Below are 55,880 nucleotides of genomic sequence, written 5' to 3' on the forward strand. Positions count from 1 at the left end.
AATCGTGCCGTCCATATCGAACAGGAAGGCCGCGAATTTTCTGCCTGCAAACATCGGTTTCCCGGGGTTATCTTGGAGGGATTATTTCGAAAGACGCGTGTCAATCGACCGTAACGTTGCCGCGTCCGTATGGGAAGCCGCGAGGCGTCGTTTTTGACGACCACAAGGAACCGCCACGCACTGTCCCGCGTTGATCGGCACTATCTTCCATGACGATCGTAGGGGAGGGCGATGCTGATTCGGCTCGGCTATGAAATTGCCATTGAATGCGTTGCAGCAACGCCGGTCGTTTCATTGCTCGATATCCACAGGGATCGCCAGGCCGACATCAAGCGGCAGACGCGCGTGCTGACCTCGCCGTCGGTCCCGACCAGGGTCTACCACGACCTTTTCGGCAATAGCTGCCGCCGCTTCACGGCGCCGGCCGGAAGCTTTCGCATCCTCTATGACGCGGTGGTCGAGGACAGCGGCGAGACGGACGAAGTCAACACGCTGGCGAGAGAAGTCCCGGTTGCCGAATTGCCGGACGAGGTGCTCGGCTATCTGCTCGGCAGCCGTTACTGCGAGACCGACCATCTCGGCGACCTGGCCTGGCAACTTTTCGGCCAGCTTCCGCCGGGCTGGGCGCGGGTGCAGGCCATCGTCGACTATGTCCACAACCGCCTGTCCTTTGGCTACGGCTATGCGCGCTCGACCCGCACGGCGGCGCAGGCGCATGAGGAACGCGTCGGCGTCTGCCGCGACTTTGCCCATCTGGCGATCACGCTCTGCCGCTGCATGAACATCCCGGCCCGCTACGTGAACGGCTATCTCGGCGATATCGGCGTGCCCGCCGATCCGGCGCCGATGGATTTCTCGGCGTGGGTGGAAGTGTTCCTCGACGGCAGGTGGTACACTTTCGATCCTCGCCACAATGTGCCGAGGATCGGCCGCGTCGTCATCGCCCGCGGCCGCGACGCCACCGACGTGCCGCTGCTGCACAGTTTTGGCCCGCATCGGCTCACCCTGTTCAAGGTCTGGACGCACGAGCAGGAAGGTAATCTGTTCAAGCCGCCTTGTCGTGGCGTCGACAAGACGGTCAGCGCACGGATGCTGGCCTAGTCTTTCGGGACACATTCACAGTCCGTGTTTCCATTTCCCGCCACCGCGATCGTGCTGAACCGGTTCGATACATCTCGTCTGTACCGGATTGGGACGCAGTCCAGTCGTCCTGAATTGCGAGCCTGTTCGTGGTAAGCGCTTTGTCAACAAAGCCGTGCCGGCGCAGCTTTCGTTTACCCGCTGTTTACCCTGCCGCCGCTCGAAACCGTTTGGAAACAATGACCTGATCGCGGGCCGGTCGCTTTCCCGGGCCTGGCGGCGCGATCCGGCCGGATTCCTGCAATGCACGTTCGGACAGCTGCAGGCTGTAGCGAATGGAGGCGGAAGGAATGCGGCGTTTCGGGGGTCTTGTTCAGACGATCGGCGGCTTTGCCGGGGATCGCAGCGGAAATTTCGCGGTCCTGTTTGGGATAATCGGCTCAGTGCTGGCACTGAGTGTCGGCTTTGCGGTCAACGTGCCCCAACTCTACAATGTAAAATCGAGCCTGCAAGGCGTGGTCGATGCAGCGGTCACCTCGACGGCCCGCGACCTGACAACCGGCGTCATCAGCGAGGCCGACGCCAGCAAATCGGTGCAGGCCTTTCTCGATGCCAACAGCACGGCGGGTATCCTCCAGGACAACCAGATCGTCCTCGACAATCTGGTTGTCGACAGGACAGCCAAGACTGTCCAGGCGGACGTCCATGTCAACGTCAACTACTATTTCCCGCTTTTCAGCACGGTTGGCATGCAACGCGTCCCCGCATCGACGACGGCGCTCTATTCGGACAAGCAGATCGAAGTCGCGATGATGCTGGACGTGACCGGGTCGATGGCCGGCCAGAAAATCATCGATCTACGGGCGGCCGCGGCGAATGCTGTCGACAGCTTCCTGGGCGGCCAGGACCCCTCCAAGCCACGTGTGCGGGTTGCCATCGTGCCTTATGCCAATTCGGTGAATGCAGGTACACTTGCCGCCAGCAGCGTCTATGTGGAAACCACCGCCAGTCAACGCAAACAGGCGCCGGCCAATGACGCCGTGCAGTATGTCTCGGGCTTTATCCGTCCCGATAATTGCGCCACCGAGCGCAAGGGGATCTATCAATATTCGGACGCAGGCCCCGACGCCAGCATGGTCAACCGCGACTACCTGCTGTCGTCCTTCGCCTGGCAGACCGGCACCGCCGCCTGCCCGATCGCCGCGCTGATGCCGCTGACAGCGGATGCGACGGCGCTCAAGACGGTCATCAAGAATTTCGTCGCCTCCGGCGGCACCGCCGGCCATATCGGCGTGCAGTGGACCTGGTACATGCTTTCGGAAAACTGGGGCAGTGTGATGAAAGCCTCGGAACGGCCGGCCAAGATGGATCCAAAGAAGGTTGCCAAGATCGCGATCCTGATGACCGATGGCGAATTCAACCTGTCCTACTTCGATGCGAGCACGGTCAGCGACGTCTACAATGACGCCGGCAAGGAGCCGACCCGCACGGCCGCCAAGAAACTTTGCGCTGCCATGCGCGACAAGGGCATCGAGGTCTTCACCATTGGGTTTGACCTAAACGAAACGAATGCCAAGGCGACGCTCCAGGATTGCGCGAGCCCGGACACCGCCAAGATCAAGCACTTTTATCAGGCGGCCAATGGAACGGAACTCAACCAGGCTTTCCAGGATATAGCGCGCAACGTCGAGATGTTAACCGTAACCAAATAGGGACAACAGCCCAAAAAGGAAAAGGCCGCCGCTTCTCGCGAAGCCGGCGGCCTTCCGTGTTTCCGTCCATGGCGCGGCTCCTGGCGGCGACCCTGGTCGCCAGCCGCGCATCTCGCGCCTTAGCGGGAAGACTGCTTCCCGAAAGTGCGATCCGCTGAGGCCACGTTCTGGAAAACGAAATCACTCGACATCGGATCACCTCCTTTCGATTTGTTGAACACTCCCTCATGATGGGGTGTCATCCGGCAAATGGCAAGGCGCGGCACCCGAAAATCCTGAACAAGCCTGCTTGTGCACTCGGGCGGCTTGCGGCCGGCCGATCGGGCAGGCAAGATCGAGCCGCTATTGTTCCGGGCCACTATTTTGCCGGGTAAGGGAGGACGGGGATGGAGGCAGCCGAGAGAGCGGCCCGGATTGTTCGGACGGTCATCGAGACGCTGAAGCCGGGTTTTGCGGTGAGGCTGTGGACAGGCGAGCGGATCGGCCCGGCTGCCGGCCCGGTGCTCACCATCAACGACCAGGACATCGTCTGGCAGATCGTACGTCGGCCCTCTTTATCGACGCTGATCGAGATGTGGATTGCCAAGGCGGTCGACGTCGAAGACGGATCGCTGTTCGATTTCTACGCCTTGCCCACGCACGGCAAGCTCAGGACGAAGCTCAAGACATTGCCGAAGCTGGCGATCCTGCGCGACCTGCCGGCGGTGCTGTTTTCGCGAAAACAGATGACGACGCGAACCGATCTTTCCGGCCGCAATCCTTTCGTCAGCGGTTCGAGCAAGGAGGCGATCCAGCATCATTACGACATTTCCAACGCATTCTACCGGCTCTTCCTCGACGAGCGCATGGTCTATAGCTGCGGCTACTTCAAGGATTTCGCCAACGATATCGATCAGGCCCAGAGAGACAAGCTCGACCATATCTGCCGCAAGCTTCGGCTGAAGCCCGGCGATAGATTGCTCGACATCGGCTGCGGCTGGGGAGCGATGCTCATCCATGCGGTGAAGAATTATGGCGTCGTCGGCCACGGCGTTTCGCTATCGGAAGCACAGACCGAGCTCGCCCGTGAACGCATCCGCGCCGAGGGGCTGGAGGACCGCATCACCATCGAGATAAAGTCCTATGCCGAGCTGTCCGGCTCCTTCGACAAGATCTCGTCGATCGGCATGTTCGAGCATCTGGGCCTTGCCAACCATGCGGCCTATTTCTCGAGGATCCATCGCCTGCTCAAGCCGGGCGGCATCTATCTGCACCACGCCATCACCCGGCGCGACAAGGGCAGCTTGAAGAAGACGCTGCGCAAGGGGCCGGAATTCAAGGCGCTGATCAAATACATTTTTCCGGGCGGCGAACTCGATACGATCGGCATGACGCTCGGCAATCTCGAGGCGCACGGCTTCCTCGTCTACGACGTCGAAAATTTGCGCGAGCACTATGCGCGCACCTGCAGGCTATGGGCCGAGCGCCTCCACGCACGCTTCGACGAAGCTATCGCCGAGGTCGGCGAAGCCAAGGCGCGGCTCTGGCTGCTTTATCTCACCGGCTGCTCGATTACCTTCGAACGCGCCTCGGCGCAGGTTTTCCAGACCGTCGCCACAAGGCGCGCGCGTGGGCCGAGCGGCCTGCCGCCGACGCGGGCGGATTTGTACCGATAGCTACAGGAGGCGCATCGTGGCGCCGATCTCGACGCGGGCCGGTCGATCGACGGTGCAGTAGACGCCGAGGTTATGGGCGTTGTGGCGGACCAGGCTGCGCAGGATTGCCGGGTCGTGGTCGAACCCGTCCTGGCCAATGATGGTGAAGCCGCAGCGGCGGCACGGCTCGGTATGGTCAGGAGCAGGTCGCCGATCGCCAGCTTGCGCCCGATCCATTCCGTCTCGGGGAACGACCCCTCGACCTCCGGCACATCGACGACGATGTTGGGGCGGAAGCGGCGCGCGTCGGCGGTGCCCTTTGGATGCAGCACTTTCAAACGCGCCAGTGAGGCGGTGGTCAGCAGATGAATAGGGGCTTTGACGTAGCGTTCCGTCAGCAGAGGGCCGGCGTAATCCGGAGCCGCATTTTCCCGACGGAACGGCCGGATGGAAGCCGCAAAGCCGAGATAGGCGCAAATGGCGCGATCACTTTGCGCGCCAGGTGCCGAAAGCCAGCGTCCGTCGGGGATGGCGACCTCCAGCCTGCCGGCCTGCGACAGCCGGGTGCGGATGCGGGGCACCTTGTGCCATTTCGCTTCGCGGTCGGGCCGTGCGATTTCATCGGTCGAGGTATCGACAAGACCAAACAGGCGGTCGCCTTCGACGGTATGCCAGTCGACGGAGATCGCCTGCTGAAACTCGCCGGCGAGCGAGCTCGCGGGATAGCGCCAAAGCTCGGTGACGGCGCCCAATGCGGGTTGCATCAGCCCTTCTTGTTTTGCCGGTTGGCGATAAGGTCGTCGACGACCGCCGGATCGGCCAGCGTCGAGGTATCGCCGAGCGCGGCAAAATCATCCTCGGCGATCTTGCGCAGGATGCGTCGCATGATCTTGCCGGAACGGGTCTTCGGCAGGCCGGGCGCGAACTGGATCTTGTCGGGCGAAGCGATGGCGCCGATCTCCTTGCGGACATGGGCGACGAGTTCCTGGCGCAATTCCTCGCTTGGCGTTTCGCCGGCCATCAGCGTGACATAGCAGTAGATGCCCTGGCCCTTGATATCGTGCGGGTAGCCGACGACGGCGGCCTCCGAGACCTTCTCATGCGAAACCAGCGCCGATTCGACCTCGGCGGTGCCCATGCGGTGGCCGGAGACGTTGATGACGTCGTCGACGCGGCCGGTGATCCAGTAGTAGCCGTCAGCATCGCGGCGGCAGCCGTCGCCGGTGAAGTATCTGCCCTTGTAGGTCGAGAAATAGGTCTGCACGAAGCGGTCGTGATCGCCATAGACGGTGCGCGTCTGGCCCGGCCATGAGTCGGCAATACAAAGATTGCCGCTGGCTTCGCCTTCGAGCACCTTGCCGTCGGTATCGACCAGCTGCGGCTTGACGCCAAAGAAGGGCCGCGTCGCTGAACCCGCCTTGAGGTGGGTGGCGCCCGGAACCGGCGTGATCATGATGCCGCCGGTCTCGGTCTGCCACCAGGTATCGACGATCGGCACCTTGCCGTTGCCTACGACTTTGAAATACCACTCCCAGGCTTCCGGATTGATCGGCTCACCGACGGTGCCGAGCACGCGCAGCGACTTGCGCGACGTTTTGGTGACATGGGCATCGCCGGCGCCCATCAGCGCGCGCAACGCCGTCGGCGCCGTGTAGAAGATGTTGACCTTGTGCTTGTCGATCACGTCCCAGAAACGCGACTGCGACGGGTAGTTCGGCACGCCTTCGAACATCAGCGTGGTGGCGCCGTTGGCGAGCGGCCCGTAGACGATGTAGCTGTGGCCGGTGACCCAGCCGACATCGGCGGTGCACCAGTAGATATCGCCGTCATGATAGTCGAAGACATATTGGTGGGTCATCGAGACATAGACGAGATAGCCGGCGGTGGTGTGCAGCACGCCCTTCGGCTTGCCGGTCGAGCCGGATGTGTAGAGGATGAACAGCGGGTCCTCGGCGTTCATCTTCTCGGGCTTGCATTCGGCCTTAACCGTGGCGACCTCGTCATGGTACCAGACGTCGCGCCCGGCGGCCCAGCCGGTCTTGCCGCCGGTGCGGCGCACGACCAAGACCTTTTCGACTTTCGTTCCGGCCTTGGCGGCGATCTCGATCGCCTTGTCGGTGTTCTCCTTCAGCGGGATAGGCTTGCCGCCTCGCAGGCCTTCGTCGGCGGTGATGACGAAGGTCGACTTGCAGTCATCGATGCGTCCGGCCAGCGCATCCGGCGAAAAGCCGCCGAAGACGACCGAATGAATGGCGCCGATACGCGTGCAGGCGAGCATCGCATAAGCGGCCTCCGGGATCATCGGCATGTAGATGGTTACGCGGTCGCCCTTCTTGATGCCGTGCTTTTTCATCACATTGGCGAGGCGGCAGACATGCGCGTAAAGCTCGTTATAGGTGATCTTCCTGTCGTCGTAGGGATTGTCGCCTTCCCAGATGATGGCGGTCTGTTCGCCGCGCTTCTTCAGATGCCGGTCGATGCAGTTCCAGGAAACGTTGGTCTGGCCATCCTCGAACCATTTGATTGAGACCTGGCCGTCGAAGGACGTGTTCTTGACCTTGCTGTAGGGCTTGAACCAGTCGATGCGCTTGCCGTGCTTGCCCCAGAACTTGTCCGGGTTCTTGACACTGTCGGCGTACCATTTCAGGTAGGTGTCGTTGTCAATCAGCGCGTTCTTCTTCCACGCCGGCTGGACGCGATGGACATGAACATCGGACATTTCTTCGCCTTCCTCCCCAAAACCAAACCGCCGGCTTGACTGCCGGCAGGATCGCGGCGATGCGGCCGCGAATTCGCGCGCATTATTAACAGTTCGGCCGCGACGGCAACATTAGACGTTGGATTCGCGCGGCGGGATGCCGCAGGTGCCTTGCCGGGCGGTGTCAGCACTCTCGTGAGGCGGCTGCTAAGCGCATGTTTTTGCGGGAGGAATCTAGTTTGATCGCAGAAATATCAATAGACGAATAAGTAAATGGGGTGCACAATTTCAGGCTGGGAGGAAGGAGAATCAACCAGGGGACCGCAATGCGCGACCATTCAGAAATGGACCTGATGCTCAAGGGCTATGGCTTGACCACGGCCAAGATTCTTTATCACTTTCCAGATCACCCGCATCTGCTGCAGAGCTTCATCTGGCAGGATTACGACATCGCCCCGAAATTTCCCGTGCTGATCCGTTTCATCGAGTTCTGGAAGGCCAAGCTCGAAGGCCCGCTGCATTCGGTCAGCTACACGCACCAGAAGCTGATCGCGCCGAACGAATGGCGCAAGGTCGACGGCGAGTTCGTTCTGCATTAGCCGGGCGGGCGGCAGCCTGGGAGCCGCCGCCCAGCTTTTGGAGCGTCAGACTGCGGGCGGGTTCAGCCGGGCAAAACCCTCCTGCCGGCGATAGGGAAAATACGGATAGGGTGCGGTGATCTCACTTGCCGTGTCGAGCTTCTTCATCTGCTCGGCTGTCAAGGACCAGCCGACGGCGCCGAGATTCTGGCGCAACTGCTCCTCGTTGCGCGCGCCAATGATGACGGAGGCGACGGTCGGCCGCTGCAGCAGCCAATTGATGGCGATCTGCGGTATGGTCTTGCCGGTTTCCTCGGCGACAACATCAAGCGCGTCGACGACCCGATAGAGATGCTCATCCTCGACGGGCGGTCCGAAGCTTGCCGTGTCGTGCAGCCGGCTTTTCTCAGGCAGCTTCTGGCCACGGCGGATCTTGCCGGTCAGGCGGCCCCAGCCGAGCGGGCTCCACACCAGCGCACCGACACCCTGGTCGAGGCCGAGCGGCATCAACTCCCATTCATAGTCGCGTCCGACCAGCGAGTAATAGACCTGATGGGCGACGTATCGGGGATAGCCGTATCTGCCCGCCAGGCCGAGCGATTTCATCACTTGCCAGCCGGAAAAATTGGAGACGCCGACATAACGCAGTTTGCCGGCGCGCACGAGACTGTCCAGTGTCGACAGCACCTCCTCGATCGGTGTTGCTGCGTCGAAGGCGTGCAGTTGCAGCAGGTCGATGTAGTCGGTGCCAAGGCGCCCCAGCGCGTCTTCGACGGCCTTGATCAGGCGTGAACGTGACGATCCGGCATCGTTGGGACCGTCGCCCATCGGCAGCGAGGTCTTGGTCGAGATCAGCACGGCGTCGCGGCGGCCCTTGATGGCAGCGCCGAGCACTTGTTCGGAAGCGCCATTCGAATAGACGTCGGCGGTGTCGAACAGGTTGACGCCGGCCTCAAGGCAGATGTCGACCAGCCGCCGTGCTTCCGTCGCATCGCTGTTGCCCCAGGCGCCGAACAGCGGGCCTGAACCGCCGAAGGTTCCAGCGCCGAACGAGAGCGCCGGGACCTTCAGGCCTGATGCGCCAAGATTTCGATAATCCATGGGTTTGCTCCTTGTGGAAGGATGGCTGTTTCAAAGATTGGTTGAGGTTTGCCGTTCTATGACCGCGCGATTTCCGGTGTGGCGAGGACAGGATCTCGGTCGAGGCGCAGCGCAAACGCCGCCACGGCAAGCGCTGAAAGCGGCAACAGGGCCGCGACCCAGGTGACGGCATCGAGGCCGGGACCATGGGCGATGACCACGCCGCCGAGCCAGGCGCCGGCAGCATTGCCGAGGTTGAAGGCGGCGATGTTGAAGGATGAGGCGAGGCTCTGGCCGGCGCCTTGTGCCTTCTGCAACACCCATAACTGTAGCGGCGCGACGGTGGCGAAGGCGGCGGCGCCGAGCAGGCCGACATAGATAACGGCCATGACCTGGCTGTGCAGGGCGAAGGTCATGGTGCCGAGCACCATCGCCAGGACGACGAGACTGCCGAGAACGGACGGTACCAACCAGCGGTCGGCGAACTTGCCGCCGGCGAGGTTGCCGGCAATGAGGCCGCCGCCGAAGACCAGCAGGATCGGCGACACCGCTGCTTCATCAAAACCGGTGATCTCGGTCAGCAACGGGGCGATGTAGGTGAAGACGGCGAAGACGCCGGCATAGCCAAGCACGGTGGTAGCAAAGCCAAGCAGGACCGGCGTGCGGCCGAGCACGGCGAGATCGGCGCGCAAATTGCTCTTCTCAGGCTCTGTTCGGCTGCCCGGCACCAGCAGCAGAATGATGGTAAAGGCGGCGATGCCGACCAGGGTCACCGCCCAGAAGGTCGCGCGCCAGCCGAAGGCTTGGCCGAGCCATGTGCCGAAGGGCACGCCGAGGATGTTGGCGATGGTCAGGCCGGTGAACATCAGGGCGATCGCCGAGGCTTTCTTGTTGGGCGCCACCAGTCCGGTCGCCACGACCGAGCCGACGCCGAAGAAGGTGCCGTGGGCGAAGGCGGTCAGTACGCGCGCACCCATCAGCGTCCAGTAGTCTGGGGCAAGCGCACAAGCGAGGTTGCCCAGCGTGAAGATCGCCATCAGCGCCAGAAGCACGGTTTTGCGCGGCCAACGGCCGGTTGCGATCGTCAGCAGCGGCGCGCCGATGACAACGCCCAGCGCATAGCCGGAAATCAGCTGGCCGGCAGCCGAGATCGAGACGTCGAGATCGGTGCTGACGTCGAGCAGCAGGCCCATGATGACGAATTCGGTGACGCCGATGCCGAACGCACCGGCGGCAAGAGCGTAAAGAGCAAGGGGCATGGCGGTTCCCACTTCGATGACGACCAGTTTTGACGACGGGCGCCGTGTCCTCCCACGCCCCGATCCGGAAGATCGTGCCGCGATGTGCTGTGAACCAGCCTTGCATCGGGCACATCGTCTGTGAAATAGATTCACCAATGGCCAGGCCCGACATCAATCGCTCCGGCGAGATCGAAGTGTTCGTCCGCGTCGTCGAGGCGGGCAGCTTTTCAGCCGCTGCCCGCGCGTTGCGGATGACGCCGTCGGCGGTGAGCAAGCTGATCGCGCGGCTGGAGGCGCGGCTTGGTGCGCGGCTGGTCAGCCGTTCGACGCGCAAGCTGCAACTGACGCCGGAGGGGGCGGCGTTCTTCGACAGCGGCGTGCGCGTCCTGGCCGACATGGCGGCGGCCGAGCGCGAGGCAGCGGCGGGTGCCGCGCCGCGTGGCCGGCTGCGGATCAACAGCTACGTGCCTTTCGGGCAGCATCGGCTGATCCCGCTTTTGCCGCGTTTCCTAGAACGCTACCCCGAAATCTCGGTCGATCTGGTGTTGACCGACGATGTCATCGACCTGATGGAGGAGCGCGCTGACGTCGCCATCCGCGCCGGACCGCTCGGCGAATCACGGCTGGTGGCGCGCAAGCTCGGGCAGAGCCGGGTGGTCGTCGTTGCGGCGCCATCGTATCTCGAAGCGCGTGGCACGCCCAAGACGCCCGCCGATCTCGATCGTCACAACCGGATGGGCTTCCGTTTCGTACGTCACCTCGAGGGCTGGCCTTTTATCGACGCGGCCGGCAAGCCGATCACCCTGTCGATCATCGGAAATACGCTGGTCAGCGACGGCGAGGCGATGCGGCTGATGGCGCTCTCGGGGGCGGGCCTCGCCCGGCTGGCACGCTGGCATGTGGAGGCCGACATTGCCGCCGGCCGGCTTCTGCCGCTGCTGGAAGAGTTCAACCCCGGCGACGAGGAACTCACCCACGCCGTCTATGTCGGCCAAGGCAAGCATCTGCCGGCGCGGGTGCGGGCGTTTTTGGACTTTTTGGTCGAGACGGTCCGGCTGACCTGAGCCCAAAAAAGATCGGGAGCCTGCCGGCTCCCGAAGCATCGAATCGAAGGTGAGATTGAGTTACGTTTTCGGCACAACGGGCGCCGGACGCCGGCCGGCAGCCTGACGTTCCAGCATCCAGCCGGGGTATTCGGCGGGCAGGGCACTGACTTCGTCGAGGCGAACGAGATCATCGGCATCGAGCTTCAACTCGGTGGCTGCAAGGTTCTGTTCCAGCTGCTCCATGCGGCTGGCGCCGATGATGACGCTCATCACGAATGGCTTGGCCAGGACATAGCCGAGCGCCACCGTGGCGACGCTGACGCCGTGCTTGACGGCGATCTCGCGCATGACGGCGACTGCTGCCCAGGCACGGTCCTCATTGACCGGCGGGAAATTGAAGCTGGCGCGGCGGCCCTCGCCATTGCCGGGGGCGCCCGGTCCGTATTTGCCGGAGAGCAGGCCGCCAGCCATCGGCGACCAGACCATCAGCCCGAGCTTCTCCTCGTTGAGCAGCGGCACGATTTCGCGCTCGAGATCGCGGCCGGCGATCGAGTAGTACGACTGCACGGTCTCGAAGCGGGCAAATCCCTTGCGCTCGGCAATACCCAGCGCCTTGGCAACGCGCCAGGCCTGCCAGTTCGAGACGCCGACATAGCGGACCGTGCCGGCGGCAACGAGGTCGTCGAGCGCCCGCAGTGTCTCGTCGATCGGCGTCACCGTGTCGGTGCCGTGCAGCTGGTAGAGATCGATGTGATCGAGCTGCAGCCGCTCGAGGCTGCCTTCGACCGAATCCATGATGTGGCCGCGCGAGGAACCACGCTGGTTCGGGCCCCCGCCCATGGCGCCATGGACCTTGGTGGCGATGATCACGTCCTGTCGGTTGACGCCAAGATTCCTGAGCGACTGGCCGAGAAGCCGTTCCGAGGCGCCGAAGGAATAGACATCCGCCGTGTCGAAGAAATTGACGCCGGCGGCGAGCGAGCGGGCAACGATCTCGTCGACGCCCTTCTGGTCGAGGCTGGCGATCAGGCCCCATTGGGCATTCTCGCCGGCCGCGCCGAACGTCATCGTGCCGAGGCAAAGTTCGGAGACGAACATCCCCGTATTTCCAAGTTGATTGTAACGCATGGGTGGCTCCAGACGGGTTGAGAATAACTCGACCCATATAGGAACGAAACGTTCCGTTTCTATACGCTGGCGCAGTCAATGTCAGCCTGTGGCCTAAGGTCGGCTGCGCCTCATCTGGCGCCGAAAATTGCCGATCCAACCCTGACACTGGTCGCGCCGAAGGCGATCGCGGTTTCGTAGTCGCCGGACATGCCCATGGAGAGCTTGTCGACGCCGGCCTCAAGCCCAAGCTTTTCCAGCAGCGCGAAATGCGGACCGGGGTTCTCGTCGGCCGGCGGAATGCACATCAGCCCTTCGATGGCGAGGGCGTGAACCGAGCGGCAGCGGGCCACGAAGGCGACAGCCTCGCGCGGCTCGATGCCGGCCTTTTGCGGCTCGGAGCCGGTGTTGACCTGGACATAGAGCCTTGGTGACCGGCCTTGCCTGGCGATCTCCTTGGCCAGCTCTGCGGCGATCTTTTCACGGTCGACGGTTTCGATGACATCGAACAATGCCACCGCTTCCTTGGCCTTGTTCGATTGCAGCGGACCGATCAGATGCAGCTCGATGTCGGAAAATGCCTCCTTCAGCACCGGCCATTTCGCTTGTGCTTCCTGGACGCGGTTTTCGCCGAAGACGCGCTGGCCGGCCTCGATAATCGGGCGGATATCGGCGGCGTCGAAGGTTTTCGAGACTGCGACCAGCGTCACCGCTCCGGCCTCACGGCCTGCCTCGCGCTCGGCGGCAGCGATCCTTGCCTTGACCGTGAAAAGCTGTTCGACGGCGCTCGCCATGCCTATATCCTGCCTGTGTTTGGCTTTTCGCCGGATCGCCGCAGTTGACGGGTCCGGCAATCCATGGTGAACACCGCGACGACATTTCCTGAGCCGCCCGGGCATTGTCCGGCGGCTCGCGCATGCTTTTAAGTGAAAAACACCCGATGGCAACCGAACGATACAATCCGCGCGCGTCAGAGCCCAAATGGCAGAACGCCTGGGACGCCAAGAAGCTGTTCGAAGCCGACAATGACGACCCGCGCCCGAAATACTACGTGCTGGAGATGTTCCCGTATCCGTCGGGGCGCATCCATATCGGCCATACCCGCAACTATACGATGGGCGACGTGGTGGCGCGCTACAAGCGGGCCAAGGGTTTCAACGTGCTGCACCCGATGGGCTGGGACGCCTTTGGCATGCCAGCCGAAAACGCGGCGATGCAGAACAAGGTCCATCCCAAGGACTGGACCTATCAGAACATCGCCGCCATGCGCGAGCAGCTCAAGGTCATGGGCCTGTCGCTCGATTGGGCCCGCGAGTTCGCCACCTGCGACGTCGACTACTATCACCGCCAGCAGATGCTGTTCCTCGATTTCGTCGAGAAGGGGCTGGTGACGCGCAAATCCTCCAAGGTCAACTGGGATCCGGAGGACATGACGGTGCTTGCCAACGAGCAGGTCATCGACGGACGCGGCTGGCGCTCAGGCGCGCTGGTGGAACAGCGCGAGCTGACGCAGTGGTTCTTCAAGATCACCGATTACGCGCAGGATCTGCTGGATTCGCTCGACCAACTCGACGACTGGCCGGAAAAAGTGAAGCTGATGCAGGCGAACTGGATCGGCCGTTCGGAAGGGCTGCTGATCCGCTGGCCGCTGGCCAAGCCAGTCGCCGGGGAGCATGAGCTCGAAGTCTATACGACCAGGCCCGACACCATCTTCGGCGCGTCCTTCATGGCGATTGCGGCCGACCATCCGCTGGCCAAAAAGGCCGCCGAGGACAATCCGGCGCTGGCAAAGTTCATCGACGAAGTCCGCCATATGGGCACTTCGGCGGCGGCATTGGAGACGGCCGAGAAGAAGGGTTTCGATACCGGCATTCGCGTTGTCCATCCGTTCGACGAGAGGTGGACGCTGCCCGTCTACGTCGCCAATTTCGTGCTGATGGACTATGGCACCGGCGCCATCTTCGGCTGCCCGGCACATGACCAGCGCGACCTCGACTTCGCCAACAGATACGGCCTTCCGGTCATTCCGGTGGTGATGCCGGAAGGCGAGAATCAAGGAAGCTTCCAGGTCATCGACGAGGCTTATGTCGATGATGGCGCGATGATCAATTCGCGCTTCCTCGACGGCATGAAGCCGGATCAGGCATTCGACGAGGTGGCGAAGCTGCTGGAACAAAGGACCATCGGCAACCGGCCGATGGCCGAGCGCAAGGTGAATTTCCGCCTGCGCGACTGGGGCATTTCGCGCCAGCGCTATTGGGGCTGCCCGATCCCGATGATCCATTGCGAGGATTGCGGCGTGGTGCCGGTGCCGAAGGCCGACCTGCCGGTCAAGCTGCCGGACGACATCGAGTTCGACCGGCCGGGCAATCCGCTCGATCGCCATCCGACATGGCGGCACGTCAAATGCCCGCGTTGCGGCAAGGATGCGCGGCGCGAAACCGACACGATGGACACATTTGTCGATTCTTCTTGGTATTTCGCTCGCTTCACCGCGCCGTGGGCAAACGATCCGACCGATCCCAAGGCCGCGACTGAATGGCTGCCGGTCGACCAGTATATTGGCGGCATTGAGCATGCGATCCTGCATTTGCTCTATTCGCGCTTTTTCACCCGCGCCATGCGCGAGACCGGCCATGTCGATCTCGCCGAGCCGTTCAGGGGCCTGTTCACGCAAGGCATGGTGGTGCACGAGACCTATCGGGTTGGCGGCGCCTCGAACGGCCGCTGGCTTGCGCCTAGCGAGGTCAGGCTGGAAGACGCCGACGGCAAGCGCCGCGCCTTCGAAATCGCCACCGGCGAAGAGGCGGTGATCGGTCCGCTCGAAAAAATGTCGAAGTCGAAGAAGAATACGGTGAGTCCGGAAGAGATCACCGACGGCTACGGCGCCGATACGGCGCGCTGGTTCATGCTGTCGGACTCGCCGCCCGAGCGCGATGTCGAATGGACCGACGAGGGTGCGGCCGGCGCGCATCGCTTCATCCAGCGCATCTGGCGCCTGGTGTCGACGGCTGCCGAATCGCTCGCCGGAGTCCGGCCAGAGGCGGCGAAGGACGGCGAGGCCGGGACAGTGTCCAAGGCCGCGCACAAGATCTTGAAGTCGGTCGGCGAGGATATCGAAAAGCTCGCCTTCAACCGCGCCATCGCCCGCATCTACGAGCTCGCCAATGCCTTGACCGTACCGCTCAACGAGGCGGCAGAGGGCAGGGCCGGTCCGGCGCTGCAAGCGGCCTGCCGTGAGGCCGTCGAGATCCTGGTGCACCTGATCGCGCCGGTCATGCCGCATCTGGCCGAGGAGTGCTGGCAGACGCTCGGCGGCACCGACCTTGTCGCCGAACGGCCCTGGCCGGATTACGATCGCTCGCTTGTCGTCGACGCCGAGATCGTGCTGCCGGTCCAGGTCAACGGCAAGAAACGCGGCGATTTGACAATTGCCCGTGACGCGGATCAAGGTGCGGTCGAAAAGGCGGTTCTGGCTCTCGACTTCGTGCAGAAAGCGCTCGAAGGTAAGGCGCCGCGCAAGGTGATCATAGTGCCGCAGAGGATCGTCAATGTCGTTGCCTGATCCGCGAAAGACAGAGTTGACGCTGCGCCGCGTTGTGCTTTGCGGGCTGCTCGCCTCGGTGGCGCTGGTTTCCGCCTGCACGGTGCGGCCGCTCTATTCGAGCGCGCCGCTGATCGCCGGCTCGCAGGTCGGCGCTGCTGCCGAACTGGCATCGATCTCGGTCAAGCCGGTCAAGACCCGCTACGCCCAGCAGGTCCGCAACAATTTGATCTTCGCGCTCGGCCAGGGCGCCGGCGAGCCGGCTTCGCCGGTCTATTCGCTTGATCTCGGCGTCTCCGAACTCGTCGAATCGGCGGCAATCGAGCAGGTCACGACCGACGAAGACGAGCCGACCGCCGGCACTGTGACGCTGACTGCCAACTATGTGCTCAGCGATGCCAAGACGGGCACGGTCATAGCGAGGGGCAAGCGCTCGATTCCGTCGTCATACGACAGGCCGCGCCAGGAATTCGCGTCATACCGGGCCCAGATCGACGCCGAGAACCGTGCGGCGCGCGAGCTGGCAGATGTGCTGCGGCTGTCGATTGCCCAGGATCTGATCAAGCACGGCAAGCCGGCGGCAAGCTAGGTCTTTCCAGAGTGCGCAATCTGCAAAAAAGGCCGATTGCTCGGCTTTTTTTGTTCGTAGGATAGTCGCTTCAGCCGATCTTCTGCCCGGTCTTTGCCCAGTCGGCGAGGAACAGTTCCAGGCCCTTGTCGGTCAGCGGGTGCTTGACCAGCGCCTTGAGCGTCGCCGGCGGCGCGGTGATGACATCGGCACCGATCAGCGCCGCCTGCTTGACATGGTTCACGGTACGCACCGAAGCGGTCAGGATTTCAGTCTGGAAGTTATAATTGTCGTAGATGGTGCGGATATCGGCAATCAGCTCCATGCCGTCCCAGCCGCTATCGTCGATGCGGCCGACGAAGGGCGAGATGAAGGAGGCGCCGGCCTTGGCGGCGAGCAGCGCCTGGGTGGCCGAGAAGCACAGCGTGACGTTGACCATGCGGCCGTCCGACCGGATGTCCTTGCAGGCTCTCAGGCCGTCGAGCGTCAGCGGCACCTTGATGCAGACATTGTCGGCGATCCTGGCCAGGATCTTGGCCTCCGCCATCATGTCCTTGTATTCGGTGGCGACGACTTCGGCCGAGACTGGGCCCTTGACGATCTCGCAGATCTCTCTTGTGACGTCGGCGATCTTGCCGCCGGATTTCAGGATCAGCGACGGATTGGTGGTTACGCCGTCGAGCAGCCCCAAATCGTTCAGCTCGCGGATTTCCTTGACATCGGCGGTGTCGACAAAAAATTTCATGGCGGTCTCCTGAAGATTTTTCATGTGCACGTCATGCACATTTGGGGTCGGACTTTGATCTAGACCAAAGTCGGGGCAAGGTCACGCCTCATGATCGAAGATTCGCCCTTTGTCGCGGCCGCACCGGTGCTGGTGCCGATGCCCGCCGAGCGCCCCTACACCTATGCCGTGCCGGCTGGCATGCGCGTGGTGCCGGGCTCGATCGTGCGCGTTCCGCTTGGGCCCCGCCAGGTCGCCGGCATCGTCTGGGACGGCGCCGTCGAAAAGGTCGACGCGAAGAAATTGCGGCCGATCGAGCAGGTTTTCGACTGCCCGCCGATCGACCGCGCGATGCGGCGTTTTGTCGATTGGGTGGCGCAGTACACGCTGTCGCCGCCCGGCATGGTGGCGCGCATGCTGCTCAGGGCGCCGGAGGCGTTCGACCCGGAGCCGTGGATCGAAGGGCTGCAGCGCACGTTCGCCAAGCCCGACCGGATGACGGAGGCGAGGACGCGCGTGCTGGAGACGGCCGAAGGCGGACTTGCCTGGACGCGATCCGGCCTGGCGCATGCGGCAGGCGTGTCGTCGACGGTGGTGGACGGGCTGCGGGTGCAGGGCGTATTCCAGACGGTGATGATCCCGCCGCGGCCGGTGGTCGCAGCACCCGATCCCGGCTACGCCGTGCCTTCACTGATGCCCGACCAGAGCGATGCCGCCGAGACGCTGCGCGCCAATGTCGCGACCGGTACATTCGGCGTCACCCTGCTCGACGGTGTAACCGGATCCGGCAAGACGGAGGTCTATTTCGAGGCGGTCGCGGCCGCGCTCGATCGCGGCAAGCAGGTGCTGATCCTGCTGCCGGAAATCGCGCTGACCCACGCCTTCCTCGAACGCTTCCAGGAGCGGTTCGGCGCCAAGCCGGCGGAGTGGCACTCGGACCTGCCGCCAAGGATGCGCGAAAAGGTCTGGCGGCAGGTAGCGGAAGGCGGCGTGCGGGTCGTCGCAGGCGCGCGCTCGGCGCTGTTCCTGCCATTCAGGGAGCTTGGACTGATCGTCGTCGACGAAGAGCACGATCCCGCCTACAAGCAGGAGGATCGCGTCTTTTACAACGCGCGCGACATGGCCGTGGTGCGCAGCCATATCGGCGGCTTTCCGGTCGTGCTCGCCTCGGCGACACCGTCGGTCGAAAGCCGGGTCAATGCCAGCCAGGGCCGCTACAGCAGGGCGGTGCTTTCGGCGCGCTTTGCCGAGGCGGCACTTCCCGATCTCAAGACGATCGACATGCGCCGCGCGCCGCCTGCACGCGGCGGCTTCCTGTCGCCTGTACTGCTCGGCCATATACGGCAGACGCTGGAAAGAAAGGAACAGTCGCTGCTGTTCCTCAACCGGCGCGGTTATGCGCCGCTGACGCTCTGCCGGGTCTGCGGCCACCGCTTCGGCTGTCCGGTCTGCTCGGCCTGGCTGGTCGAGCACCGCTTTCGCGGCCAGCTCGTCTGCCATCATTGCGGGCACAATGAGCGCCGGCCCGAGGCCTGCCCGGAATGCGGCACGCTCGACCATCTGGTCGCCTGCGGGCCGGGCGTCGAGCGCATCGCCGAGGAGGTCGTCGCGCATTTCCCCGATGCCCGCACCATCGTACTGTCGTCCGACCTGATGGGCGGCGTGCGCCGGCTGCGGCTCGAGCTTGAAGCCATCGCCAATGGCGAGGCCGACATCGTCATCGGCACGCAACTCGTCGCCAAGGGCCATAATTTCCCCAACATGACGCTGGTCGGTGTGGTCGATGCCGATCTCGGCCTTGCCAATGGCGACCCGCGCGCCGCCGAGCGCACCTTCCAACTGCTCAGCCAGGTGACCGGCCGCGCCGGTCGCACCGGCAAGAAAAGCCTCGGCCTGCTGCAGACCTTCCAACCCGACCACCCGGTGATGCGCGCGATCGTCTCAGGCGATGCCGAGGCCTTCTACGAGCGCGAGATCGCCGAGCGTGAGCGGGCGGGGCTGCCGCCCTTCGGCAGGCTCGCCGGCGTCATCGTCAGCGCGGCGACACGGGCCGAAGCCGAAGGGCACGCCCGTGGCCTGCGTCGCGCCGCGCCGCAAGCCACCGACCTGTTCGTGCTCGGCCCGGCCGAGGCACCGCTGTCATTGATCGGCGGCCGCCATCGCTTTCGCCTGCTGATCCAGGGCGAACGGCGCGCCGACATGCAAGGGTTCATTCGCACCATGCTGGCCGAGGGGCCGAAGATAAGGGGCTCGGTGCGAGTCCAGGTCGACATCGACCCGCAGAGCTTTTTGTGAAGGGGCTCAGAGGACAGGCTTCCGTAAATTGCCGATGCCCATCTGGCGTATGTCTCTTGCTTCGTTAGAATGCCCGAAATTTTGAATATCCATTTACGAGGGGACAACATGGAATTTGCGTTTCCGTGGCCGATGAGCCAGGGCGAGTGGCTGGCATGGTCGAGCGCCGTGGTGACCTTGCTGTTCGGCCTGCTGCTGTTCCTGGCGCCAGGGTTGGCCTTCCGGATCCTGCGGCTGCAGGTCAGACCGGAGAAGGCAGCGGCGATCGCCGAGGGGCGCGGCCGGATGTCGGGCTTCTATCTCGGCGTCAGCCTGTGCTGCATCCTCTTGGCGCAGCCGCTGCTCTACATGGCGCTTGGCTTCTCCTGGCTATTCACCGCCTTCGGCCGGCTGCTGTCGATGATGTCGGACGGCGCCAACACGCCGTTCAACTGGGCTTCCATCGTCGTCGAGCTGGTGCTGGCGGCGCTGCCGCTTGCCTTCGCCTTCGGCTTTTTGCCCTGAATCAGGGATCAATCCGGGGTTGGTTGCTGAACTCGCCCGGCGGATGCGACAATAGTGCCTGAAAACCATGCCGGACGACGCATTGCGGTCTGAAAATGCCTGTGCTAGACGGCAATCGACTTTCGACCGGGGATAGCGGAAGCCGCGCCTCCGTGCTTGGAAAAATGCAGTAAGGTCAAAGATTTAGCCAGAGTTTTTGCTCGCGCCAACAATCTGCGGCCTGTCAGACAAGAGAAAAGACGGTCCGTGGCCCAATCGTCATCGCCAATCTCAGGTGTCGCAGAACGCTATGCGGGTTCGCTGTTCGAACTCGCGCTGCAGACCAATTCGGTCGCCAGCGTCGAGGCCGACCTCAACAGCTTCGAAGCGATGCTCGAAGGCAGCGCCGACCTCTCGCGGCTGATCAGGAGCCCGGTCTTCTCCAGCGAGGACCAGGCCAAGGCGATCGCCGCGATCGCCGACAAAGCGGGGATCGCCGGCCTCACCGGCAATTTCCTGCGCGTCGTTGCCCAGAACCGCCGGCTGTTTGCAGTGCCCGGCATGATCAAGGCATTCCGCCAGATTGCCGCCGAACACCGCGGTGAGACCGCCGCCGAGGTCACCTCAGCGCATGCGCTGACGCCTGCCCAGGAAACCGAGCTGAAAGCGGCGCTGAAAAGCGTCGCCGGCAAGGACGTGGCGATCACGGTCGCCGTCGATCCGTCGCTGCTCGGCGGACTGGTGGTCAAGATCGGCTCGCGCCAGATCGACACGTCGCTCAAAACCAAACTCAATTCGCTCAAGCTTGCACTGAAAGAGGTCGGCTGATGGACATCCGCGCCGCGGAAATTTCCGCAATTCTGAAAGACCAGATCAAGAATTTCGGCAAGGAGGCCGAGGTCTCCGAAGTCGGCCAGGTGCTGTCCGTCGGTGACGGTATCGCCCGCGTCTACGGCCTCGACAATGTCCAGGCCGGCGAGATGGTCGAGTTCCCCGGCGGCATCCGCGGCATGGCGCTCAACCTCGAAGCCGACAATGTCGGCGTTGTCATCTTCGGCGCCGACCGCGACATCAAGGAAGGCGACACCGTCAAGCGCACCGGCGCCATCGTCGATGCGCCCGTCGGCATGGGCCTGCTCGGCCGCGTCGTCGACGCGCTCGGCAACCCGATTGACGGCAAAGGCCCGATCCAGGCCACCGAACGCAAGCGCGTCGACGTCAAAGCGCCCGGCATCATCCCGCGCAAATCGGTGAACGAGCCGATGTCGACCGGCCTCAAGGCCATCGACGCGCTGATCCCGGTCGGCCGCGGCCAGCGCGAGCTGGTCATCGGCGACCGCCAGACCGGCAAGACCGCGATCATCCTCGACACCATGCTCAACCAGAAATCGGTGCACGACAACGGCCCTGAGAAGGAAAAGCTGTACTGCGTCTATGTCGCCGTCGGCCAGAAGCGCTCGACGGTGGCGCAGTTCGTTAAGGTCCTGGAAGAGCGCGGCGCGCTCGACTATTCGATCATCATCGCCGCGACCGCTTCCGATCCGGCGCCAATGCAGTTCCTGGCGCCGTTCACCGCCTGCACCATGGGCGAATATTTCCGCGACAACGGCATGCACGCGCTGATCAGCTACGACGACCTGTCGAAGCAGGCCGTCGCCTATCGCCAGATGTCGCTGCTGCTGCGCCGTCCTCCGGGCCGCGAAGCCTATCCGGGCGACGTCTTCTACCTGCACTCGCGCCTGCTCGAGCGCGCCGCCAAGCTCAACGACGAAAACGGCGGTGGGTCGCTGACGGCGCTGCCGATCATCGAAACGCAGGCCAACGACGTTTCGGCCTATATCCCGACCAACGTCATCTCGATCACCGACGGCCAGATCTTCCTGGAAACCAATCTGTTCTTCCAGGGCGTGCGCCCGGCGGTCAATGTCGGCCTTTCGGTGTCGCGCGTCGGCTCCTCGGCGCAGATCAAGGCGATGAAGCAGGTTGCCGGGTCGATCAAGGGCGAGCTTGCGCAGTACCGCGAAATGGCTGCTTTCGCACAGTTCGGCTCCGATCTCGATGCCGCCACGCAACGCCTGCTCAACCGCGGCTCGCGTCTGACCGAGCTGTTGAAGCAGCCGCAATTCTCGCCGCTCAAAGTCGAGGAGCAGGTCGCGGTGATCTTCGCCGGCGTCAACGGCTATCTCGACAAGCTGGCGGTCAACCAGGTCGGCAAGTTCGAGCATGGTCTGTTGTCGCATATGCGCTCGGCCGGCAAGGACGTGCTCGACGGCATCCGCAAGGAGAAGGCGCTGTCCGACGATCTGCGCGCCAGGCTGAAGGCAGAAATCGACGCCTTCGCCAAGACCTTTGCTTGAGCAGGACGGACGGGATCAGGTTTGAAGCATGCCTTCGTTAAAAGACCTTCGTAACCGTATCGCCTCGGTCAAGGCGACGCAGAAGATCACCAAGGCGATGCAGATGGTCGCCGCGGCGAAGCTGCGTCGCGCGCAGGAAGCGGCGGAAGCGGCGCGTCCCTATTCGGAGCGCATGGGCGCGGTGCTGGCCAATATCACCCAGGCGATCGGCGGCGGCGGCGATGCCCCGGCGCTGATGACCGGCACCGGCAAGGACGACGTGCATCTGCTTGTCGTCTGCACCGCCGAACGCGGTCTGTGCGGCGGGTTCAATTCGCAGATCGCCCGCTTTGCCCGCGACCACATCCGCAAGCTTCTGGCCGACGACAAGCAGGTCAAGATCATCTGCGTCGGCAAGAAGGGGTTCGACATATTGCGCCGCGACTACGGGGCGCTGATCATCGAGCGTGTCGACCTGCGCGAGGTCAAGACGCTGGGCTTCGTCAATGCCGATGCCATCGCCAAGAAGGTGATCCACCTGTTCAACGAAGGCGGCTTCGACATCTGCACGCTGTTCTATTCGCAGTTCAAGTCGGTGATCAGCCAGATCCCGACGGCGCAGCAAATTGTCCCGGCGGGCGCGCCTGCGGCTGGCGCGGAAGTGAAGGACGGCGGCCGCGCCGTCTACGAATACGAGCCGGAGCCGGGCGAAATCCTCTCCGATCTCATCCCGCGCAACATTTCCGTGCAGGTTTTTCGCGCGCTGCTCGAGAATGCTGCCGGCGAGATGGGCGCCAAGATGAGCGCCATGGACAATGCGACGCGCAACGCCGGCGACATGATCAACAAATTGTCGATCACCTACAACCGCCAGCGGCAGGCGCAGATCACCAAGGAATTGATCGAAATCATTTCGGGCGCCGAGGCGCTCTAGGCACGCCCACAAGGAGGTCATCGACCTCAAGCGTGCGAGAAACAAAGAGACGAAAAGGGTAAAGACGATGGCGAAAGCAGCGACCCCGAAGACGGCAGCCCCTAAGGCCGCGGCACCAGCGAAGGCTCCGGCAGCAGCAAAGGCCGCTCCGGCCAAGAAGGCGGCAGCAACCAAGGCCGCCGCTGTGAATACGCCGGCCGCCACCATCAAGAAAACCGGCCTGGCAGGCAAGGTTCGCCAGGTCATCGGCGCCGTTGTCGACGTGCAGTTCGGCGAACATCTGCCGGCGATCCTGAACGCGCTTGAGACGATCAATGTCGGCAATCGCCTCGTGCTCGAAGTGGCCCAGCATCTCGGCGAGAACACGGTGCGCTGCATCGCCATGGACTCGACCGAAGGTCTGGTTCGCGGCCAGGACGTCTATGACACCGGTGCACCGATTACCGTGCCGGTCGGCCCGGGCATGCTCGGCCGCATCATCAACGTCATTGGCGAGCCGGTCGACGAGGCAGGCCCGGTCGACGGCATCGAGATGCGCTCGATCCACCAGCCGGCGCCGACTTATGTCGAGCAGTCGACGGAAGCGCAGATCCTGGTCACCGGCATCAAGGTGCTCGACCTGCTGGCCCCCTATGCCCGCGGCGGCAAGATCGGCCTGTTCGGCGGCGCCGGCGTCGGCAAAACGGTGCTGATCCAGGAACTGATCAACAACGTCGCCAAGGCGCATGGCGGCTTCTCGGTGTTCGCCGGCGTCGGCGAGCGCACCCGCGAAGGCAACGATCTCTATCATGAGTTCATCGAGTCCGGCGTCAACAAGAAGGGCGGCGGCGAAGGCTCCAAGGCAGCGCTCGTCTATGGCCAGATGAACGAGCCGCCGGGCGCGCGTGCCCGCGTCGGCCTGACCGGGCTGACGGTTGCCGAATATTTCCGCGACCAGGGCCAGGACGTGCTGTTCTTCGTAGACAACATCTTCCGCTTCACGCAGGCGGGCTCGGAAGTGTCGGCGCTGCTCGGCCGCATTCCTTCGGCCGTGGGCTACCAGCCGACGCTGGCTACCGACATGGGCGCGCTGCAGGAGCGTATCACCACGACGACCAAGGGTTCGATCACCTCGGTGCAGGCGATCTATGTGCCGGCCGACGACCTGACCGACCCGGCACCGGCGACCTCGTTCGCCCACCTCGACGCGACGACCGTGCTCAACCGCGCGATTTCGGAAAAGGGCATCTATCCGGCCGTCGATCCGCTCGATTCGACCTCGCGCATGCTCGACCCGATGGTTGTCGGCGAAGAGCATTACCAGGTCGCCCGCCAGGTGCAGTCGATCCTTCAGCGTTACAAGTCGCTGCAGGACATCATCGCCATCCTGGGCATGGACGAGCTGTCGGAAGAGGATAAGCAGACCGTGGCCCGCGCCCGCAAGATCGAGCGCTTCCTGTCGCAACCCTTCTTCGTCGCCGAAGTGTTCACCGGCGCACCGGGCAAGCTGGTCGACCTCGCCGACACCATCAAGGGCTTCAAGGGCCTTTGCAACGGCGATTACGACCATCTGCCGGAGGCCGCCTTCTACATGGTCGGCGGCATCGAGGAAGCGGTCGAGAAGGCACAGCGCCTGGCCGCCGAAGCGGCCTGATGGTGAATGGTCAATAGTGAATTGTGAATGGGGAGTAGCGGATAGGAAATCGGGGCTGAGTGAAGGTCATTCTTTCTGACCGTTCACCATTCACCATTCACCAGTCGCTAAACTGATCATGCCTGAAGCTTTCAAATTCGAACTGGTCTCGCCGGAGCGCCTCTTGGTTTCCGAGCAGGTCGAATCCGTCGTCATTCCGGGCGCCGAAGGCGAGATGACTGTCATGGCGCATCACGCGCCGGTCATGACCACAATCAAGCCGGGCGTCGTTACGCTGAAGACCGCGCAAGGCAAGGAAGAGCGCTATGTGGTGTTCGGCGGCTTTGCCGACATCGTTCCGGCCGGCTGCACGCTTCTGGCGGAATCGGCGGTAGCCGTCGGCGACATCGACCGCGCCGACCTTGCCCGCCGCATCCAGGAGGCCAGGGAAGACGCCGCCGACGCCAAGGACGACCAGACCCGCAGCAAGGCCGAGCAGTTCCTCAACCAGCTTACGACGCTTGAAGGTGCGCTGTTGCCGGCGTGAGTTCCGGTCAAATGACTAACTGAAAAAAGCGGGCTTGCCCCGCTTTTTTGTTTGGTGGACAGTCTGGCTGCCTTGGCGTGGGGGGTGGCCGATGACAGAACAAGCAGTGCAACAAGAAACTATCTCGCGATCCAGATGGTCGACGGCCCTGGTTTCGGCCTTTGGCGGCCCGTTTGGCGGGTTCCTCTGGATCGGCAGCGGCAAACTGGCGGTCGCCAGCCTGGTGGTGATCAGCGTCGTCGTTTTCGCGCTTATTTACATTGGCTTTCCGGTATTGCCTGGCGTCGATCTTGCTTGGTGGGCCAATTTTTCAGGGATCGGTTTGATGGCCCTGTGGGCAGCGATCGTTGTTCCCTTCGCGCACCGGTTCAAGCCGGACAGATGGTACGCGCGTGGGCTTTCGGTGCTGGTGCTCGTCTTTCTGACCTCGTATCCGGCTGCATTCGCAATACGCGCGTTCCTGCTCCAGCCTTTTTCGATTCCCTCCAGCAGCATGGTGCCGACGTTGCAGGAAGGCGACTATCTCTTCGTCTCCAAAATGGCATACGGCTACAGCCGCTACAGCGTGCCGTTCAACTTGCTTCCCGTTGATGGACGTATATTCGGCGCGGAACCCAAAAGGGGAGATGTGGTTGTCTTCAAGTTCCCGCCCGATCCGAGCGTGGACTACATCCAGCGGATTGTCGGCCTTCCCGGCGAGAAGATCCAGATCATCGACGGGGTGCTTCACATCAACGATGTCGCGGTGGGACTCGACGATATTGGTACTTTTTCGTCCGACGAGTTCTCGAGAGCCAAGCTCCAAAGCGAAACCTTGCCGGGGGGTGTCACCCATTCCGTTCTCAACCTCACCGACAACTCGATCGGCGACAATACGCGCGTGTTTGAGGTGCCCGCAGGCCACTACTTCGTGCTTGGCGACAACCGCGACAATGCCTCCGACAGCCGGTTCAGTGTCGCGTTTGTTCCCTATGAAAATCTGGTCGGCAAGGCCCTGCGGCTGTTCTGGAATTCCAAAGGTACCGATTATTCGTCTCGACAGACGCTGAACGGCCAGGCGAGCAAGTAGCTCAAACTGTCAGTGCCTCTACTGCGCGCATGACGCCGCGCAGTTCGGCGAGGCCCTTCAGGCGGCCGATGCAGGAATAGCCGGGGTTCACCTTCTTGCCGATGTCGTCGATGATGGCGTGGCCATGGTCGGGACGCATCGGCACCTGCCAGTCCGCCCTGCCGGCTGCCTTGCGCCGCCGCTCTTCGCCAATCAGCGCCGACACGACCGCCACCATGTCGGTGTCGCCGTCGAGGTGCTCGGCTTCGTGGAAAGAGCCGTCTGGCTCCTTGGTGACGTTGCGCAGATGGGCGAAATGGATGTTTTCGGCGAAGGCCTTTGCCATTGCCGGCAGATCGTTCTGCGCGCCCGCGCCATAGGAGCCGGTGCACAGTGTCAGCCCGTTTGCCGGCGAAGCGACGGCGTCGAGCAGCGCGCGGGCATCGGCTGCCTTGGAAACGATTCGCGGCAGGCCGAACAGCGAAAAAGGCGGATCGTCGGGGTGGATCGCCATTCTGAGGCCGGCCTCTTCGGCCACCGGCACGATCTCGCGCAGGAAGGCAAACAGGTTTTCGCGCAGGCCTTCGGTGGAGACGTCCTTGTAGAGGTCGAGGGCGCGGCGGAAGCTTGCCCGATCGAAGATGAATTCGCGCGCCGGGACCCAGCCGATCAGGTTGCGCTCCAGCCTTGCCTTGTCGCTGTCGCTCATCCCTTGCAGTCGCACACGCGCGGCCTCGACGCGGGCCGGTGGGTGATCGGCCTCCGCCCCTTCTCGCTCAAGGATGAAGACGTCATAGGCGCAGAGCTCGACGACATCGAAGCGCAGCGCCGTGCCGCCATGCGGCATCGGGTAATCGAGGTCCGTCCGCGTCCAGTCGGTGATCGCCATGAAATTATAGCAGACGGTGTTGATACCGGCGGCGGCGACGGCGCGGATCGAGGCCTTGTAATTGTCGATCAGGCTGCGCCAGTCGCCGCTGCGGGTCTTGATGTCCTCATGCACGACGATGCTCTCGACCACGTCCCAGGTCAGCCCTGCTGCCTCGATCTCGGCCTTGCGCCTGGCGATCTCGTCTGCCGGCCAGGCGCGGCCGTCGTTGAGGTGGTGCAGCGCGCTGACGATGCCGACGGCGCCGGCCTGACGGACATGGGCAAGCGTCACCGGATCGTCCGGCCCGAACCAGCGCCAGGTCTGTCTCATGGCTTCTCACTCCCTATGCCAAGCGCCGCCAAAGCTGCGGCAGTGCCGCCCCGCCGCAGGCGCTCGAGATGGGCTGCCGTCAGATCGATCAGTGTCATGCGGTGGGAATGGTCCTTGGCGAAGCCGGCGAGATCGAATATCGCTGTCACCGTCTCATCAGCCGGCCGGCTGCCGAGCGCCGTAAGCCGAGCGTCGATCGGGTCGGTAAAATGGGCTTCCGGCAAGGTTTTGCCGCGCGCCTCGCAAGCGGCGATCCAGGCCGCCACCACCAGCATGAGATGCGCGGGCGGGTCACCGGCGCCCAGTCGATCGAGGGCCGAGGCGACGATGCGCTGCGGCAGCTTCTGGCTGCCGTCATTGGCGATCTGCGCCGTGCGATGGGCGAGCGCCGTGTTCGAATAGCGTTCGGCGAGCTGGGCCGTGTAGCCGGCCGTATCGAGCCCGGCGTCCTGCGGCAGCGTCGGGATCGCCTCGGCCCATAGTCCGTCGACGAATTGCCGGATCGCCGGATTGGCAAAGGCGCGGTCGACCGTGTCGTAGCCGCTGAGCAGGCCGAGATAGGCGATTGCCGAATGCGAGCCGTTGAGCAGCCGCAGCTTCATGTCCTCGAAGGGCCCGACGTCGCCGACCATGGTGACGCCGAACTTTTCCCAGGCCGGCCTGCCAGCCGGGAAATCGTCTTCGACCACCCATTGGCAGAACGGCTCGGTCATCACCGGCCAAGCATCCTCAACGCCGAGCTCGACGGCGATACGCGCCCGGTCGACATCGGTGGTCGCCGGCACGATGCGGTCGACCATGCTCGACGGGAAGGCGACGCCGTCGGCGATGTGTGCGGCGAGCCTGGCATCGCCTGAAGTGGCGAGCCTGGCATCGCCTGAAGCGGCGAGCCTGGAATCGCGCAGTGCGGCGAATTCGACCAGCAGGCGGTGCAGCGTGGCGCCATTGGCCGGAAGGTTGTCGCAGCAGAGCACGGTGAAAGGCTGGATGCCGGCGGCACGGCGGCGCGACAGCGCCTCGGTCAGGAAACCATGCGCCGTCCGTGGCATTTGCGGGTTGGCCAGATCATGGACGATGTCGGGGTGGGTATTGTCGAGGCCGCCGCCGGCTGCCCTCAAATAGGCCTTTTCGGTGATCGTCAGCGTGACGATGCGGGTGCGCTGATCGGTCAGGGCGGCGAGCACCGCAGCCGGATCTTCCGGCGCCACCAGCAGCGACAGGATCGAGCCGACGACGCGCAGCTCTTCGCCGATGCTGCTCCTGATCGCCAGCGTGTAGAGGCCATCCTGCGGCGCCAGTGCGTCGCGCGCGTCAGGACTGCGCAAGGACACGCCGACAATGCCCCAGTCCGCCTCGCCCGCCGCCAGGCAGTCGTCGACATAGGCCGCCTGGTGGGCGCGATGGAAGGCACCGACGCCGAGATGGACGATGCCAGGTGCGACGCCGCCGCGGGCGTAGCGCGGGACCGCGACCGAAGCCGGCAGTGCCTTCAGCGTGCTGTTGGAAAGGCGTCTATTGGTCATTGCGCCACGTGTCTGATCGAGATTGTTGGGTCACTGCTGGCAGGCGGCGTAACACCCGATGCCGTCACGCACAATGGGCAATGGCCGACGAAAAGTCATCATACAACAACCCAGTTTTTGTATGTTGACATTATTTCTTTCCAACCCTACCGATGTCCGGATTGGGAGGATTTACGTGGCCGCATTGACGGATCCGGACTTGCTGTTTGCCGCCGAGGGGCGCCCGCGTTCGCTGGCCCGCGATCTCTACGCCACGGTCAAGGACCTCCCGATCGTCAGCCCGCACGGCCACACCGATCCGCGCTGGTATGCGCTCAACGAGGCGTTTCCCGATCCGGCGCAGTTGCTGATCGTGCCGGACCACTACATTTTCCGCATGCTGTTCAGCCAGGGCGTTCGGCTTGAAGAGCTTGGGGTGCCGACGCTTGACGGCTCGCCGGTGGAAACCGACGGCAGAACGATCTGGCGGCGCTTTGCCGAGCATTATTACCTGTTCCGGGGTACGCCGACCCGGCTGTGGTTCGACCACGTGCTTGCCCACCTGTTCGGCATCGACGAGCCGTTGACGGCCGCAACCGCCGACCGCCATTACGACATGATCTCGACCTTGCTGCAGTGGGAGAATTTTCGCCCGCGAGCGCTGTTCGAGCGCTTCAACATTGAAGTCATCGCAACGACCGAAGGCGCGCTCGACGATCTCAGATGGCACCAGATGATCCGCGACAGCGGCTGGGAGGGCCGCGTCATCACCGCCTATCGGCCGGATGCGATCGTCGATCCTGACTTCGAAGGGTTCTCGGCCAATCTCGACCGGCTTGGCGAGATCACCGGCTGCAACACCGGCAATTGGGCCGGCTATCTCGATGCGCATCGCCAGCGGCGCGCCTTCTTCAAGAGCTTTGGCGCGACTTCCTCCGATCACGGCCATCCGACGGCCGAAACAGCCAATCTCTCGGATGCCGCCGCGCAGGAGCTGTTCAACCGCATCCGCCGGGGCTCGGACGACGAGCGCGAGCGAAAGCTGTTCCGCGCCCAGATGCTGACCGAGATGGCCAAGATGAGCCGCGACGACGGGCTGGTCCTGCAGATCCATCCCGGCTCCTGGCGCAATCATTCGCCGGCTGTCTTTCACAAGTTCGGCAGGGACAAAGGCTTCGATATTCCGACCCGAACCGACTATGTGACGGCGCTGAAGCCGCTGCTCGACTGCGTCGGGCTGGAGCGCGACCTCACCATCATCCTCTTCACGCTCGACGAGACCAGCTATGCGCGCGAGCTGGCGCCGCTCGCCGGCGTCTATCCGGCATTGAAGCTCGGGCCGGCCTGGTGGTTCCACGACAGCCCCGAAGGCATGCGCAGGTTCCGTGAGATGACCACCGAAACGGCCGGTTTCTACAACACCGTCGGTTTCAACGACGATACCCGCGCCTTTCCATCCATACCGGCCCGCCATGATGTGGCGCGCCGGGTCGATTGCGCTTTTCTGGCGCGTCTCGTCGCCGAGCATCGGCTCGGCGAGGACGAGGCGCACGAGCTGGCGCAGGAACTTGCCTATACGCTCGCGAAAAAGGCGTACCGGCTCTAACGGCGCTTGCCGCCATCGTTCAAACGGGAGGAAACCAATGCTGCATTTTTCGAGATTGGCGGGAGCTACGCTACTTGCCGCCGCACTGCTGGCCGGATCGGCAAGCGCCCAGACGGTCCTGCGCTCGTCCGACACCCACCCGGACGGCTATCCGACGGTCGAGGCAGTCAAATATTTCGGCGAGCTGGTGAAGGAGCGCACGGCCGGCCGCTATGTGGTCGAGATCTATCCTTCCGCGCAACTCGGCGAGGAAAAGGACACGATCGAGCAGGTGCGCACCGGCGTGATCGATCTCAACCGCGTCTCGATGGCGCCGTTCAACGGGCTCATCCCGGAGACCACCGTGCCCTCGCTGCCCTACATCTTCCGTTCGGAAGAGCATATGCACAAGGTCATGGACGGGGCGATCGGCGACCAGATCGCGGCGGCGTTCGACCACGTCGGGCTGGTGCTGCTCGCCTTTTACGACGGCGGCTCGCGCTCCTTCTATAATTCGAAGAAGCCGATCAACACCGTAGCCGACATGGCCGGGATGAAGTTCCGCGTCATCCAGTCCGACATCTTCGTCGACATGGTGGCGGCACTCGGCGCCAACGCGACGCCGATGCCGTATGGCGAAGTGTATTCGGCGATCGAGACCGGGGTGATCGACGGCGCGGAGAACAATTTTCCGAGCTACGACACCGCCAAGCACGCGGAAGTCGCCAAGTACTATTCGCTCGACGAGCACACGATGGTGCCGGAAGCCTTCGTCATGGCGAAGTCGAGCTGGGACAAGCTGACGCCGGAAGACCAGGCGATCTTCAAGGCGGCCGCCAAGGAAAGCGTCGCCAAGCAGCGCGAGCTGTGGACCGCCAAGGTCAAGGAATCGCGCGCCAAGGTCGAGGCGGCCGGTTCGCAGATCACGACGCCGGACAAGCAGCCCTTCATCGACGCGATGGGGCCGGTCTACGAGAAGCACGTCAAGGACGACAAGCTGAAGGCCATGGTCGAAGCCATCAAGGCCGTGCAGTGATCAAGCGGCGGCGCGGACATTCCGTGCCGCCATCCTCCTGGGGAGAAAACCGGTGACTTCCAGCCCAAGACCAACACCGCTCCTGTCCGGCGTCGCGCAAGTGATGTCGCGCGTCAGCACGGCGGCGCTGTCGATCGCCGGCATCGGGCTGGTGCTGATGACCGCCTTCGTCGCCTGGCAGGTGTTCGGCCGCTATGTTCTGAACCGTTCGCCGAGCTGGACCGAGCCGGGCTCGGTGATGCTGATGAGCTGGTTCATTTTCCTCGGCGCTGCCGTCGGCGTGCGCGAAAACTATCACCTCGGCTTCGACGTCCTGCTCTACGTGCTGCCGAAAGGCGGCAAGCGCTGGCTGCGGATGATTTCGGACCTCGTCGCGCTCGCCTTCGGCATCGGCATGATCTGGTACGGCAGCCAGCTGGTCGCATTGACCTGGGGCTCCGTCTTGCCGTCGCTCGGCATATCGGGGGGCTGGGACTATGTCCCTCTTGTCGCGGGAGGCGCGCTCATCGTGCTCTTCACGCTGGAGCGCATCGTGCTTCGCCTCTCCGGCGCGCCGATCGACGATGCCCTCGATGAACTGCCGCCGGCCGAAGTCGCGGCCGAACTCGACACCGCCAACGTGAAGGTCTGACGCCATGGAACTGTGGATTCTCTTCGGCGTCTTCACCCTGCTGATGCTTATCGGCACGCCGATCGCTTTCTGCCTGGGCGTCGCAAGCCTCGCCACCGTCCTCTATATGGGCCTGCCGCCGCTCATCGTGTTCCAGCGCCTGAATTCCGGCATGAGCGTCTTTTCGCTGCTGGCCATTCCGTTTTTCATCTACGCCGGCGACTTGATGGTGCGCGGCGGCATCGCCAGCAAGATCGTTGCCTTCGCCGGCTCGCTCGTCGGCCATTTGCGCGGCGGCCTCGGCCAGGTCAACATTGCAACCGCTACACTGTTCGGCGGCATTTCCGGCTCAGCGGTTGCGGAGGCAGCGGCGGTAGGCGGCCTGATGATCCCGCAGATGAAGGCGCGTGGATATGGAGCGGACTACGCCGTCAACGTCACGTCGATGGCGGCACTGATCGCGCTGCTGCTGCCGCCGTCGCACAACATGATCATCTACTCGATCTCGGCAGGCGGAAAGATCTCCATCGCCGATCTGTTCACAGCCGGTATCATCCCGGGCCTGCTACTGGCCCTGTCGCTGATGGTCACCGCCTATATCGTGGCGCGCTCCCGCGGCTATCCGACCGAGGCGTTTCCGGGCTTCACCGCGGTCGCGCATCTTTTCGCCGTCGCCGTGCCCGGCCTGCTGCTGATCGCGATCATCTTCGGCGGCGTGCGATCGGGCGTCTTCACCGCCACCGAGAGTTCCTGTATTGCCGTCATCTATGCGCTGCTCGTGACCGTCTTCGTTTACCGGCAGATGACCTGGGAAGGGTTCGTTCATGCCACCCATGGCGCCGTGCGCACCACGGCTATGGTGCTGCTCATCATCGGCATGGCGGCGGCGTTCTCGTGGCTGATGGCCTTCCTGAAAGTGCCGGCAGCGTTGATAGCCTCCATGAACGCGATCTCGGACGATCCGCTGGTTGTGCTTCTCCTGCTCAACCTCTTGATGCTGTTCCTCGGCACGTTCATGGACATGGGGCCGACGATCATCATTTGCACGCCTATCTTCCTGCCCGTGGCGCAGGCCTACGGCGTCGATCCGGTGCATTTCGGCGTCATCATGATCCTCAATTTCGGCATCGGGCTGAACACGCCGCCGGTGGGCGCAGTGCAGTTCGTGGCATGCGCAGTGGGCAAGATATCCGTCTGGGAATCGATGCGCTCGATCTGGCCATTCTATGGCGCAGGCCTCGTGGTGCTGGCGCTCGTCACTTACATTCCGGCCATTTCGCTATGGCTGCCGAGCGTCTTCAAATAGGGGGTGCGACATGGCATCGGACACGGCCGTCGGGCTCCGCGTCGAACGAAGACCGAAGCTTTCGGAAACCGTCGTCGCGGCGATCCGCAAGCAGCTGCAGGCGGGCGAGATCCAGCCTGGGCAAAAGCTGCCGACCGAGGGCCAGCTGACGGAAACCTTCGGGGTCAGCCGCACCGTGATACGCGAGGCGCTGGCCAAGCTTGCCGCGGACGGCCTGGTCGAGCCGCGCCAAGGCGCCGGCGTTTTCGTGACCGAACATATCTCGACAGCGTTCGGTGCTCTGGCAGCGGAGATGGGCAGCAAGGATTCGATTGCCCTCAACGTGCTCGAAGTCAGGTTGGCGATCGAGATCGAATCCGCCGGGCTCGCCGCCATCCGGCGCAACGCCGCGCAGGAAGCGGCAATCCAGGAAGCCTTCTTCGAGTTCGAACGGCTGCTCCTCAACAGCGAGCCGACTGGACCGGCCGACCTTGCCTTCCACCGCGCAATCGCCAGCGCCACCAACAATCCGTTCTATGTCGAGATGCTCGACGTGCTCGGCCGGCGCGCTATTCCTTGCGATGTGACCTCGCCCTGGTCGACCGAGTTCGCGCAGTCCGACGCCTACCAGCGCGGCCTGCAGCGCGAACACCTGATGATCCTCAACGCCATCTCGGCAGGTGATGCCGAGGCGGCGCGGGAGGCGATGCGCGGGCATCTCGGTGCCAGCCAGCAGCGCTATCGCGAGCGCCTGCACGCGCGCCAGGTTTTTTATGCCGACTCGGTCAAGGCCGCGGCAACGGAATAAGCAATTGAGGCAGCCCCATGGGACAGCAATGAATCACACTGACAATCATACGGATTTCACCTCCCGCTTCGCCATCGATCCTGTTTCTGCCGCAGCCATGGGAACGGACGAGCTGCGACACAATTTCCTGATCGAGGACTTGTTCCAGCCCGGCCGCATCGGCCTGACCTACACCCATTACGACCGCATGATCGTCGGCGGCGCCATGCCCGCCGGTACACCGCTGCCGCTGCAGGCGATCAAGCCGACCGGGACCAAGAATTTTCTTGACCGCCGTGAGATGATCATCGTCAACATCGCCGGTGCAGGCGTCGTCAAAGCCGGCGGCCAATCCTACGAGCTGCAGGCACGCGACATGCTCTATCTCGGCATGGGCACGGATGAGGTGTCGTTCGCTGCGACCAATCCGGCAGCGCCGGCTAAGTTCTACCTGCTCAGCGCGCCGGCGCATCAGAGCCATCCCAACCGGCTGATCCGCATCGGCGATGCCAAGCGGCTCGATCTCGGCAGCCAGGCAACCTCCAACGAGCGCTCGATCTTCCAGTTCATCCATGCCGATGGGGTAAAGACCTGTCAGCTTGTCGTCGGCATGACGCAGCTTGCCTCCGGTTCGGTCTGGAACACCATGCCATGCCATGTGCATGACCGGCGCATGGAGGCCTATCTCTATTTCGACCTGCCGGAGGCGGCGCGGGTGTTTCATTTCATGGGCGAACCGGACGAAACGCGCCATCTCGTCATGCGCAACGAGGAGGCGGTGCTGTCGCCGGGATGGTCGATCCATTCGGGCGCCGGCACCTCGAACTACGCCTTCATCTGGGCGATGGCCGGCGACAATGTCGACTATACCGATGTCGACCTGGTGGCGATGGAGGAGCTCAAGTGAGCGATCTCTCGGCCTTCAGCCTTGCCGGCAAGCGCATCCTCGTCACCGGCGCCAATACCGGCATCGGCCAGGGCATCGCCGTGTCGATCGCGCGCGCCGGTGGCGCGGTGGTCGGCGTCGGCCGGTCGGCGATGGACGAGACGGCGGAGAGGATTGAAGCGGCCGGCGGGCGCTTCGAGGCGGTCCGCTGCGACCTTGGCGACGATGCCGCCGCCCAGGCGATGCTTGACCGCGTCTGGGACGGCACCGGGCCGCTCGACGGCCTGGTCAACAATGCGGGCATCATCCGGCGTGCCGATGCGGTCGACCTCACCGAAGCCGACTGGGATGACGTCATCGGCGTCAATCTGAAGACGGTGTTCTTCCTCAGCCAGAGTTTTGCCAGGCGCGTGCTTGCCGACCCGGGGCGGCGTGGCAAGATCGTCAACATCGCTTCGGTGCTGAGCTTTCAGGGCGGCATTCGCGTCGCCTCCTACACCGCCTCCAAACATGGCGTGCTCGGTATCACCCGGCTGCTTGCATGCGAATGGGCGGCAAAGGGCATCAACGTCAATGGCATTGCGCCAGGCTATATCGAGACCAACAACACCGAGGCGCTGCGCACCGATCCCGACCGCAGCGCTTCAATCCTGGCGCGCATTCCGGCCGGGCGCTGGGGCGCGCCGGAAGACATCGGCGACGCAGCCGTCTTCCTGCTGGCGCCGGCGTCGAACTATATGCATGGCGCGGTGATGCCGGTGGACGGCGGCTGGCTGGCGCGATGAGCAACAAAAAAGATGAGAGTTTGGTGATGACCGGAACCAAAATCTTCTCGCATGCCGGCGAGGCTGCGTGGACGCCGACGCCGGATGGCAACCGCAGGCGCGTGCTCCTGCACACGGATGAGCTGATGATGGTCGAATTCGGTTTCGACAAGGGTGGCGTCGGCGCGCTACACTCGCATCCGCACGTCCAGGCGAGCTATGTCGCCGAAGGCCGCTTCGAAGTCACCATCGACGGCAGGACCGAAATCCTGGAGACCGGAAGCAGCTTCATCGTCCCGTCCAACCTTATCCATGGCGTCAAGGCGCTGGAGGCGGGACGACTGGTCGACAGCTTTACGCCGCACCGCGCCGATTTCCTCGACTGAGCTGCGGACCCGAAGATCAGGCAGCCGGTTCTCAGAACGAAAAAACCCGCGCCTCCGGAGAGACGCGGGCGTGTTGCCTGGGCGCTTGTGGCGCCGCGGTACTCAAAACATCACCGCAGAACCTGAACCTGCCGAATGATGGTGAAGATAGGATTAACCGCTCCGAGGCGGTGCGATATTCACAGCCAAGGCGAATAGGGGCTGGAACGACGGTCTGATATCGGCCAATGAGAGAGAAGTTCGCCTCAGGCGGTGCCGCGGACAGGACCAGAGGGGTCGATAAATGTTCGAATCTGCTGTCCAGGCAATCACCTGGCGATTCGCCGGGGAATTTCGGCAGGTCGTATCCCCGAAAGTTCTGTAATGCAGGTAGCAGCGAGCATCCCGGCAGAGGATTCCAAGCGGCGCGTCCTGAAGGATGTATTCGGCTTCGATGATTTTCGTCTCGGCCAGGCGGCCGTGATGGAGGCGCTGCTGGCCGGGCATCATGTGCTGGCTGTCATGCCGACCGGCGCCGGCAAATCGCTCTGCTACCAGGTCCCGGCGCTGGTGCTGGGCGGGCTCACCATTGTCGTTTCGCCGCTGGTGGCCCTGATGCAGGATCAGGTCGCCGCATTGCGCCTTGCCGGCGTGGCGGCCGATACAATCAATTCCTCGCTCGACCGCGATGCCAATGTCGCTGCATGGCGCCGTGTCGCGGCAGGCCAGACGCGCCTGCTCTATCTTGCACCGGAGCGGCTCATGACCGTGCGAATGCTCGAGGCGTTGACCAAGCTCGATGTCCGGCTGATCGCCATCGACGAGGCACATTGCATCTCCCAATGGGGACCGGCGTTCCGGCGCGAATACGAAGAATTGTCGAGACTACGTGATATCTTCCCGAAAGTGCCGATCATTGCGTTGACGGCGACGGCGGACGAGGCGACGCGCACCGACATTGCCGCGCAACTGTTCGACGGGCGCGTCGATACCGTGGTGCTCGGCTTCGACCGGCCGAACATCAAGCTAAGCATTGAGCCCAAGCAGGATAGCAAGCGCCAATTGCTAAACTTCGTGCAGCGCCATGCGGGCCGCAGCGGGATCGTCTATTGCCTGTCACGCAAAAAGACCGAAGAGATGGCGGCGTTCCTCGAGCGGAACGGCGTACGCGCGCTCGCCTATCACGCCGGCATGAGCAAGGACACGCGTGAAGCGAATCAAAACGCTTTCATGACCTTGTCCGGCGTGGTGATGGTGGCGACCATCGCCTTCGGCATGGGGATCGACAAGCCGGATGTCGCCTATGTCTTCCACACAGACCTGCCGGGCAGCTTGGAGGCCTATTATCAGGAAATCGGGCGGGCGGGCCGCGACGGGCGGGCGGCCGAGGCACATATGCTCTTCGGTCTCGGCGATATCCGCATGCGCCGGCTTTTCATCGAAGACGAGGACGCGCCGGCTGAGCACAAAAGGCGCGCGCATGGCCGACTCGATACGCTGATCGGTTATTGCGAGACGACGCAGTGCCGCCGTCAGATCCTGCTTGGCTATTTCGGCGAAAGTGCTTCGCCTTGCGGCAATTGCGACAACTGCCTCGACCAGGCGCCGCATGCGGATGGCGAGGCGGAGGCGCGGATCATCCTGGCGGCGATCGCACAGACCGGCGAGCGCTTCGGCGTCGCCCATGTCGTCGATGTCCTGCTCGGCCATGAGACCGAGAAGGTCCTGGACAGGAACCACCACAGGCTTGCCAGCTTCGGCACCGGTGTGGCGCATAAAAAGAGTTTCTTGCTGTCGCTGCTCCGCCAACTCGTCGCGGGAGGGTTCCTGACATTGGACTCAGCCGGCCATGGCGGCGTCGCCATTGCCGAGAAGGGCCGTGCGCTGGCTCGGGGCGAGGCTTCATTCCGGTATCGCTTGGACGCGCGCCAGTCATCGCGAGGCAAGATACGTCCTGAGGATACCGCAGCAGGCACGGAAGGTCTGGATTCGGCGCTGCTGGCCGCGCTCAAGGCTGTACGGCTGCGTCTTGCCCGGGAACGCCAGGTGCCGGCCTTCGTGATCTTTTCGGATCGTACACTGATCGATATGGCCGAACGCTGCCCGCGTGATCTGGACGCCTTCGCCGCGGTCAACGGCGTCGGCGCCGCCAAGCTCAAGGATTTCGGCGAGATATTCCTCGGCGCGATCGCTACGCATCAATCCGCTGGATCGGCGTGAGGGTAGCCAAAAATCAAACTCGCAATTGCGCGACACTGCAACAGGTTAGTTTGCCAGGCAGCATTTCTTTGCTTTCTTGCCGCTTCCACAGGGACACGGATCATTGCGTCCGACATGGCGCCAAGGATTTGTGACCGGCGCTGTCAATCTCGACAACTCGTCGAGCCAAGTTTGTTCCGGCAAGGGCGATTGCCAATCTTCCTCGCCAAAATACTCAAGGTGGCTGGTCCATTCCAACGCTTCAAGCACGTCGTCGATATAGCCGAGAGCGGCGCGCTCGAATCGATCGATGTCGTTTGGGCTTTGCTCGGCGGCCAGGAGATCGTCTTCGAAATCGCGGCGATCGATTACCCCTTCGGGGATGCGGCCGTCGTTCCATGCGCTGTGAACAAGTGACGCCAGATCGCGCAAGCCAAGCAGGGCGATCGCCCCCAGCCAGGCGATCCAGGCGAAATCGTCGTCATCGGCCAGCCTCTCGGTGTGGAATCGCTCGAGAAAATCTCGCATTCGGTCACGCTCGATGCGGCCTTCCCAGGTCAGGAAGGTCGCTGCGCCCAAAACTGCATCGCGGACGAATTCATCGACGGAGCGGTCGCTGATCAAGCTGAACAAAGCGTCGGCGTCGCCATCAAATACGCCGGCGACGATACGCGCCATGCTCTCGGTCACCACGTCGCCGAGCAGGTCATCGAGGTCGCGTCCCGGCCGGCGCAGCAGGCGCAACAAGGGCCCGAACGTTCTAGTGTCGCGAGCGCCGCCCAGAATGTAGATGCCTCGCAAGAGCAGCATCTGATCATCCCGCGACAGAGCCTCTCCTTCGGCCGCTCTTGTGACGACGGCACGCAGCGCGGGAGCCGATTCTTCAATCCTCGCTATGCAGTGAATGATTGCGACATCCGGCAATTGCTGCTCGTTTGCCACGGCATGTAGTTGATCTTCTATCGGACCGAGATCGAAGCCGGGCTTGCCCCGTCCAAGGACGGAGTCCAGTTCTTCCTTCTTCATGGCATCCTCGCTGCCGTTCGCGCTTGCCAAATCTACGACAGGCCGGCTGCCTTTCAACAGTTCATCCGCACAGACGGCAAATTCCTGTGCAGAAAGTGCCAGACGGGGCGAGTTCGATCTCGACACAGCTCTATCCTGAACTGACCTGTGGGACGAGGATCGGCCAGCAGCCAAGCAACCATGAGCGAATATCAATACTACGAGTTTCGGGCGGTCGACCGCCCACTCAGCGAAGCGGATCGCCGGGACTTGCGCGATGTGTCGACGCGGGCGCGGATTACGGCCACGAGCTTCACGAATTTCTACGAGTGGGGCGACTTTAAAGGCGATCCGGTCGCGTTGATGCGGCGTTGGTTCGATCTTCATCTCTATTTGGCGAATTGGGGCACCCACCGGCTGATGATCCGGTTTCCAGCGCGATTAATCGACCGGCAGCGTCTCGAGGGATTCCTGCATGCGGTCGATTGCCTCGAGATCAGCACGTCCGGCGAGAACCTGATCGTCGACATCCTGTGCGAAGAACTGGAACCTGCGGACGATTGGGATAATTGGGACGACGACTCGCACTGGCTCGAAGCACTGGCGCCGCTGCGCGCCGACGTGCTCGGCGGCGATCTGAGGCTTTTCTACCTGCTGTGGCTGAAGGCGGCCGAGATCGGTTCCGTCAAGCCGGACGAGGCGGAGCCTTTGCCGGGGATCGGCCCGATGACGCCCGCGCTCGACGCTTTCGCGCGCTTCTTTCAGCTCGACGCCGACCTCGTCGCTGAGGCGGCCGAGCGTCCCGCCGGCACGACAACGGAATTGTCGCCGGATATGGTCCGGCGTTCAGTCGGCGCCTTGTCCGATCATGAAAAGACGACGCTGCTCGTTCGTCTCGTCGACGGCGATCGGCATGTTGAAAACGAGCTTCGGGCGTTCGTCCGGAATCGCTCGATGTTGAAAGTCTCTGTTGGAAGCCCCATGGCCACTGTTCCGCGCTCGGCCGGCGAACTGCGAGCCCGTGCCGAGGCGATCCGTCAGGCCCGCGAGCGCGCGCAGGAGGAGCAACGAGAGGCTGAAAGAAAACGGCAGGCGGCGGAAGAGGCGCGCGCTCGCCGTATTCGGCTCGATGCGCTCTCGCGACGCGGCGAAAGCGTCTGGCGTGAGGTGGAGAGCGAGATCGAACGCCGCAACCCTCCCGGCTACGATGAGGCCGCCAGCCTTCTGCTCGACCTCAAGGCAATCGCCGAGGAATGTGGCACGACCCACGATTTTGCTCGCAGGCTGCAGGCGATCCGCGATCGGCATATCCATAAGAGGCGTTTTATCGAACGGCTAAGAGACGATTAGCACCGGCTTCGTCTCGCCGCGGCAATCGCAGCCTCCTGCTGCCGCAAGCGCTCGATCTTCGCACTCTGGCGGGCAGCCACGGTCGAGGCGACACGCTGCCCTCCCAGCAGCCAGCCCGGAATGTTGGTGTGGACGACTTTGCCACGAGCGATGGCTGTCGCCGACATTTCGTCGGCGACAGCGCCGATCGCCACGTTGAGCTCGACGCAACTCATCTTGTCGTATTTCGCAGCATCAAAGGATGCCGGCAAAGGCGATGCGCAACTTCCGACAAACATGAGGCTGCATATCAGAGGCGTGGACGTGGAGATCGCCTTCATTCCCTTATCAAGCACATTGATGCCGGACGGGCGGATTTTCGGAGGGTTCTCGATCTAGGGCCGCGAAGCACTCGCGAGGTTCCGCGTAACTGAAGCATGTGACCTCTACAATACTCTGTGCTGACCGACCTGTTTGTCTTCAAAGAATTCCGAGAGAGCCGCTGCCGTCTTGTCGGGGTGCTCTTCCGGGAAAAAGTGCCCGCCTTGGACAGCGCATCCTGCCACTCTGTCGGCCCATTTCCTCCAGATGGCCAGCGGCCCGCCTTCTTGCGCATACCAGTTCTCCAGGGCGCCTTCGCCACTCCATAGCGCCAGTAGCGGACAGTCGATGCGACGACCGTTTGCGCGGTCCAGCGCGTCATGTTCACGATCGATCGTCGCAGCGGCGCGATACTCTTCGCAGATGGCATGAATATGCGCGGGATCGCGAAGCGCATCAACATAGGCGTTCCTGACCTCTTTGGAGACCATTTTCGCCGACGATCCCCAGTGCGTAATTGCATCGTCGACGACAGCATCGGGAGCCGCGCCGATCAGACGCTCCGGCAGGGGCTCCGGCTGCGCAAGAAGGCTCCAGGGCCAGAAGCCGAGCGCCAGTCTGGCATCCGCCCGATCCCACGTTGCGGCGGTGGGGATGATGTCGAGGACGGCGATTTTGAGCACTTTGTCGGGATGGTCGAGCGCCAGGCGATAGGTAACCCGCCCGCCGCGATCATGCCCGGCAACCATGAACCGCTCAAACCCCAGCTGCTTCATGGCCTGAACCATGTCGCCGGCCATGGCGCGTTTGGCGTATGGGCTATGATCGGCAGAGGAAATCGGACATCCGCTTTGCCCATAGCCTCGAAGGTCGGCGGCGACCACCGTGAAGCGGAGCGCCAAGGCTGCGGCGATATCCCTCCACATCAGATGCGTTTCTGGAAAACCGTGAAGAAGCAGCAGCGGCGGACCGGTGCCTCCGACCCTTGCGAAAATCGTCGTATCGTCCAGTCGTAGGCTGGTGGCTCTGAACCCTGCAAACACCGTCAGCTTCCTCCGCGCCCTTAGGAAAGCTCCCTAAGGGCGCTAACGGCCGCCTGGGGCGAAAACCCCGGCCGCGATGGCCAGGGTTCAAGCCGGCCAGTTGCTAGAATCGAAACCAGACCCAGACGCGCCTGCGGAAGCACCGCCTGCGCCGATAGCCGTTTCGCCAGTAAACGCGACAGACCCTTCTCCAAGCGCGCCGGCGGCGCCGGCGCGGCCGGTGCCACCGGCGATGATAGACTGGTTGCAACTCTGCTTGAGTTTCATCGTCGTCGAAGGTCTCGACATCCGGCGCCTCGAGTTCATCGAGAATGCCGCTTCTGGCAGTTGGAACGCCGGCCACTGCGTTGATTGGCCGAACCGTGCTTGCAAGGGCCGCGGCCCCGGCAATGCCAAACATTCCTGTCAAAAATAGTCGCCGATCCATGGAAACCTCCCAGTCTTCAACCAGCGATAGAACAAGCTAACGATGGTGAGATAGCGCAGTCGGTGCAAACGCCTAGTGCCGCACGGCGATTGGCGGTGGTCCGGTCGGCCGGAGGGTGTTGCCTCGTCCTCGAAGTGGGATGGCTACCTCGATCGACAAACACCGGAGCTGTCTGAATGGATGGCGGGCCGAGATCAATTAAGATCGAATGACGTCTACGCCATAGCCACGCAATTTCACGCTACTCGCGTTGCAATAAGACTTGACTGCCATCCTACCAGAAGGTAGGTAAAAGTATGAGCAACTTGTCTACCACCTCTGATGACATCCTGGCTTGCGCACGTTCACTGATCGTCGCTGGCGGCTACAACGGTTTCAGTTATGCCGACATCGCTGATGTGGTCGGGATCCGTAAGGCGAGCATCCATCACCATTTCCCAAGCAAGGTCGATCTGGTTCGGACGCTGGTTGCGCGGTACCGCGAAGAAACTGAAGCTGGGATGGCAAATGTCGAACTTCACGAATCCGATCCGCTCGAACAGTTGCGGATCTATGCCGGGTATTGGGAAGCCTGCATCGCGAACGCCAGCGCCCCGTTTTGTATCTGCGCGCTGTTGGCAAGCGAGCTCCCCGTGCTGCCCGAGGAAGTTAGCCTTGAGGTCCGGGCGCATTTCCGCTCGCTGTCGGCTTGGCTGACATCGGTGATGGAGCGCGGTGCGCGGCACGGCCAGTTTCGACTGATGAGTACCCCTCGTGCCGAGGCTGAAGCGTTCATGGCGACCGTTCACGGCGCGATGCTTTCAGCACGGGCCTATGGCGATCCGAAGATATTCGGCGTCGTGACAGGCCCGCTCCTGGAGCGCCTCCGCGCTTCCCCCCGGATACGGGCCTAGATCTCAACTAACTATACTAGCAATCACTCTGCGACGTTCGTCGAGAGTCCCTACCTACTAGTCGAAAGGACAATCCAATGACGGTTCACAGTGGCGATCTTTCCCAGGAACAATGGCTCAAGCTTTATTACTTCGCTCGGACGGCGTTCTCGGCTGTGTGGGTGGCGGCTGCCTTTACGGTGGGACAGAATTCCGGGGTGGTCGTGGCGGTTTTGCTCGTGGCTTATCCTGCATGGGATGCTCTCGCCAATTTTGTCGACGCATCGCGCAGCGGAGGATTGGGACAGAATCGCACCCAGACCATCAACGTCGTGGTCAGTGTGGCGACAACGCTCGCGGTCGTTTTTGCGCTGAAGATGAGCATGAATTGGGTGCTCGGCGTGTTCGGCCTATGGGCGATCCTGTCCGGCCTGCTTCAACTCGGCACCGCTGTCCGCCGTTGGAAGAGCTCTGGTGCGCAGTGGGCGATGGTCCTGAGCGGAGGGCAATCAGCACTGGCAGGCACGTTTTTCATCGCGCAGGCGCGGATGCCGATGCCGCCATCGATCTCCAACGTGGCCGGCTATGCCGCAGTAGGCGCCCTCTACTTCCTGGTTTCGGCGGTGTGGCTGAGCGTGAGCCAATTGCGGCGGAAGGCTGCATAGGCCCGCGATCTTAAGCCATTACCGGCGCGATGAGAGATGCTGTTACCTATGGGTCCGGAATGGACCATTCCGAAGTGGCGGAGAGGGAGGGATTCGAACCCCCGATGGGCTTGCACCCATGCCGCATTTCGAGTGCGGTGCATTCGACCACTCTGCCACCTCTCCGCGGTCATGGTCCGCCGTTGCCGGCGCGGCGCACTAGATAACGGCTGGACAGGCAGGTTACAAGGGCCAATCTGCCCCGGCGCCGCAGCTTCTGTCCGTGCTTCCTTCGAGGCTCCGGTAGCCGCTGCTCGATATTTGCAAGGACTGGGCTCAACCCGTTTGCAGCTTGCCCGCGGCGCTTGCCTTGACTCAAGCCGAACCTTCGGTTAGGGACAGCGCGCAATCGGCGTGGAGGGATCTTCCGCGCCGCTTGTTTTTTGAACCCGCAGACTGACAAAAAGACGGCCGAACCGCCTGAGGCGGTTCATCAAGGCCGACCGAACAGCGAAAGGCAAAAAATGTTCGCAGTCATCAAAACGGGCGGCAAGCAGTATCGCGTTGCCGCCAACGATCTCCTGAAGATCGAAAAACTCGAAGCCAATGTCGGCGACATCGTCGAGATCGGTAGCGTGCTCGCGCATGGCGAAGGCGAGAACGTCACGTTCGGCGCGCCGTTCGTCGATGGTGCGATGGTCACCGCCGAAGTCGTCGAGCAGGGCAAGAACCGTACCGTCATCGCCTTCAAGAAGCGCCGTCGGCAGAATTCGCGCCGCAAGATCGGCCATCGCCAGCTTTTGACCACCGTCAGGATTGCCGAGATCCTGCTGGGTGGCGCCAAGCCGGCGAAGAAGGCCGCCGCCAAGACCGAAGCGAAGGCCGAAGTTGCAGCCAAGACCGAGGCGAAGGCTGAAGCCGCGCCGAAGGCAGCAGCGAAGGCAGAGGCTGCGCCGAAGAAGGAAGCCAAGGCCGAGACGACCGAGGACAAGGCTGCCGAAGCCGCCGCGCCGTTGTTCAAGGCGCCGAAGGGCGAGCCGGACGACCTGACCGTGATCAAGGGCATCGGCCCGGTCGCCGCCGGCCAGCTCAACGAACAGGGCATCACCACCTTTGCCCAGATCGCCAAGCTGTCCGACAAGGACGTCGCCAAGATCGACGAGCACATGCCGTTCAGCGCCGACCAGATCAAGGACTGGCGCGAGCAGGCCAAGGAATTGGCGAAGAAGTAGAACGAACCGGCGCAATCGGCGCCGGATCGGACTTGAAACGGAACGCGAACGCGTTCATAAGATCGTTTAGGCGCCTCGCGGCGCATCGGAGTAGTTAGATGGCACACAAGAAAGCTGGCGGATCGTCGCGCAATGGTCGCGACTCCCATTCCAAGCGGCTCGGCGTGAAGAAGTTCGGTGGCGAAGCCGTGATTCCGGGCAACATCATCATTCGTCAGCGTGGCACGACGTGGCATCCCGGCACCAATGTCGGCATTGGCACGGACCACACGCTGTTTGCGCTCGAAGCTGGCGCAGTCACCTTCAACAAAAAAGCCAATGGCCGAACCTACGTATCGGTGAACCCGATGACGAAGGCAGCGGAGTAGCCGGTTCCGCACGAGAACACCGGCACCCATCTCGGGACCGGTGTCTGGCCAAGCCAGGAAATGGATCAGGGGAGATGGGTTTCCATCTCCCCTTTTTCTTGTGCCTGGAGGACTTTGATATGGTTGCCGAAGCGGAAGCGACAGACGACGAAAGTTACACGATAGATTGCCCGGTGCTCGCGACCGAGCGGCTGGTCATGCGGCCCCCGGGTGAGAGCGACATCGAGCAATTGGTGGCGCTCGCCGACAACCGCCACGTCGCGGAAATGCTGGCTCGCATGCCGCATCCCTATGGCGAGGCGGAGGCACGCGCTTTCCTGGCCATGACGGCATCGCGCCGGGCCGGAATCGCCTATGCGTTGACGCTGGCCGGCACCGAGACCTTCGTCGGCTGTGCCGGGCTCAACACTACGGATCGTGGGCTGGAGCTCGGCTACTGGATCGGCGAGCCGTACTGGAAACGCGGCTACGCGACGGAAGCAGCGCACGCACTGGTCGACCTTGCCTTCCAGAGAACCACGATCCAGGTGCTGCACGCCTCGACGCGGGTTATCAATCCGGCCTCGCGCCGGGTCATCCACAAATGCGGCTTCCAGTATGCCGGCCAGGGCATGCTGAACTCGATCGTTGCAGGCCAGGTGCCGGTCGAGCGCTACCGCCTCGATCGCAAGACCTGGACCAGCCTGCGGAACTGGGTGCATTTTTGATGGATGCGGCTCACGTCATCTCGAGCCAGACCGGCAAGTGATCCGAACCGGCCGCTTGCCGGTCGACCCACAGGCGCCTCAGCGATTTGGCAAGCGAGGCGCTGGTGAAGATGTAGTCGATGCGCTTGTAGCGGCTGGTATCGCCCGGCCGCTTGGGGTCGACCCAGGTGACGAGATCGGCGCCGGCGGCGCCGAGGCGCGTGGCGGCATCGACGGCGAGGTCGGCGGTCACCGGCATGCCGAATTCATGGTCAGCCTGGCCGGCGAGTTCGACATGTTCCGGCGATCCGGCCAGCATGTTGAAGTCGCCCATGACGACGAAGGCTTCGGGACAAGGCAGCTCCGGCAAGCCGATCTCGGCGACGCCGGAGAGCCCGCCGCCCTCGAGCGAGTATTTCAACAGACGCTGGCGCAGAAAGCGGATCTGGCTCAGCCGTTCAACCGGGCTGCGATGGTCGAGATGGGTGGAATAGAAGCGGATCGGACCAAGCGGCGTTTCGATCAGCGCCTCCAGCGCGCCGCGCTGGAAGTTCATCGCCTCGACACTGCGGCTGCGCGGCAAAAGGAGATTGCGCGACAGATGGATCGGCGTCCTCGACAGCACCATGTTGCCGAGCTGGAAGGTGGTCGTGATGGCGCGGCCGTTCTCCAGGCGCGAGCCGGCGTCGGCTTCGAAATTGCTGCCGTAGACGGCAAAATAGTCGGGCAGCGCCTTGCCGAGGTCGGCCACCATGTCGCGGCCGCCATTCTTCGGGTTGGCGCGGGTGACCTCCTGCAGCGCGATCACGTCGGCGCCGCGCACGGCATCGGCGATACGGCCGACATCGTACCGGCCGTCGAGACCGACGCCGTAGTGGATATTGTAAGTTACCAGCTTCATTCCGACATCTCGCGCTTGGAAAGCCGAAGATCGATTTTCGGCAAGGGTCAACCAAATGGTACGCGTCCAGAGCTACGCGCGACGTTACAGTAGCAAAAACGGCCCTCGCCCTTCGACCCGCCTTGGTTTAGAGCAATCCCGCAAAGCCAATAGCAGAAACCATACAATCCGATGAAATTTCTCGATCAAGCCAAGGTCTACATCCGCTCCGGCGACGGCGGCGCCGGTTCGGTGTCGTTCCGGCGCGAAAAGTTCATCGAGTTCGGCGGCCCGGACGGCGGCGACGGCGGTCGCGGCGGCGATGTATGGGTCGAGGCGGTCGATGGGCTGAACACGCTGATCGACTATCGTTACCAGCAGCATTTCAAGGCCAAGACCGGGACGCACGGCATGGGCCGCAACATGACCGGCGCCAAGGGTGCCGACGTAACGCTGAAAGTGCCGGCTGGAACACAGGTCTTTGCCGAGGACAATGAGACGCTGATCTGCGATCTGACGGTCGTCGGCCAGCGCTTTCTGTTGGCCAAGGGCGGCAATGGCGGTTTCGGCAACCAGCACTTCAAGACCTCGACCAACCAGGCGCCGCGCCGCGCCAATCCCGGACTGCCGGGCGAAGAGCTCAACATCTGGCTCAGGCTGAAGCTGATCGCCGATGCCGGCCTTGTCGGGCTGCCCAACGCCGGCAAGTCGACCTTCCTGGCGGCGGTCACCGCGGCCAAGCCGAAGATCGCCGACTATCCCTTCACCACGCTGCATCCGGGCCTTGGCGTGGCCCGCATCGACGGTCGCGAATTCGTCATTGCCGATATTCCGGGCCTGATCGAAGGCGCGCATGAAGGTGTCGGCATCGGCGACCGCTTCCTTGGCCATGTCGAGCGCACGCGTGTCCTTCTGCATCTTGTCTCGGCGCAGGAAGAAAATCCGGCCAATGCCTACAAGACCGTGCGTGCCGAGCTCGAAGCCTACGGCAATGGGCTGACCGACAAGGTCGAAATCGTCGCGCTTTCCCAGGTCGACATACTCGATGCCGACGCACGCAAGAAAAAGACCGCCTCGCTGAAACGTGCCGCCGGCCGCGCGCCGATGCTGCTTTCGGCGGTCACCGGCGAAGGCGTCGAGGCGGTGTTGCGCGCGCTGATCGCTGTGGTGGCCGATGCACGCGAGGCTGCCGCTGCGCCGGTCGAGACGCGCTGGAACACATAGCCATGGCCGCGCAATCGCTGAAAAATTATCGGCGCATTGCCGTCAAGATCGGCTCGGCGCTGCTTGTCGACCGCACGACGGGCCTGAAGCGCGACTGGCTGGCCTCGCTTGCCGACGACATCGCCGTGCTGGCCAATGGCGGCGCCGAAATTCTCGTCGTGTCTTCGGGCGCGATTGCACTTGGCCGCACCATTCTCGGCCTCGGCAAGCGGGCGCTGAAGCTCGAGGAGAGTCAGGCGGCGGCCGCCGTCGGGCAAATCGCGCTGGCCGGCGCCTGGTCGGATGCGCTCGGCAAGAATGGCTTGAAATCGGGCCAGATCCTGCTGACGCTCGGCGACACCGAAGAGCGCCGCCGCTATCTCAACGCGCGGGCGACGATTTCGACACTGCTCAAGATGAAGGCGGTGCCGGTCATCAACGAGAACGATACGGTGGCCACCTCCGAAATCCGCTATGGCGACAACGACCGGCTGGCGGCGCGTGTCGCCACCATGATGGGCGCCGACCTTTTGGTGCTGCTCTCCGACGTTGACGGGCTCTACACGGCACCGCCGGCGCGTGACCCGCAAGCCCGGTTCATTCAGGTCGTCGACCGCATCACCCCCGACATCGAAGCGATGGCGGGTGCCGCTGCTTCGGAATTGTCGCGCGGCGGCATGCGCACCAAGCTCGACGCCGGCAAGATCGCGACCGCCGCCGGCACCGCCATGATCATCACATCGGGCACGCGGCTGTCGCCGCTGCTGGCAATCGAGCGCGGCGAGCGTGCCACCTTCTTCCGGCCGAGCGCCAATCCGGTCAAGGGCTACAAGACCTGGATCGCCGGGCAGCTCGAACCGGCCGGCCGGCTGACCGTCGATGCCGGCGCCATCGGCGCGCTGCTCTCCGGCAAGTCGCTGCTGCCGGCCGGCGTCAAACTGGTCAGCGGCAATTTTGCGCGTGGCGACACGGTGGCGATCCTGTCGCCCGAGGGCCGCGAGATCGCGCGCGGGCTGGTTGCCTATGATGCCGCCGATGCCGTAAGGATCGCTGGGCTGAGGACGACAGAGATCGAAACCGTGCTCGGCTACGAGGCGCGTTCGGCGATGATCCACCGCGACGACCTTGTGGTGAGCCATGCCGGTGGTGAGCAAGTAGTCGGTGACCAGGTTACATAGCGGAGGATGAGCCATGCTGACGCTGCATGAAAAATCCCGGGATGATACCGTGGCGCTGATGGCCGATATCGGCCGCCGCGCGCGTGCCGCGGCCCGCCCGCTGGCCATAGCTGCGGCCGAGCGCAAGCACGCGGCGCTGATCGGCATGGCTCAGGCGATCCTTCGGCATGAGCAGGACATCCTCGACGCCAATGCCATCGACATCAGAAATGGCAGGGAGGCTGGCCTATCGGCAGCGTCGATGGATCGGCTGAAGCTCGATCCCGCCCGCATCCGCGCCATGGCAGACGGTATCAGCGAGATCGCCGGGTTACGCGATCCGGTCGGCGATGTCATTGCCGCATGGGACCGGCCGAACGGGTTGCATATCGAACGGGTGCGCACGCCGCTCGGCGTCGTCGGCGTCATCTATGAGAGCCGGCCTAACGTGACCGCCGATGCCGGCGCGCTCTGCCTCAAGGCGGGCAATCCGGTGATCCTGCGCGGCGGCTCGGATTCGGCGAATTCTTCCGCCGCTATCCATGCCTGCCTGGTCGAGGGGCTGAAGCCAGCCGGGCTGCCGGAGGATGCCATACAATTGGTGCCGACCACCGATCGCGCCGCCGTCGGCGAAATGCTGAAAGGACTTTCCGGCAATCTCGAGGTCATCATTCCGCGCGGCGGCCGCAGCCTGGTCGAGCGTGTGCAGAACGAGGCACGGGTGCCGGTCTTCGCGCATCTCGAGGGCATCTGCCATCTCTATATCGACCGATCGGCCGATCTCGACATGGCGGTCAAGATCGCGGTCAATGCCAAGATGCGGCGCACCGGGGTGTGCGGTGCTGCCGAGACGCTGCTGGTCGACCGTGCCGCCGCCGGCACGCACCTGGTGCCGATCCTCGAGGCCCTGCGGGCGGCGGGCTGCGAGATCCATGCCGATGCCGAGGCGCTGAGGCTTTATGCCGATGCCCAGCCCGCGACCGATGCAGACTGGGTGACCGAGTATCTCGATGCCATCATTGCGGTGAAGCTGGTCGACGGCATTGGCGGCGCCATCGAGCATATCGAGACGTTTTCCTCGCATCACACCGAGGCGATCATCGCCGAGGACGCCACAGCGGTCGACCGGTTCTTCAACGAGGTCGATTCGGCGATTCTTCTGCACAACGCCTCGACCCAGTTTGCCGATGGCGGCGAGTTCGGCATGGGCGCCGAGATCGGCATCGCCACCGGCAAGATGCATGCACGCGGGCCGGTCGGCGTCGAGCAACTGACCTCGTTCAAATATCGCGTGCGCGGGTCGGGACAGGTGAGGCCTTGAATCCGTCCACAGTCCGAGCCTGAGAGGCGTGCGCCCAGCCACCCCCCTCTGTCCTGCCGGACATCTCCCCCTCAAGGGGGGAGATCGGATGTCGCATAGACTTTCGCCAATCTTCGATGTCGCACTAAGGGCGCCAGGGATGAAGCTGACAATCTCCCCCCTTGAGGGGGAGATGCCCGGCGCGGCAGAGGGGGGTGCCTGACGCATGCTTGCCTTGTCCGAACATGCCATATCCTCCCGCTATCTCAAGACGCCGCATGCCGGGAAAGGCGTGGCGGTCGGGCTGTTCGGCGGTTCGTTCAACCCGCCGCATGCCGGCCATGCGCTGGTCGCCGAGATCGCACTCAGACGCCTTGCGCTCGATCAGCTGTGGTGGATGGTGACGCCCGGCAATCCGCTCAAGAATGCCGGAGACCTGGCGCCGCTGGCCGAGCGGCTGCAGCTATCCGAAAAGATCGCGAAGAATCCGAAGATCAAGGTCACCGCATTCGAGGCGGCCCACCGCGTCCGCTTCACCGCCGACACGCTGGCGCTGGTCAAGGCGCGTAACCCGGGCGTCGATTTTGTCTGGATCATGGGCGCCGACTCGCTTCGCGACTTCCACCGCTGGCAGCGCTGGCGCCGCATCGTGATGACGTTTCCGATCGCGGTGGTCGACCGGCCGGGTGCGACGCTGTCGTTCCTGTCGTCGGTGGTCGCCAAGACCTTCGACTATGCCCGCGTCGACGAGGGCGATGCGCCGCGGCTCGCCCGCATGGACGCGCCGGCCTGGACCTTCATCCACGGCCCGCGTTCGTCGCTGTCGTCGAGCGCGATCCGCAAGGTGGCAAAGGGATAGGAGTCTCCTTCTCCCCTTGTGGGAGAAGGTGGCCGAGCGAAGCTCGGTCGGATGAGGGGTGCTGGAATGATCGCTATCTTGAAGAACTAAGCACTTAAAATCCCTCGGTCTTTTTACGCTGCATTTCTTCCAGCACCCCTCATCCGTCTCGGCGCTGCGCGCCGATCCACCTTCTCCCACAAGGGGAGAAGGCAAGTCCGGTGATGTCGCTTTTGCCGCTGCCTTGACCTGCTTGATGGGCGATCCTCGGTCATGACGATTCTCGAGCGCGACCAGGACAAGAACGGTCTAGGGCAGCCGGCGCCGTCGATCGCCATTGCCAGCATCCTTTTGTCGATGGCGCTGATCGCCGTCGGCAATGGGCTGATGTTCGCCTATATCCCAGTCCGGCTCGGCGCCGAGGGCTTCGATCCGACATGGGCGGGGCTGATCGTCACCGGCCTTTCGGCTGGCGGCCTCGCCGGCTGCATCCTGACCGGGCCGCTGGTGCGGCGTGTCGGCCATGCCCGCGTGTTCATGGTGCTGTCGGCACTGATCGTGCTGTCCAACGCCGCGGTCGGCGCCGGGCCGCACCCATTGCCATGGATCGCTGCACGGGCACTCTACGGCTTTGCCATATGCGGCCTGTTCATTGTCGCGCAGAGCTGGCTGAACGATGTCGTCGCCAACGCCATCCGCGGCCGGGTCATGGCTATCTTCTACGTTGCCTACGTCGCCGGGCTCGGCGTCGGCTACTCGACGCTGGCGTTGGTCGATATCCGCGCGGCCGACGCGCCGCTGATCGGCATTGCCTTCACCGCGCTGTCGATCCTTCCCGTCGGGCTGACGCGGCTTGCGCAGCCGCAGGCGCCGCAAGCGGCGTCCGTGGCGCTTGGCCGCGCCTGGCGGATCTCCCCGGTCGGCGTTGCCGGCATGCTTGCCGTCGGCGGCCTGTCGATGACGATCTCGGGTTTTGCGCCGATCCATGCCACGGCCAAGGGCTACAGCCAGGCCGACGTCGCCTTGCTGCTTTCGGCAATGCCGGTCGGCACGCTGATCCTGCAGATTCCGCTCGGCTGGATTTCCGACCGCACCGACCGGCGCTTTGTGCTGATCGCTGCGTCGGCGCTTGCCGCCGCGGCGGGCCTGTTTGCCCTCGGTTTCGACGGCGGCGCGCTGGCGGCGCTGCTTGTCATCTATGTGGTCTGGGACGGCGCCTCGGAATCGATCTACTCGCTGGCCAGCGCCCATGCCGGCGACCGCGCCGGCAAGGACGACATGGTGGCGCTGTCGAGCTCGCTTTTGTTTGCCTGGTCGCTGTCCGGCTTCGTCGTACCCGGCATTGTGACCGGACTTTCCGCCGTCTACGGCACGCAGGCCTTCATCTATGTGGCAATCGTCATTGCCACCGCCTACTGCCTGTTCGTTCTCTGGCGCGTCGTCATGGTGCGGCCGGTGCCCGCCACCGAGACCGGCAGTTTCGCGCCGATGACGGCGCAGGCGCCGTTGCCTGTCGATCTCGCCTTCGCGCCCGAAGATCAGCGCGGGCGCGGAGAGCTTTGAGGGCCATCTGCCGGCCGGCTTAAGATGCTCTATTGCCGCGTGGCAGAGGCATCCGGCTGCGGCGCTTTCGGCGCCGGCGCCGGGATTGAAAGGCCTTCGGCATCGAACGCCTGCTTGACGCTCTTGGTGAGGTCGATCTGGGCGGCGAAGAAATCGGCAGCCGCCGTCCAGTAGCGCAAGGTGATGGCGACGGTGCTGTCGCCGACAGTCGCGACAAAGGCGATCGGCGCCGGCTGCCGCCTGACGCGCCGGTCGGCGGCGGCGACACCGAGCATGGTCTTCTGCGCAAAATCGATGTCGTTCCAGGAGCCGATGCTGAGCGTGATGTCGCCGCGGCGCACACCGTTGCGGGTGAAATTGCGGACCGGCTGGTTCCACAGGGTCGAGTTGGGTGCAAGCACGTAGACGCCTTCGACCGTCCTCAGCGTTGTGGCAAACAGCCCGATCTCCTCGACGGTGCCGGATATCGCGCCGACTTCGACATATTCGCCGATGCGGAACGGCCGCAGCGCCAGGAGCATGATGCCGGCGGCAATGTTCTGCAGCGTGCCTTGCAGCGCCAGGCCGATGGCCAGGCCGGCGGCACCGATAGCGGCAATGATCGAAGCCGTCTGCACGCCGAACTGGCCGAGAACCATGATCACGACCAGTCCCAGGATGGCGTAGCGGACGACCTGCGAGAAGAAATGGCGGAGCGTTTCGTCGAAGCCGCTGATATGGCCGAGGCCGGCATAGATCGAACGCTCGGCGAGGCCGGCGACGATGTAGCCGATGACCAGCAGGATGACGGCGCCGACCGCCGAAAGCGAGTAGGAGACGATCAGCGTGCTGAGTTGCGCCAGGCCGGATTGCACGGTGAGGAGGGCGTTCTGGGGATCGATCGGCATGTCGGGATTCCGGTTCGTGGATGAGCCGATAACCGCTGCGGGGCGAGGCGGTTCCGATTTTCTGGCCCGAAAAGCCGGATATTCGGCCGCTGCCGGGTGCCTGCTTGCGAGCGGTGTCTTGAAACTGCGACCTAACTCTGCCTATCTAAGCAGTGTCACCTGATTTCAGAGGTGATTTGGTTGTTCTTGCTGCGAAAGGAAATACACTGAGAACAGCACTGCGGAAGAAGGCCGACATCGTGCCTTCGCCGGCCGGGATCAGCGTAAACGACGCCGTGTCCCGCGCCATCAAGACAGTCCTTGCCAGTCTGGAAGACTCCAAGGCCGAAAACATCGTCTCAATCGACATTCAGGGGAAATCGAGCCTCGGCGACTACATGGTCGTCGCGTCGGGCCGATCGCACCGTCATGTCTCGGCTGTTGCCGATCATCTCCTCAAGGCGCTGAAGGATGCCGGGCTCGGCACGGCGCGCGTCGAGGGGCTGGCTGGCGCCGACTGGGTCCTGATCGATTCGGGCGACATCATCGTCCATGTCTTCCGTCCCGAGGTCCGCGACTTCTACAATCTCGAAAAGATGTGGCAGGCGCCCGATCTCGAGGAGGAGACCCTCCACTGAGCCGTATTCGTCTTGATGTATGTCGTCGTTCGACATGCATCAGCGGCTCTTCGAGGCAGGGATGAAGATTACGGTTCATGCCGTGGGCCGAATGAAAGCCGGCCCCGAGAAGCAGTTGGCCGACCGCTATTTCGAGCGTTTTGCCAGGAGCGGTCCTGCCGTAGGCCTCGAATTCGCCGGGATCGTCGAGATTGCGGAAGGTCGCGCGCAGACAGCCAATGAGCGCCGGCGCGAGGAAGGCCAGAAGCTGCAGACGCACTTGCAACCGGGCACGGCGCTGATGCTGCTGGATGAGCGCGGCAAGAACCTTTCCTCCGAGGATTTCGCCGGCCGCATAGGTTCGCTGCGCGATGGCGGGCGCAAGGCGCTGGTGATCGCCATTGGCGGCGCCGACGGCCATGACCAGTCGCTGCGCGACCTGGCTGATCTGACGGTGTCGCTCGGCGCGCTGACCTGGCCGCATCAGCTGGTCCGCGTGATGCTGGGCGAGCAGCTTTACCGGGCGGCCACTATCCTTTCCGGTCACCCCTACCATCGTTCATGAAGTCGGCTCCGTCGGCGAATTGATGCCAGCCGCCCGGATTTTTGCCCCAATGCTCATCGACAGTTTGGGCTCATGGGGTTTGCGGATGGCGGCCGGGGCTCGAACATGGTTGATGGTTCGTTAACGAAGCCGCGCATAGAGTTAGGCTTCAATGTCTGAAGACTGGAAATCACGAACGGGCTCCTGGCGCGTGCGCTACGGCATCGCCGTGGCGACGATCGCGCTTTCGCTCGGCGTCGCGCGGGCCGAGAACACGCTCGACCTGGCGCCCGACCCGGACCAGAGCCGCGCCGAATACGAAAAAGTATCGAAAGAGATCACGCTGTCGTCCGAGCGGCTGGCCAAGCTCGCCGCCGACATAGCGGCTGTCAAGAAGGACCACGCCTCGATCACCGCGGCGCTGATCCAGTCGGCGATGACCGAGCAGAAGCTCGGCCGGGACATCGAGGACATTGGCGGCAAGCTGGAGGGGCTGAA

At 63.3% G+C, this 55,880-nt stretch carries 52 protein-coding genes, 1 tRNA gene and 1 pseudogene (2 of these 54 cut by a window edge); 38 read left to right on the forward strand and 16 right to left on the reverse strand.

The window, feature by feature from the left end; all coding sequences use genetic code 11:
• Positions 1-54 carry the start of an HAD-IA family hydrolase gene (locus tag NKJ73_RS11905; protein ID WP_352569509.1) on the reverse strand. Its footprint begins 618 nt before the window's first position, so the window shows 54 of its 672 coding nt (coding positions 1-54); it begins with the start codon at positions 52-54; its stop codon lies beyond the left edge, outside the window.
• Positions 55-231: 177 nt separating this feature from the next.
• Here NKJ73_RS11905 and NKJ73_RS11910 point away from each other — a divergent pair, with 177 nt between their 5' ends.
• The 3 genes from NKJ73_RS11910 to NKJ73_RS11920 all read left to right on the forward strand — a co-directional run bounded on the left by NKJ73_RS11910 (position 232) and on the right by NKJ73_RS11920 (position 4,447).
• Complete coding sequence (locus tag NKJ73_RS11910) at positions 232-1,101, forward strand: transglutaminase-like domain-containing protein (RefSeq protein ID WP_352455019.1); 870 nt, start codon at positions 232-234, stop codon at positions 1,099-1,101.
• A 329-nt stretch (positions 1,102-1,430) separates the two neighbouring features.
• The gene (locus tag NKJ73_RS11915) at positions 1,431-2,792 is read left to right on the forward strand and encodes a vWA domain-containing protein (RefSeq protein WP_352569510.1); all 1,362 of its coding nucleotides are present in this window, start codon (positions 1,431-1,433) and stop codon (positions 2,790-2,792) included.
• 386 nt (positions 2,793-3,178) lie between these two features.
• Complete coding sequence (locus tag NKJ73_RS11920) at positions 3,179-4,447, forward strand: class I SAM-dependent methyltransferase (protein ID WP_352569511.1); 1,269 nt, start codon at positions 3,179-3,181, stop codon at positions 4,445-4,447.
• Here NKJ73_RS11920 and NKJ73_RS11925 read toward each other — a convergent pair.
• Together NKJ73_RS11925 and acs are read right to left on the reverse strand one after the other, a co-directional pair.
• Positions 4,448-5,190, reverse strand: a pseudogene (locus NKJ73_RS11925) (MOSC domain-containing protein).
• Entirely contained in the window at positions 5,190-7,145 is a 1,956-nt protein-coding gene (gene acs / locus NKJ73_RS11930; RefSeq protein WP_352569512.1) for an acetate--CoA ligase, read from the reverse strand. Before acs ends, NKJ73_RS11925 begins: the two are co-directional and overlap by 1 nt.
• Positions 7,146-7,450: 305 nt before the next feature.
• On the opposite strand from acs, the gene NKJ73_RS11935 reads away from it, so the two are divergent.
• Positions 7,451-7,723, forward strand: a complete 273-nt coding sequence (locus tag NKJ73_RS11935; protein ID WP_023678111.1) for an usg protein — start codon at positions 7,451-7,453, stop codon at positions 7,721-7,723.
• Between the two features lie 45 nt (positions 7,724-7,768).
• On the opposite strand, the gene NKJ73_RS11940 is transcribed toward NKJ73_RS11935, so the two are convergent.
• Both NKJ73_RS11940 and NKJ73_RS11945 read right to left on the reverse strand, forming a co-directional pair.
• Complete coding sequence (locus NKJ73_RS11940; protein WP_352569513.1) at positions 7,769-8,803, reverse strand: aldo/keto reductase; 1,035 nt, start codon at positions 8,801-8,803, stop codon at positions 7,769-7,771.
• 56 nt (positions 8,804-8,859) lie between these two features.
• Entirely contained in the window at positions 8,860-10,041 is a 1,182-nt protein-coding gene (locus NKJ73_RS11945; protein WP_352569514.1) for an MFS transporter, read from the reverse strand.
• A 137-nt stretch (positions 10,042-10,178) separates the two neighbouring features.
• Between NKJ73_RS11945 and NKJ73_RS11950 the strand changes: the two genes are divergently transcribed.
• The gene (locus NKJ73_RS11950) at positions 10,179-11,087 is read left to right on the forward strand and encodes a LysR family transcriptional regulator (protein WP_023678108.1); all 909 of its coding nucleotides are present in this window, start codon (positions 10,179-10,181) and stop codon (positions 11,085-11,087) included.
• A 60-nt stretch (positions 11,088-11,147) separates the two neighbouring features.
• Here NKJ73_RS11950 and NKJ73_RS11955 read toward each other — a convergent pair whose 3' ends face one another.
• Together NKJ73_RS11955 and NKJ73_RS11960 are read right to left on the reverse strand one after the other, a co-directional pair.
• Entirely contained in the window at positions 11,148-12,197 is a 1,050-nt protein-coding gene (locus NKJ73_RS11955; RefSeq protein WP_023678107.1) for an aldo/keto reductase, read from the reverse strand.
• Between the two features lie 110 nt (positions 12,198-12,307).
• The gene (locus NKJ73_RS11960) at positions 12,308-12,970 is read right to left on the reverse strand and encodes a YggS family pyridoxal phosphate-dependent enzyme (protein ID WP_023678106.1); all 663 of its coding nucleotides are present in this window, start codon (positions 12,968-12,970) and stop codon (positions 12,308-12,310) included.
• 146 nt (positions 12,971-13,116) lie between these two features.
• On the opposite strand from NKJ73_RS11960, the gene leuS reads away from it, so the two are divergent.
• Together leuS and NKJ73_RS11970 are read left to right on the forward strand one after the other, a co-directional pair.
• Entirely contained in the window at positions 13,117-15,741 is a 2,625-nt protein-coding gene (leuS, locus tag NKJ73_RS11965; protein WP_023678105.1) for a leucine--tRNA ligase, read from the forward strand.
• Complete coding sequence (locus NKJ73_RS11970) at positions 15,728-16,309, forward strand: LPS assembly lipoprotein LptE (RefSeq protein WP_023678104.1); 582 nt, start codon at positions 15,728-15,730, stop codon at positions 16,307-16,309. Before leuS ends, NKJ73_RS11970 begins: the two co-directional genes overlap by 14 nt.
• Positions 16,310-16,379: 70 nt before the next feature.
• Here the strand turns inward: NKJ73_RS11970 and fsa are convergent, their stop codons facing one another.
• On the reverse strand, positions 16,380-17,033 hold the full coding sequence (gene fsa, locus NKJ73_RS11975; RefSeq protein WP_352569517.1) for a fructose-6-phosphate aldolase: 654 nt from the start codon (positions 17,031-17,033) through the stop codon (positions 16,380-16,382).
• 90 nt (positions 17,034-17,123) lie between these two features.
• Here fsa and NKJ73_RS11980 point away from each other — a divergent pair, with 90 nt between their 5' ends.
• The 8 genes from NKJ73_RS11980 to lepB all read left to right on the forward strand — a co-directional run bounded on the left by NKJ73_RS11980 (position 17,124) and on the right by lepB (position 26,288).
• On the forward strand, positions 17,124-19,307 hold the full coding sequence (locus NKJ73_RS11980) for a primosomal protein N' (RefSeq protein WP_352569519.1): 2,184 nt from the start codon (positions 17,124-17,126) through the stop codon (positions 19,305-19,307).
• 108 nt (positions 19,308-19,415) lie between these two features.
• Positions 19,416-19,811 carry an AGROH133_08824 family phage infection protein gene (locus NKJ73_RS11985; protein WP_352569521.1) on the forward strand — a complete coding sequence of 132 codons (396 nt, stop codon included), beginning with the start codon at positions 19,416-19,418 and terminating at the stop codon, positions 19,809-19,811.
• 246 nt (positions 19,812-20,057) lie between these two features.
• Positions 20,058-20,618: a F0F1 ATP synthase subunit delta gene (locus NKJ73_RS11990; protein ID WP_352569523.1), complete on the forward strand. Its 561-nt coding sequence runs from the start codon at positions 20,058-20,060 to the stop codon at positions 20,616-20,618.
• Positions 20,618-22,147, forward strand: coding sequence for a F0F1 ATP synthase subunit alpha (gene atpA / locus NKJ73_RS11995; RefSeq protein WP_352450899.1), 1,530 nt, complete (start codon positions 20,618-20,620; stop codon positions 22,145-22,147). Before NKJ73_RS11990 ends, atpA begins: the two co-directional genes overlap by 1 nt.
• A gap of 28 nt (positions 22,148-22,175) precedes the next feature.
• Complete coding sequence (locus NKJ73_RS12000) at positions 22,176-23,060, forward strand: F0F1 ATP synthase subunit gamma (protein ID WP_352569525.1); 885 nt, start codon at positions 22,176-22,178, stop codon at positions 23,058-23,060.
• Positions 23,061-23,127: 67 nt separating this feature from the next.
• Entirely contained in the window at positions 23,128-24,693 is a 1,566-nt protein-coding gene (gene atpD, locus NKJ73_RS12005; RefSeq protein ID WP_023678097.1) for a F0F1 ATP synthase subunit beta, read from the forward strand.
• Positions 24,694-24,811: 118 nt separating this feature from the next.
• On the forward strand, positions 24,812-25,219 hold the full coding sequence (locus tag NKJ73_RS12010) for a F0F1 ATP synthase subunit epsilon (RefSeq protein ID WP_023678096.1): 408 nt from the start codon (positions 24,812-24,814) through the stop codon (positions 25,217-25,219).
• A gap of 91 nt (positions 25,220-25,310) precedes the next feature.
• A complete protein-coding gene (lepB, locus tag NKJ73_RS12015; protein ID WP_502894512.1) occupies positions 25,311-26,288 on the forward strand; it encodes a signal peptidase I in 978 nt (325 codons plus the stop codon).
• Position 26,289: 1 nt separating this feature from the next.
• Here lepB and uxuA read toward each other — a convergent pair whose 3' ends face one another.
• Positions 26,290-27,468: a mannonate dehydratase gene (uxuA, locus tag NKJ73_RS12020; RefSeq protein ID WP_352569527.1), complete on the reverse strand. Its 1,179-nt coding sequence runs from the start codon at positions 27,466-27,468 to the stop codon at positions 26,290-26,292.
• Positions 27,465-28,991 (reverse strand): mannitol dehydrogenase family protein, encoded by a 1,527-nt coding sequence (locus NKJ73_RS12025; RefSeq protein ID WP_352569529.1) that lies wholly within the window; start codon positions 28,989-28,991, stop codon positions 27,465-27,467. The genes uxuA and NKJ73_RS12025 overlap by 4 nt, the downstream gene beginning before the upstream one ends.
• A gap of 175 nt (positions 28,992-29,166) precedes the next feature.
• Between NKJ73_RS12025 and uxaC the strand changes: the two genes are divergently transcribed.
• The 9 genes from uxaC (at position 29,167) to recQ (ending at position 38,508) form a co-directional block, all read left to right on the forward strand.
• A complete protein-coding gene (uxaC, locus tag NKJ73_RS12030; protein ID WP_352569531.1) occupies positions 29,167-30,576 on the forward strand; it encodes a glucuronate isomerase in 1,410 nt (469 codons plus the stop codon).
• 37 nt (positions 30,577-30,613) lie between these two features.
• Positions 30,614-31,591 carry a TRAP transporter substrate-binding protein gene (locus tag NKJ73_RS12035; RefSeq protein ID WP_352569533.1) on the forward strand — a complete coding sequence of 326 codons (978 nt, stop codon included), beginning with the start codon at positions 30,614-30,616 and terminating at the stop codon, positions 31,589-31,591.
• 103 nt (positions 31,592-31,694) lie between these two features.
• Positions 31,695-32,222, forward strand: a complete 528-nt coding sequence (locus tag NKJ73_RS12040; RefSeq protein ID WP_023719697.1) for a TRAP transporter small permease — start codon at positions 31,695-31,697, stop codon at positions 32,220-32,222.
• Between the two features lie 4 nt (positions 32,223-32,226).
• A complete protein-coding gene (locus NKJ73_RS12045; protein WP_023678089.1) occupies positions 32,227-33,507 on the forward strand; it encodes a TRAP transporter large permease in 1,281 nt (426 codons plus the stop codon).
• Positions 33,508-33,517: 10 nt separating this feature from the next.
• Positions 33,518-34,294 (forward strand): FadR/GntR family transcriptional regulator, encoded by a 777-nt coding sequence (locus NKJ73_RS12050; RefSeq protein ID WP_023678088.1) that lies wholly within the window; start codon positions 33,518-33,520, stop codon positions 34,292-34,294.
• 28 nt (positions 34,295-34,322) lie between these two features.
• On the forward strand, positions 34,323-35,180 hold the full coding sequence (kduI, locus tag NKJ73_RS12055; protein WP_023678087.1) for a 5-dehydro-4-deoxy-D-glucuronate isomerase: 858 nt from the start codon (positions 34,323-34,325) through the stop codon (positions 35,178-35,180).
• Positions 35,177-35,944: a 2-dehydro-3-deoxy-D-gluconate 5-dehydrogenase KduD gene (gene kduD, locus NKJ73_RS12060; RefSeq protein WP_352569536.1), complete on the forward strand. Its 768-nt coding sequence runs from the start codon at positions 35,177-35,179 to the stop codon at positions 35,942-35,944. Before kduI ends, kduD begins: the two co-directional genes overlap by 4 nt.
• A gap of 26 nt (positions 35,945-35,970) precedes the next feature.
• On the forward strand, positions 35,971-36,309 hold the full coding sequence (locus NKJ73_RS12065) for a cupin domain-containing protein (RefSeq protein WP_352569538.1): 339 nt from the start codon (positions 35,971-35,973) through the stop codon (positions 36,307-36,309).
• Between the two features lie 363 nt (positions 36,310-36,672).
• On the forward strand, positions 36,673-38,508 hold the full coding sequence (gene recQ, locus NKJ73_RS12070) for a DNA helicase RecQ (protein WP_352569540.1): 1,836 nt from the start codon (positions 36,673-36,675) through the stop codon (positions 38,506-38,508).
• Positions 38,509-38,553: 45 nt separating this feature from the next.
• Here recQ and NKJ73_RS12075 read toward each other — a convergent pair whose 3' ends face one another.
• A complete protein-coding gene (locus NKJ73_RS12075) occupies positions 38,554-39,639 on the reverse strand; it encodes a DUF1186 domain-containing protein (RefSeq protein ID WP_352569542.1) in 1,086 nt (361 codons plus the stop codon).
• Positions 39,640-39,693: 54 nt separating this feature from the next.
• On the opposite strand from NKJ73_RS12075, the gene NKJ73_RS12080 reads away from it, so the two are divergent.
• On the forward strand, positions 39,694-40,842 hold the full coding sequence (locus NKJ73_RS12080) for a hypothetical protein (RefSeq protein ID WP_352454999.1): 1,149 nt from the start codon (positions 39,694-39,696) through the stop codon (positions 40,840-40,842).
• On the opposite strand, the gene NKJ73_RS12085 is transcribed toward NKJ73_RS12080, so the two are convergent.
• Both NKJ73_RS12085 and NKJ73_RS12090 read right to left on the reverse strand, forming a co-directional pair.
• Positions 40,839-41,057, reverse strand: a complete 219-nt coding sequence (locus tag NKJ73_RS12085) for a hypothetical protein (RefSeq protein ID WP_352450887.1) — start codon at positions 41,055-41,057, stop codon at positions 40,839-40,841. The two genes, NKJ73_RS12080 and NKJ73_RS12085, sit on opposite strands and share 4 nt — an antisense overlap.
• Positions 41,058-41,267: 210 nt before the next feature.
• Positions 41,268-42,185, reverse strand: coding sequence for an alpha/beta fold hydrolase (locus NKJ73_RS12090; protein ID WP_352569543.1), 918 nt, complete (start codon positions 42,183-42,185; stop codon positions 41,268-41,270).
• A gap of 723 nt (positions 42,186-42,908) precedes the next feature.
• Here NKJ73_RS12090 and NKJ73_RS12095 point away from each other — a divergent pair.
• Both NKJ73_RS12095 and NKJ73_RS12100 read left to right on the forward strand, forming a co-directional pair.
• A complete protein-coding gene (locus NKJ73_RS12095; RefSeq protein ID WP_352569544.1) occupies positions 42,909-43,505 on the forward strand; it encodes a TetR/AcrR family transcriptional regulator in 597 nt (198 codons plus the stop codon).
• A gap of 77 nt (positions 43,506-43,582) precedes the next feature.
• Complete coding sequence (locus NKJ73_RS12100) at positions 43,583-44,149, forward strand: DUF308 domain-containing protein (RefSeq protein ID WP_352569545.1); 567 nt, start codon at positions 43,583-43,585, stop codon at positions 44,147-44,149.
• A 75-nt stretch (positions 44,150-44,224) separates the two neighbouring features.
• Here NKJ73_RS12100 and NKJ73_RS12105 read toward each other — a convergent pair.
• Positions 44,225-44,314 (reverse strand) — tRNA-Ser (locus tag NKJ73_RS12105).
• Between the two features lie 338 nt (positions 44,315-44,652).
• Between NKJ73_RS12105 and NKJ73_RS12110 the strand changes: the two genes are divergently transcribed.
• The 3 genes from NKJ73_RS12110 (at position 44,653) to NKJ73_RS12120 (ending at position 46,435) form a co-directional block, all read left to right on the forward strand.
• On the forward strand, positions 44,653-45,360 hold the full coding sequence (locus NKJ73_RS12110; RefSeq protein WP_352471261.1) for a 50S ribosomal protein L21: 708 nt from the start codon (positions 44,653-44,655) through the stop codon (positions 45,358-45,360).
• 98 nt (positions 45,361-45,458) lie between these two features.
• On the forward strand, positions 45,459-45,728 hold the full coding sequence (gene rpmA / locus NKJ73_RS12115; protein ID WP_023678077.1) for a 50S ribosomal protein L27: 270 nt from the start codon (positions 45,459-45,461) through the stop codon (positions 45,726-45,728).
• 119 nt (positions 45,729-45,847) lie between these two features.
• Positions 45,848-46,435 (forward strand): GNAT family N-acetyltransferase, encoded by a 588-nt coding sequence (locus NKJ73_RS12120; RefSeq protein WP_352569546.1) that lies wholly within the window; start codon positions 45,848-45,850, stop codon positions 46,433-46,435.
• Positions 46,436-46,445: 10 nt separating this feature from the next.
• Here NKJ73_RS12120 and NKJ73_RS12125 read toward each other — a convergent pair whose 3' ends face one another.
• On the reverse strand, positions 46,446-47,315 hold the full coding sequence (locus tag NKJ73_RS12125) for an endonuclease/exonuclease/phosphatase family protein (protein WP_352569548.1): 870 nt from the start codon (positions 47,313-47,315) through the stop codon (positions 46,446-46,448).
• Positions 47,316-47,486: 171 nt separating this feature from the next.
• Between NKJ73_RS12125 and obgE the strand changes: the two genes are divergently transcribed.
• The 5 genes from obgE (at position 47,487) to NKJ73_RS12150 (ending at position 53,355) form a co-directional block, all read left to right on the forward strand.
• Positions 47,487-48,518, forward strand: coding sequence for a GTPase ObgE (obgE, locus tag NKJ73_RS12130; RefSeq protein WP_352569549.1), 1,032 nt, complete (start codon positions 47,487-47,489; stop codon positions 48,516-48,518).
• A gap of 2 nt (positions 48,519-48,520) precedes the next feature.
• Positions 48,521-49,675 (forward strand): glutamate 5-kinase, encoded by a 1,155-nt coding sequence (proB, locus tag NKJ73_RS12135; RefSeq protein WP_023678073.1) that lies wholly within the window; start codon positions 48,521-48,523, stop codon positions 49,673-49,675.
• A gap of 13 nt (positions 49,676-49,688) precedes the next feature.
• Positions 49,689-50,975: a glutamate-5-semialdehyde dehydrogenase gene (locus tag NKJ73_RS12140; RefSeq protein WP_352569550.1), complete on the forward strand. Its 1,287-nt coding sequence runs from the start codon at positions 49,689-49,691 to the stop codon at positions 50,973-50,975.
• Positions 50,976-51,180: 205 nt separating this feature from the next.
• Positions 51,181-51,813, forward strand: coding sequence for a nicotinate-nucleotide adenylyltransferase (locus NKJ73_RS12145; RefSeq protein WP_352569551.1), 633 nt, complete (start codon positions 51,181-51,183; stop codon positions 51,811-51,813).
• A gap of 252 nt (positions 51,814-52,065) precedes the next feature.
• Positions 52,066-53,355 carry an MFS transporter gene (locus NKJ73_RS12150; RefSeq protein ID WP_352569553.1) on the forward strand — a complete coding sequence of 430 codons (1,290 nt, stop codon included), beginning with the start codon at positions 52,066-52,068 and terminating at the stop codon, positions 53,353-53,355.
• 29 nt (positions 53,356-53,384) lie between these two features.
• On the opposite strand, the gene NKJ73_RS12155 is transcribed toward NKJ73_RS12150, so the two are convergent.
• Positions 53,385-54,242 carry a mechanosensitive ion channel family protein gene (locus tag NKJ73_RS12155; RefSeq protein WP_352569554.1) on the reverse strand — a complete coding sequence of 286 codons (858 nt, stop codon included), beginning with the start codon at positions 54,240-54,242 and terminating at the stop codon, positions 53,385-53,387.
• 239 nt (positions 54,243-54,481) lie between these two features.
• On the opposite strand from NKJ73_RS12155, the gene rsfS reads away from it, so the two are divergent.
• The 3 genes from rsfS to NKJ73_RS12170 form a co-directional block, all read left to right on the forward strand.
• Positions 54,482-54,859: a ribosome silencing factor gene (gene rsfS / locus NKJ73_RS12160; RefSeq protein ID WP_023678068.1), complete on the forward strand. Its 378-nt coding sequence runs from the start codon at positions 54,482-54,484 to the stop codon at positions 54,857-54,859.
• Positions 54,860-54,920: 61 nt separating this feature from the next.
• Complete coding sequence (rlmH, locus tag NKJ73_RS12165; RefSeq protein ID WP_023678067.1) at positions 54,921-55,403, forward strand: 23S rRNA (pseudouridine(1915)-N(3))-methyltransferase RlmH; 483 nt, start codon at positions 54,921-54,923, stop codon at positions 55,401-55,403.
• Positions 55,404-55,554: 151 nt separating this feature from the next.
• On the forward strand, positions 55,555-55,880 hold the start of the coding sequence (locus NKJ73_RS12170; protein WP_352569555.1) for a murein hydrolase activator EnvC family protein. It continues 1,018 nt past the right edge of the window; 326 of the gene's 1,344 nt are visible here — the first part of the coding sequence; its start codon is at positions 55,555-55,557; the stop codon falls past the right edge of the window.

The sequence above is a fragment of the Mesorhizobium sp. M0074 genome, assembly GCF_040322975.1.
Classification (GTDB): Bacteria; Pseudomonadota; Alphaproteobacteria; order Rhizobiales; family Rhizobiaceae; genus Mesorhizobium.

What these genes read in the sequence shown, in the direction of transcription:
- NKJ73_RS11910 (WP_352455019.1), top strand. Translation starts at nt 232, where the DNA reads ATGCTGATTCGGCTCGGCTATGAAATTGCCATTGAATGCGTTGCAGCA.
- NKJ73_RS11915 (WP_352569510.1), top strand. Translation starts at nt 1,431, where the DNA reads ATGCGGCGTTTCGGGGGTCTTGTTCAGACGATCGGCGGCTTTGCCGGG.
- NKJ73_RS11920 (WP_352569511.1), top strand. Translation starts at nt 3,179, where the DNA reads ATGGAGGCAGCCGAGAGAGCGGCCCGGATTGTTCGGACGGTCATCGAG.
- acs (WP_352569512.1), bottom strand. Translation starts at nt 7,145, where the DNA reads ATGTCCGATGTTCATGTCCATCGCGTCCAGCCGGCGTGGAAGAAGAAC.
- NKJ73_RS11935 (WP_023678111.1), top strand. Translation starts at nt 7,451, where the DNA reads ATGCGCGACCATTCAGAAATGGACCTGATGCTCAAGGGCTATGGCTTG.
- NKJ73_RS11940 (WP_352569513.1), bottom strand. Translation starts at nt 8,803, where the DNA reads ATGGATTATCGAAATCTTGGCGCATCAGGCCTGAAGGTCCCGGCGCTC.
- NKJ73_RS11945 (WP_352569514.1), bottom strand. Translation starts at nt 10,041, where the DNA reads ATGCCCCTTGCTCTTTACGCTCTTGCCGCCGGTGCGTTCGGCATCGGC.
- NKJ73_RS11950 (WP_023678108.1), top strand. Translation starts at nt 10,179, where the DNA reads ATGGCCAGGCCCGACATCAATCGCTCCGGCGAGATCGAAGTGTTCGTC.
- NKJ73_RS11955 (WP_023678107.1), bottom strand. Translation starts at nt 12,197, where the DNA reads ATGCGTTACAATCAACTTGGAAATACGGGGATGTTCGTCTCCGAACTT.
- NKJ73_RS11960 (WP_023678106.1), bottom strand. Translation starts at nt 12,970, where the DNA reads ATGGCGAGCGCCGTCGAACAGCTTTTCACGGTCAAGGCAAGGATCGCT.
- leuS (WP_023678105.1), top strand. Translation starts at nt 13,117, where the DNA reads ATGGCAACCGAACGATACAATCCGCGCGCGTCAGAGCCCAAATGGCAG.
- NKJ73_RS11970 (WP_023678104.1), top strand. Translation starts at nt 15,728, where the DNA reads ATGTCGTTGCCTGATCCGCGAAAGACAGAGTTGACGCTGCGCCGCGTT.
- fsa (WP_352569517.1), bottom strand. Translation starts at nt 17,033, where the DNA reads ATGAAATTTTTTGTCGACACCGCCGATGTCAAGGAAATCCGCGAGCTG.
- NKJ73_RS11980 (WP_352569519.1), top strand. Translation starts at nt 17,124, where the DNA reads ATGATCGAAGATTCGCCCTTTGTCGCGGCCGCACCGGTGCTGGTGCCG.
- NKJ73_RS11985 (WP_352569521.1), top strand. Translation starts at nt 19,416, where the DNA reads ATGGAATTTGCGTTTCCGTGGCCGATGAGCCAGGGCGAGTGGCTGGCA.
- atpA (WP_352450899.1), top strand. Translation starts at nt 20,618, where the DNA reads ATGGACATCCGCGCCGCGGAAATTTCCGCAATTCTGAAAGACCAGATC.
- NKJ73_RS12000 (WP_352569525.1), top strand. Translation starts at nt 22,176, where the DNA reads ATGCCTTCGTTAAAAGACCTTCGTAACCGTATCGCCTCGGTCAAGGCG.
- atpD (WP_023678097.1), top strand. Translation starts at nt 23,128, where the DNA reads ATGGCGAAAGCAGCGACCCCGAAGACGGCAGCCCCTAAGGCCGCGGCA.
- NKJ73_RS12010 (WP_023678096.1), top strand. Translation starts at nt 24,812, where the DNA reads ATGCCTGAAGCTTTCAAATTCGAACTGGTCTCGCCGGAGCGCCTCTTG.
- lepB (WP_502894512.1), top strand. Translation starts at nt 25,311, where the DNA reads ATGACAGAACAAGCAGTGCAACAAGAAACTATCTCGCGATCCAGATGG.
- uxuA (WP_352569527.1), bottom strand. Translation starts at nt 27,468, where the DNA reads ATGAGACAGACCTGGCGCTGGTTCGGGCCGGACGATCCGGTGACGCTT.
- NKJ73_RS12025 (WP_352569529.1), bottom strand. Translation starts at nt 28,991, where the DNA reads ATGACCAATAGACGCCTTTCCAACAGCACGCTGAAGGCACTGCCGGCT.
- NKJ73_RS12035 (WP_352569533.1), top strand. Translation starts at nt 30,614, where the DNA reads ATGCTGCATTTTTCGAGATTGGCGGGAGCTACGCTACTTGCCGCCGCA.
- NKJ73_RS12040 (WP_023719697.1), top strand. Translation starts at nt 31,695, where the DNA reads ATGTCGCGCGTCAGCACGGCGGCGCTGTCGATCGCCGGCATCGGGCTG.
- NKJ73_RS12045 (WP_023678089.1), top strand. Translation starts at nt 32,227, where the DNA reads ATGGAACTGTGGATTCTCTTCGGCGTCTTCACCCTGCTGATGCTTATC.
- NKJ73_RS12050 (WP_023678088.1), top strand. Translation starts at nt 33,518, where the DNA reads ATGGCATCGGACACGGCCGTCGGGCTCCGCGTCGAACGAAGACCGAAG.
- kduI (WP_023678087.1), top strand. Translation starts at nt 34,323, where the DNA reads ATGAATCACACTGACAATCATACGGATTTCACCTCCCGCTTCGCCATC.
- NKJ73_RS12065 (WP_352569538.1), top strand. Translation starts at nt 35,971, where the DNA reads ATGACCGGAACCAAAATCTTCTCGCATGCCGGCGAGGCTGCGTGGACG.
- recQ (WP_352569540.1), top strand. Translation starts at nt 36,673, where the DNA reads ATGCAGGTAGCAGCGAGCATCCCGGCAGAGGATTCCAAGCGGCGCGTC.
- NKJ73_RS12080 (WP_352454999.1), top strand. Translation starts at nt 39,694, where the DNA reads ATGAGCGAATATCAATACTACGAGTTTCGGGCGGTCGACCGCCCACTC.
- NKJ73_RS12085 (WP_352450887.1), bottom strand. Translation starts at nt 41,057, where the DNA reads ATGAGTTGCGTCGAGCTCAACGTGGCGATCGGCGCTGTCGCCGACGAA.
- NKJ73_RS12095 (WP_352569544.1), top strand. Translation starts at nt 42,909, where the DNA reads ATGAGCAACTTGTCTACCACCTCTGATGACATCCTGGCTTGCGCACGT.
- NKJ73_RS12100 (WP_352569545.1), top strand. Translation starts at nt 43,583, where the DNA reads ATGACGGTTCACAGTGGCGATCTTTCCCAGGAACAATGGCTCAAGCTT.
- NKJ73_RS12110 (WP_352471261.1), top strand. Translation starts at nt 44,653, where the DNA reads ATGTTCGCAGTCATCAAAACGGGCGGCAAGCAGTATCGCGTTGCCGCC.
- rpmA (WP_023678077.1), top strand. Translation starts at nt 45,459, where the DNA reads ATGGCACACAAGAAAGCTGGCGGATCGTCGCGCAATGGTCGCGACTCC.
- NKJ73_RS12120 (WP_352569546.1), top strand. Translation starts at nt 45,848, where the DNA reads ATGGTTGCCGAAGCGGAAGCGACAGACGACGAAAGTTACACGATAGAT.
- NKJ73_RS12125 (WP_352569548.1), bottom strand. Translation starts at nt 47,315, where the DNA reads ATGAAGCTGGTAACTTACAATATCCACTACGGCGTCGGTCTCGACGGC.
- obgE (WP_352569549.1), top strand. Translation starts at nt 47,487, where the DNA reads ATGAAATTTCTCGATCAAGCCAAGGTCTACATCCGCTCCGGCGACGGC.
- proB (WP_023678073.1), top strand. Translation starts at nt 48,521, where the DNA reads ATGGCCGCGCAATCGCTGAAAAATTATCGGCGCATTGCCGTCAAGATC.
- NKJ73_RS12140 (WP_352569550.1), top strand. Translation starts at nt 49,689, where the DNA reads ATGCTGACGCTGCATGAAAAATCCCGGGATGATACCGTGGCGCTGATG.
- NKJ73_RS12145 (WP_352569551.1), top strand. Translation starts at nt 51,181, where the DNA reads ATGCTTGCCTTGTCCGAACATGCCATATCCTCCCGCTATCTCAAGACG.
- NKJ73_RS12150 (WP_352569553.1), top strand. Translation starts at nt 52,066, where the DNA reads ATGACGATTCTCGAGCGCGACCAGGACAAGAACGGTCTAGGGCAGCCG.
- NKJ73_RS12155 (WP_352569554.1), bottom strand. Translation starts at nt 54,242, where the DNA reads ATGCCGATCGATCCCCAGAACGCCCTCCTCACCGTGCAATCCGGCCTG.
- rlmH (WP_023678067.1), top strand. Translation starts at nt 54,921, where the DNA reads ATGAAGATTACGGTTCATGCCGTGGGCCGAATGAAAGCCGGCCCCGAG.